The 57,671-nt window shown below is 45.3% G+C and carries 45 protein-coding genes (1 of these 45 running past the window's edge); 17 read left to right on the top strand and 28 right to left on the bottom strand.

What is annotated here, in order from left to right; translation table 11 throughout:
• The 4 genes from NG821_RS04870 to NG821_RS04855 all read right to left on the bottom strand — a co-directional run.
• Positions 1–599 carry the 5' portion of an MBL fold metallo-hydrolase gene (locus tag NG821_RS04870; RefSeq protein ID WP_252760537.1) on the bottom strand. The gene continues 238 nt to the left of window position 1, outside the view, so 599 of the gene's 837 nt are visible here — the first part of the coding sequence; its start codon is at positions 597–599; its stop codon lies beyond the left edge, outside the window.
• A 105-nt stretch (positions 600–704) separates the two neighbouring features.
• Complete coding sequence (locus tag NG821_RS04865) at positions 705–1,070, bottom strand: NifB/NifX family molybdenum-iron cluster-binding protein (protein WP_252760536.1); 366 nt, start codon at positions 1,068–1,070, stop codon at positions 705–707.
• Between the two features lie 6 nt (positions 1,071–1,076).
• Positions 1,077–1,391: a NifB/NifX family molybdenum-iron cluster-binding protein gene (locus NG821_RS04860; RefSeq protein WP_252760535.1), complete on the bottom strand. Its 315-nt coding sequence runs from the start codon at positions 1,389–1,391 to the stop codon at positions 1,077–1,079.
• Positions 1,369–1,902, bottom strand: a complete 534-nt coding sequence (locus NG821_RS04855) for a DUF134 domain-containing protein (RefSeq protein WP_252760534.1) — start codon at positions 1,900–1,902, stop codon at positions 1,369–1,371. Before NG821_RS04855 ends, NG821_RS04860 begins: the two co-directional genes overlap by 23 nt.
• A 304-nt stretch (positions 1,903–2,206) precedes the next feature.
• On the opposite strand from NG821_RS04855, the gene NG821_RS04850 reads away from it, so the two are divergent.
• Entirely contained in the window at positions 2,207–3,604 is a 1,398-nt protein-coding gene (locus NG821_RS04850) for a PBP1 and LysM peptidoglycan-binding domain-containing protein (RefSeq protein ID WP_252760533.1), read from the top strand.
• Positions 3,605–3,608: 4 nt separating this feature from the next.
• Positions 3,609–4,370, top strand: a complete 762-nt coding sequence (locus NG821_RS04845) for a porin family protein (RefSeq protein ID WP_252760532.1) — start codon at positions 3,609–3,611, stop codon at positions 4,368–4,370.
• A 138-nt stretch (positions 4,371–4,508) separates the two neighbouring features.
• On the opposite strand, the gene NG821_RS04840 is transcribed toward NG821_RS04845, so the two are convergent.
• The 5 genes from NG821_RS04840 to NG821_RS04820 all read right to left on the bottom strand — a co-directional run bounded on the left by NG821_RS04840 (position 4,509) and on the right by NG821_RS04820 (position 13,548).
• Positions 4,509–5,999, bottom strand: coding sequence for an alkaline phosphatase family protein (locus tag NG821_RS04840; protein WP_252760531.1), 1,491 nt, complete (start codon positions 5,997–5,999; stop codon positions 4,509–4,511).
• 220 nt (positions 6,000–6,219) lie between these two features.
• Complete coding sequence (locus NG821_RS04835) at positions 6,220–7,599, bottom strand: MFS transporter (protein WP_252760530.1); 1,380 nt, start codon at positions 7,597–7,599, stop codon at positions 6,220–6,222.
• A 120-nt stretch (positions 7,600–7,719) separates the two neighbouring features.
• Entirely contained in the window at positions 7,720–9,873 is a 2,154-nt protein-coding gene (locus NG821_RS04830; RefSeq protein ID WP_252760529.1) for a S9 family peptidase, read from the bottom strand.
• 61 nt (positions 9,874–9,934) lie between these two features.
• Positions 9,935–11,869: a membrane protein insertase YidC gene (gene yidC, locus NG821_RS04825; RefSeq protein WP_252760528.1), complete on the bottom strand. Its 1,935-nt coding sequence runs from the start codon at positions 11,867–11,869 to the stop codon at positions 9,935–9,937.
• A gap of 53 nt (positions 11,870–11,922) precedes the next feature.
• Positions 11,923–13,548, bottom strand: coding sequence for a CTP synthase (locus NG821_RS04820; RefSeq protein WP_252760527.1), 1,626 nt, complete (start codon positions 13,546–13,548; stop codon positions 11,923–11,925).
• A gap of 160 nt (positions 13,549–13,708) precedes the next feature.
• Between NG821_RS04820 and NG821_RS04815 the strand changes: the two genes are divergently transcribed.
• Complete coding sequence (locus tag NG821_RS04815) at positions 13,709–15,031, top strand: DUF3078 domain-containing protein (protein WP_252760526.1); 1,323 nt, start codon at positions 13,709–13,711, stop codon at positions 15,029–15,031.
• Between the two features lie 250 nt (positions 15,032–15,281).
• Here NG821_RS04815 and NG821_RS04810 read toward each other — a convergent pair whose 3' ends face one another.
• Together NG821_RS04810 and rlmD are read right to left on the bottom strand one after the other, a co-directional pair.
• Complete coding sequence (locus NG821_RS04810) at positions 15,282–16,430, bottom strand: porin (RefSeq protein WP_252760525.1); 1,149 nt, start codon at positions 16,428–16,430, stop codon at positions 15,282–15,284.
• 37 nt (positions 16,431–16,467) lie between these two features.
• A complete protein-coding gene (gene rlmD, locus NG821_RS04805; protein ID WP_252760524.1) occupies positions 16,468–17,934 on the bottom strand; it encodes a 23S rRNA (uracil(1939)-C(5))-methyltransferase RlmD in 1,467 nt (488 codons plus the stop codon).
• A gap of 280 nt (positions 17,935–18,214) precedes the next feature.
• Between rlmD and NG821_RS04800 the strand changes: the two genes are divergently transcribed.
• The 10 genes from NG821_RS04800 (at position 18,215) to NG821_RS04755 (ending at position 30,112) form a co-directional block, all read left to right on the top strand.
• Entirely contained in the window at positions 18,215–18,727 is a 513-nt protein-coding gene (locus tag NG821_RS04800) for a hypothetical protein (RefSeq protein WP_252760523.1), read from the top strand.
• A 100-nt stretch (positions 18,728–18,827) separates the two neighbouring features.
• A complete protein-coding gene (locus NG821_RS04795; RefSeq protein WP_252760522.1) occupies positions 18,828–19,451 on the top strand; it encodes a DUF3256 family protein in 624 nt (207 codons plus the stop codon).
• A 385-nt stretch (positions 19,452–19,836) separates the two neighbouring features.
• Positions 19,837–21,096 (top strand): MFS transporter, encoded by a 1,260-nt coding sequence (locus tag NG821_RS04790; RefSeq protein ID WP_252760521.1) that lies wholly within the window; start codon positions 19,837–19,839, stop codon positions 21,094–21,096.
• Complete coding sequence (locus NG821_RS04785) at positions 21,093–21,665, top strand: bifunctional nuclease domain-containing protein (RefSeq protein WP_252760520.1); 573 nt, start codon at positions 21,093–21,095, stop codon at positions 21,663–21,665. Before NG821_RS04790 ends, NG821_RS04785 begins: the two co-directional genes overlap by 4 nt.
• On the top strand, positions 21,662–22,393 hold the full coding sequence (locus NG821_RS04780; RefSeq protein ID WP_252760519.1) for a 16S rRNA (uracil(1498)-N(3))-methyltransferase: 732 nt from the start codon (positions 21,662–21,664) through the stop codon (positions 22,391–22,393). The genes NG821_RS04785 and NG821_RS04780 overlap by 4 nt, the downstream gene beginning before the upstream one ends.
• Positions 22,394–22,529: 136 nt before the next feature.
• Positions 22,530–23,867 (top strand): DUF4836 family protein, encoded by a 1,338-nt coding sequence (locus NG821_RS04775; protein WP_252760518.1) that lies wholly within the window; start codon positions 22,530–22,532, stop codon positions 23,865–23,867.
• Between the two features lie 52 nt (positions 23,868–23,919).
• Entirely contained in the window at positions 23,920–24,567 is a 648-nt protein-coding gene (locus NG821_RS04770) for an ATP-binding cassette domain-containing protein (RefSeq protein WP_252760517.1), read from the top strand.
• A gap of 24 nt (positions 24,568–24,591) precedes the next feature.
• On the top strand, positions 24,592–25,791 hold the full coding sequence (locus NG821_RS04765) for an ABC transporter permease (protein WP_252760516.1): 1,200 nt from the start codon (positions 24,592–24,594) through the stop codon (positions 25,789–25,791).
• Positions 25,792–26,455: 664 nt separating this feature from the next.
• Positions 26,456–29,668: a TonB-dependent receptor gene (locus NG821_RS04760; RefSeq protein WP_252760515.1), complete on the top strand. Its 3,213-nt coding sequence runs from the start codon at positions 26,456–26,458 to the stop codon at positions 29,666–29,668.
• A gap of 111 nt (positions 29,669–29,779) precedes the next feature.
• Positions 29,780–30,112 (top strand): cupin domain-containing protein, encoded by a 333-nt coding sequence (locus tag NG821_RS04755; RefSeq protein ID WP_252760514.1) that lies wholly within the window; start codon positions 29,780–29,782, stop codon positions 30,110–30,112.
• A 247-nt stretch (positions 30,113–30,359) separates the two neighbouring features.
• Here NG821_RS04755 and NG821_RS04750 read toward each other — a convergent pair whose 3' ends face one another.
• The 14 genes from NG821_RS04750 to NG821_RS04685 all read right to left on the bottom strand — a co-directional run bounded on the left by NG821_RS04750 (position 30,360) and on the right by NG821_RS04685 (position 47,515).
• A complete protein-coding gene (locus NG821_RS04750) occupies positions 30,360–32,177 on the bottom strand; it encodes an ATP-dependent DNA helicase (RefSeq protein ID WP_252760513.1) in 1,818 nt (605 codons plus the stop codon).
• A gap of 7 nt (positions 32,178–32,184) precedes the next feature.
• The gene (locus NG821_RS04745) at positions 32,185–34,701 is read right to left on the bottom strand and encodes a transglycosylase domain-containing protein (RefSeq protein ID WP_252760512.1); all 2,517 of its coding nucleotides are present in this window, start codon (positions 34,699–34,701) and stop codon (positions 32,185–32,187) included.
• Between the two features lie 52 nt (positions 34,702–34,753).
• A complete protein-coding gene (miaA, locus tag NG821_RS04740; protein ID WP_252760511.1) occupies positions 34,754–35,668 on the bottom strand; it encodes a tRNA (adenosine(37)-N6)-dimethylallyltransferase MiaA in 915 nt (304 codons plus the stop codon).
• Positions 35,669–35,866: 198 nt separating this feature from the next.
• Positions 35,867–36,640, bottom strand: a complete 774-nt coding sequence (lpxA, locus tag NG821_RS04735; RefSeq protein ID WP_252760548.1) for an acyl-ACP--UDP-N-acetylglucosamine O-acyltransferase — start codon at positions 36,638–36,640, stop codon at positions 35,867–35,869.
• 4 nt (positions 36,641–36,644) lie between these two features.
• The gene (locus NG821_RS04730; RefSeq protein WP_262921860.1) at positions 36,645–38,030 is read right to left on the bottom strand and encodes a bifunctional UDP-3-O-[3-hydroxymyristoyl] N-acetylglucosamine deacetylase/3-hydroxyacyl-ACP dehydratase; all 1,386 of its coding nucleotides are present in this window, start codon (positions 38,028–38,030) and stop codon (positions 36,645–36,647) included.
• 42 nt (positions 38,031–38,072) lie between these two features.
• Positions 38,073–39,125: a UDP-3-O-(3-hydroxymyristoyl)glucosamine N-acyltransferase gene (gene lpxD / locus NG821_RS04725; protein WP_252760510.1), complete on the bottom strand. Its 1,053-nt coding sequence runs from the start codon at positions 39,123–39,125 to the stop codon at positions 38,073–38,075.
• A 46-nt stretch (positions 39,126–39,171) separates the two neighbouring features.
• Positions 39,172–40,392 carry an HD domain-containing protein gene (locus NG821_RS04720; protein ID WP_252760509.1) on the bottom strand — a complete coding sequence of 407 codons (1,221 nt, stop codon included), beginning with the start codon at positions 40,390–40,392 and terminating at the stop codon, positions 39,172–39,174.
• A 71-nt stretch (positions 40,393–40,463) separates the two neighbouring features.
• Positions 40,464–41,291, bottom strand: a complete 828-nt coding sequence (gene pyrF / locus NG821_RS04715) for an orotidine-5'-phosphate decarboxylase (protein ID WP_252760508.1) — start codon at positions 41,289–41,291, stop codon at positions 40,464–40,466.
• A 24-nt stretch (positions 41,292–41,315) separates the two neighbouring features.
• A complete protein-coding gene (gene prfA / locus NG821_RS04710) occupies positions 41,316–42,428 on the bottom strand; it encodes a peptide chain release factor 1 (RefSeq protein ID WP_252760507.1) in 1,113 nt (370 codons plus the stop codon).
• Positions 42,429–42,498: 70 nt separating this feature from the next.
• The gene (locus tag NG821_RS04705; RefSeq protein ID WP_252760506.1) at positions 42,499–43,662 is read right to left on the bottom strand and encodes an AIR synthase-related protein; all 1,164 of its coding nucleotides are present in this window, start codon (positions 43,660–43,662) and stop codon (positions 42,499–42,501) included.
• A gap of 204 nt (positions 43,663–43,866) precedes the next feature.
• Complete coding sequence (locus NG821_RS04700) at positions 43,867–44,628, bottom strand: shikimate dehydrogenase family protein (protein ID WP_252760505.1); 762 nt, start codon at positions 44,626–44,628, stop codon at positions 43,867–43,869.
• 46 nt (positions 44,629–44,674) lie between these two features.
• Positions 44,675–45,409, bottom strand: a complete 735-nt coding sequence (ubiE, locus tag NG821_RS04695; RefSeq protein ID WP_252760504.1) for a bifunctional demethylmenaquinone methyltransferase/2-methoxy-6-polyprenyl-1,4-benzoquinol methylase UbiE — start codon at positions 45,407–45,409, stop codon at positions 44,675–44,677.
• A 60-nt stretch (positions 45,410–45,469) separates the two neighbouring features.
• A complete protein-coding gene (locus NG821_RS04690; protein WP_252760503.1) occupies positions 45,470–46,420 on the bottom strand; it encodes a phosphoribosylaminoimidazolesuccinocarboxamide synthase in 951 nt (316 codons plus the stop codon).
• Between the two features lie 81 nt (positions 46,421–46,501).
• A complete protein-coding gene (locus NG821_RS04685) occupies positions 46,502–47,515 on the bottom strand; it encodes a PhoH family protein (protein WP_252760502.1) in 1,014 nt (337 codons plus the stop codon).
• A 161-nt stretch (positions 47,516–47,676) separates the two neighbouring features.
• Here NG821_RS04685 and NG821_RS04680 point away from each other — a divergent pair, with 161 nt between their 5' ends.
• Positions 47,677–48,450, top strand: a complete 774-nt coding sequence (locus NG821_RS04680) for a DUF5715 family protein (RefSeq protein ID WP_394802059.1) — start codon at positions 47,677–47,679, stop codon at positions 48,448–48,450.
• A gap of 265 nt (positions 48,451–48,715) precedes the next feature.
• Here NG821_RS04680 and glyA read toward each other — a convergent pair whose 3' ends face one another.
• The 3 genes from glyA to pyrB all read right to left on the bottom strand — a co-directional run bounded on the left by glyA (position 48,716) and on the right by pyrB (position 51,556).
• A complete protein-coding gene (glyA, locus tag NG821_RS04675; RefSeq protein ID WP_252760500.1) occupies positions 48,716–49,996 on the bottom strand; it encodes a serine hydroxymethyltransferase in 1,281 nt (426 codons plus the stop codon).
• Positions 49,997–50,119: 123 nt separating this feature from the next.
• Entirely contained in the window at positions 50,120–50,575 is a 456-nt protein-coding gene (pyrI, locus tag NG821_RS04670) for an aspartate carbamoyltransferase regulatory subunit (protein ID WP_252760499.1), read from the bottom strand.
• Positions 50,576–50,599: 24 nt separating this feature from the next.
• Positions 50,600–51,556, bottom strand: coding sequence for an aspartate carbamoyltransferase (pyrB, locus tag NG821_RS04665; RefSeq protein WP_252760498.1), 957 nt, complete (start codon positions 51,554–51,556; stop codon positions 50,600–50,602).
• A 469-nt stretch (positions 51,557–52,025) separates the two neighbouring features.
• On the opposite strand from pyrB, the gene NG821_RS04660 reads away from it, so the two are divergent.
• The 3 genes from NG821_RS04660 to NG821_RS04650 all read left to right on the top strand — a co-directional run bounded on the left by NG821_RS04660 (position 52,026) and on the right by NG821_RS04650 (position 56,171).
• The gene (locus NG821_RS04660) at positions 52,026–54,338 is read left to right on the top strand and encodes a transglycosylase domain-containing protein (RefSeq protein ID WP_252760497.1); all 2,313 of its coding nucleotides are present in this window, start codon (positions 52,026–52,028) and stop codon (positions 54,336–54,338) included.
• A gap of 13 nt (positions 54,339–54,351) precedes the next feature.
• Positions 54,352–55,179 carry a TPM domain-containing protein gene (locus NG821_RS04655; RefSeq protein ID WP_252760496.1) on the top strand — a complete coding sequence of 276 codons (828 nt, stop codon included), beginning with the start codon at positions 54,352–54,354 and terminating at the stop codon, positions 55,177–55,179.
• 407 nt (positions 55,180–55,586) lie between these two features.
• Positions 55,587–56,171: a LemA family protein gene (locus NG821_RS04650; RefSeq protein WP_252760495.1), complete on the top strand. Its 585-nt coding sequence runs from the start codon at positions 55,587–55,589 to the stop codon at positions 56,169–56,171.
• The last annotated feature ends 1,500 nt before the right edge of the window (positions 56,172–57,671 follow it).

The following is a 57,671-nucleotide window of genomic DNA, read 5'->3' as shown; positions in this document are numbered from 1 at the left end:
CATGACTGGATGATGTTCAGTATTCCTCCGTGTGAACAAGAAGATACAATAGTCAGTGCACCGTCTTTCTCAATAGCCAGGGCGATTTCATCGTCTGCCAGATAAGGACCTTCTCCAGTCCCCTTGTCTACAGACAGAAATCGGTTACCTTTAGGAACCGGATGGACTTTCTGCTTTGTGAATACGAGTTTGATATGATCATTGAGACGATAGTCATCATGAATGAAATGAAAGCGAGACAGATATGTGTTTATTGTACCTTGAGGAGGACTCAGGTTTACAATAGTCGGATGCCGATGGGAAAAATATTGGTATTTGATAATCTTTTCAGATGCAATAACAGATGCTTTCCTGTTCTGTGACAGGAAAATAGGTAATCCACCAGTGTGGTCGGCATGGCCGTGTGACAGGATGAGGGTATCAATGTCTTTTACCTGAAGACCAAGCAAGCGGGCATTGTGAGCCCACAGGTCGGATGCCCCCGTATCCAGCAGGTATCTGGCTGACTTGTCTTCAATATAGATTGACAGACCATGTTCTGAAGACATCCCTGGAACCGTGTCTGACAGGTGGTTGTCCACCAGAATCGTTATTTTCATTGATAAAAAGGAATAGATGGAAAAGAGAAGTGCCTCGTCATTATAGATGGCGAACTATAAAGGCGGAAGGCACTTCCTTACTGTTAAACTCACTTGACTATTCGGTCATTTATTCTCTTCATGGTTTCTTGAGTGATGGTTGCAACTGTTGACACCGCTTTTCAGTGTTCCCTGAATGTAGTCTTGTGCCAGGTCTGCTGCTGTTTTTACCGGTACTCCCGTATAGAGTTGTATGCCGTTTTGACGGAACAGGTCCTGTGCCTTTTCGCCCATTCCGCCGGCGATGACACATTGGACACCTAAACTCTTCATCCATTTGGGATACAGTCCGGGTTGATGTTCCGGAGGAGTAATTTCCTGCTCTTCTTTGATTTTGTTATTATCAATTACAGCTACGTAAAATTTCTCACAGTGTCCGAAATGGGCACAGAGCTTACCTTTTTCTACAGGTATAGCAATCTTTTTTTCCATATTGTTTTAATGATGAAGTAAGTGAATGATTTCTTTTAAAGTATATTTCTCTTGAGGGATGATCAACTGTATGGAGGCGTCAGAGGCAAGGGCCTTAAGTTTAAGACCGAAGTTGCCGGATATGATTTTCTCGACGTTCTGATTTTGCAATAGTTTGAATGCTGCAGGCCCGGCACCTTCCGCCAGTGATCCGGCAGTGTTTCTGATGAAGGTCACAGACTGGTCCGTACTGTCGTAGAGGGCAAAGAATCGGCACCTTCCAAAACGGGAGTCCACCTCACTTGAGAGGGTGTTGTCTTTACTGCATATTGCAATCTTCATATCTGCGTTTTCCTTTCCTGCCTGTTCTTCCCGGGCATCTTGACTTTTTCCGATTACTTCCGCAACAAACTTGCAGAGGGGCCTGCAAGTTGTCTGTATGTGGATCTTCCGGAGTCTCTTCAATGTTCTTGCTCCCACACAGAGGGCACATCGTGTCTCCTTCCTGCTGTTTCGTGAAAGAACAATGGCAGTGATTGCATCTCATCCATTCGTGATTGATCTCTATTTTTCCTCCTTCTATGATCAACTGATGCCCCTCTACGATAGCTGTCGCCACTTTATTCCGCGCTGACATGCATATCCGTGTCAGCGTAGGCCTCGACACTCCCATCAGTCTTGCTGCTTCACACTGGTTGTACCTGCCATAGTCACAAAGTCGGAGGGCCTCATATTCCTCGAAGAGAAGGAATATGGCATCAGATCTCTTGACGGGACCGGCCATTCCGTATGGCTTGAGTCCGGAGATGATGGGCTTATCTGCTATTTTTCTTATTGTCTTGGGTCTTGGCATAAGGATATTCTTTTCAATTCTTTTGCAAATATAATGAACAAATGTTCATAAAGAATGCGATTTGATCTTTTTTAATATGATTTAACGAGACCGTTGGCGTTGAAGGAAAAGAGGGGGGCCGAGGGCTTGTGAAAAGGTTCCGTGCTTTCCGGAGGCGGAGTGAATGGTCTTTGAGTGACGGATGGCCATGGGTAGGAGGGAAGGAAAAAGGCAATAATTTATAAAAAGGAAAAAAGATAGGATGTAATGTCATGGGATGAATGTTTTTTTGTATTTTTGCAGATGTGTAAAAACATTAGGTTTTATGAAATATCTATTGAGAAAACTTTTTATGTTTGTTGCTCTGTTCGCTTGTACATTTATGATGGCTCAAGGAACTCTGAACTGGCGCGATATTTATACCGTAAAGAAAAAAGATACTGTTTTCAGCATTGCAAAAAGATATGGGGTCACCCTGCCTGAATTGATGGATGCTAATCCGGAAATGAAATTGGAGGGGTATACGCTGAAAAAGGGAGATACAATATTCATTCCTTATCATAAGGATTCTTCGACAACTGAAAAGAATGTGAATCAGGGTGGAACTACCCAGGCTACTGTACCTCAAACCACTCAAAGGGCGGTGGCATCCAATGTCCGGCAAAGCAATGCCATACGTATAGGTGTCATGTTGCCGCTCCATAATAATGACGGTGACGGTAAGCGGATGGTCGAATACTATAGAGGCGTACTGATGGCTGTCGACCAATTGAAACAGAATGGCGTCTCTGTCGATGTCCATGCTTGGAACGTACCTGTCAATGCGGATATCCACCAGACTCTTCTGAGCGAGGGTGCCAATCAGTGTAATTTGATTTTCGGACCTTTGTATTCCAATCAGGTCGCACCTCTTGCTGCTTTCTGCAAGACTTACGGTATTAAACTTGTCATTCCCTTCTCGATTTCCGGAAATGAAGTGGCTTCTAATCCGCAGATCTATCAGGTCTACCAGTCGCCGACGATCTTGAACGAGAAGACGGTCAAGGCTTTCTTAAGCCGCTTTCCCAATGCACACCCTATTTTCATAGATTGTAAGGATGCCTCGTCTGACAAGGGGGCTTTCACTCTGAAATTGAGGGCGGAATTGGATGCGAAACATGTTAAGTACGGACTGACCAGTTTGGTGACACCTCTGGAAGATTTCGTGAAGTCCTTTGACCGAACAAGGCAGAATGTGGTGATACTGAATTCCAGTCGTTCTCCCCAATTGAATGAGGCTGTAGAGAAAATGGATGCGATGGTTGCAAAATACCCTGGATTCGGAATATCCCTTTTCGGATATACAGAATGGCTGATGTACCTGCCTTATGATCTGGATAAGTTTTACCGGTATGATACTTATATTCCGACCACCTTTTATTATAATGCATCCAGCGCCAAGACTATTCAGTTGGAGAAGACTTACAAGAGTTGGTTTGGCACAGGGATGATGCCTTCCGGACTGCCACGTTTTGGAATTACGGGTTATGATCAGGCCTTATTCTTCCTGCAGGGGTATCACCAGTACGGCAAGAATTTCAATGGCGTTTCCGGTCAAAGCAGTTATCAACCTGTACAAACTCCCCTTCGCTTTGAGAAAGTGAATAATGGCGGATACCAGAATGACAGTTTTCAGTTGATCCACTATTTGTATAACAAGACGATCGAATCCATAGCTTATTAAAAGTATGAAAATAAAACTCCTTCTCACCGGTCTCCTCTGCACTTGTTGCGTGGCAGCAAGCGCTCAGATAGGTGAGCATAGAAATGATTTTAGCGTAGGATTTAACGGTGGTTACGTCTTGAGCAGTATTGGCTTTGACCCAAGCGTCTCCCAAAACAAGCATGGTGGCATTACAGGTGGACTTTCAGTCAGGTATACTTGTGAAAAATATTTCAATACGATTTGTTCCATCTATGCAGAACTCAATTATGCATCTCTTGGCTGGAAAGAGAATATCGTCGATTTGAATGATGCTGCCGTCATAGACCCTGTGACGAAAAAGAAACAGGAATACAGTAGGACAATCAACTATATCCAAATTCCACTTTTGGCACATTTAGCATGGGGCAAAGAGGGGCATGGCATGCAGTTCTTTGCCAATGCAGGCCCTCAAGTGGGGTGGTATACCAGTGAGTCGACCAAGAGTAACTTCAATGTCAATGATGAGATTGACCGCATAAAGAACGGTAAGTCGGAGCGTTCTAACACGATTTGGGCACAGGATACAATGTCCGTTGAGAATAAGTTGGATTATGGTATTGTGGCAGGAATAGGCGTAGAGTATACCGTTCCTCATGCAGGTCATTTTCTTTTGGAGGCCCGATATTACTATGGATTGGGTAATATCTATGGTGACTCAAAACGAGACTATTTCGGGAAAAGTAATTATAGCAATATTGTCATCAAGTTGTCTTGGTTGTTTGACATTACCCATACCAAGAAATGAGTGTCTCCGTAATCTGCCTTTGATGATCTAAAGGGAGATTGGATGCACTGTCAGTATTGCAGTTGATGACAATAGAAAAGCCCTGCCTTAATACACTTTTGTATAAAGGCAGGGCTCTTTTATTAAGTTGTCCGTTGCTTATTCTTTCTGATTGACGATGGTCGTAATGGCTTTTCCCATACAGGAATTGGGCATTTGGACGTGTAGCATTGCACAGATGGTCGGTGCGATATCGGTCATGCTGACAGGTTCTACAGTTTCTCCATGTTGGATATGCCAGCCCATGAAAATCAAAGGAATGTGTGCATCGTAAGGATTCCACTCTCCATGAGAAGTTCCCTTATATTTGATGGACGGTTTGTCTACCCCGAAGTATCCTGCTCGAGGAATGACAGTAATCTCTCCACTGCGTTGACGGTTATAACCGTTGATGAGACGCTGCTTGAGAATTTCAGGAAGGGTGCTTTCTGCAGCATGTTCATTGTCGACGGCATAGATGAACATCGGGTCTTTCTCAAGGAATTTAACGGACTCATCAATGACATCCTGTTTCTTTAAGCCGCGGGAAGCGATAAGAGAGTCGTTGAAGAAGAATTGATAATTGTCTTCCCACATCACCGGTGCAATACCGAATTTATCTTGCAGGTCTTTGTTGAGTGATTTTGTCGTTGCTTGATAATCCCAGCCACCCCCGGGGATATTGTGCTTGTTCATGAAATTGTAATTATGTACAGCCCCATGGTCTGCTGTAAGGAACAGCAGGTAATTACCCTTTCCGACAGTTTGATCCAGTGTGTTCAAAAATCCTGCCAGGTCTTTATCCAGTTCCATGTAGACTTCCTCGTTTTCTTTGCCGCGAGTACTGAATGCATGTCCGATAGCATCAGTAGATGAAACGCTCAATGTGAGCATATCAGTGATGTCACGCTGACCGAGTCGTTCATTCTTCAAAGCGGCTTCAGCTAGATCAAAACTGTAGTCCACTCCCAGTTTGGTCGTCGTCTTGATGTCAAAATTCTGGGCGGTGTGATGAGCCTTGTTGAAATCTGAGACCCAGGAAGGGAGTTGCTTCATATAATATGTACTGCTCACATAATGTCCTGATTTCTGATCCCACCAGTAAGCTGCGTCTGCGCTTTGCCCGGCAGGAAGGATTGCAGCCCTGTCTTTAAGTGCTATACCGATGACCTTTGATTTGAAATCATTGGATATCTTGAGTTCATCTCCTATAGTCGTACACCACATATTGCGTGGGGACATCTGACTGTCCCAGTCATTACTGTCCAATCCTTTGACCGTAGAGTCGGAGCAACAGTAAACCGATTTGTCATTGATTGCAAAGTAATTGCCTGCGATTCCTGATAGGGCAGGTGTAGTCCCGCTAAAGATAGCGGAATGGCCTACCGCCGTGACGCTGGGAATATAAGGGAGCATGGTGTTCTCACAACTATAACCCTCCTTGAGAAGTCTTTTCAGACCGTTTTCACCGAATTTGTCATAGTAATAATACAGATAATCCCAACGCATCTGGTCAATGACAATGCCGACAATGAGTTTGGGATGTTGCACTTGTGCAGAGGCGGTTAAGGCCACGATCAGGCACAATACCGAAAGGAATAATTTTTTCATAAATATAAATTGATATTTAATCTGAATTTATGGGAGCAAATTTACGAAAAATAAAATAGGAAATTCATCTTGGATTCAATTTTCTGTCTTTGTCAAGGAAACTTCATCCTTTTGAAATATTTGAAACTGCCAACAGGCTTTCTTTTTAAAATGAAAGTAGCGATAAAAAAAGAGGAAGCCTTGATTGAAAGCTTCCTCCATGAAATATATGAGAGAATTTCTATTTCTTGATATTAGCCTCTTCCAAACCGTAATGCTTCTTGCTATCCAGTATTCGGAGAATGACAGCAAGAGCGATGGAGATGATGCCGAAGCTGGCGAAGATCCACATCGTACTGGTGAAATTGACCTTTGTCCCAACAGTATTAGACTGCAGGACATTACCGATCAGCATCGGAACCAGTGTCAGTCCTATATTCTGAATATAGAAAGTGATGGCATAGGCAGACCCCAGTTGCTTCATCGGTATGATCTTCGGCATAGACGGCCACATAGCGCTAGGTACGAGAGCAAAGGCTATTCCTAATAAGACCATCAGGAAGATGGCAAATCCACCTGTATCCAGTATAGGTAGTGCAAAGCAGATGTGTACGGCTGTCAGGAGAACTGAACCGATGATCATCAGCGTTGCACCCTTTCCTACACGGTCATAGATAGAACCGAAGATCGGTGTCAAGAAGATCGTGCCGAAAGGCAGGATGGCGGGAATCATTCCTGCAAAGTCAGGATTGACATTGTATTTGGCAATCATCAGTTTTGTGGCAAATTTCAGGAATGGGAATACGGCACTGTAGAACAAGAGACAGAGAAGTGCGATCAACCAGAATCCGGGATTGGTCAAGATGGCTTTCAGATCACTGAACTTGAATCCTTCTTCATCTTTATAATCTTTGGACCTCAGGGCGGCAATGGACTTGTTCAGTTTCGTGTCCATGACGACATATACGAGGAATGCCAGTAGTCCTATGAACAGGAGGATAGCCCCGAAGAGGACAGGTGAAGCCACGTTGTTATAATGGTGGGCAATAATAGGACTGAGTCCCAAAGCACCTGCTGTACCCAGACGGGCCATGCCTACCTGGATTCCCATTGCTAAAGCCATGCTATAGCCACTGAACCATTTTGCAATGATCTTGGATACTGTGATTCCGCACATTTCACAACCTACTCCGAAGATGGCAAATCCCAGTGAGGCGATCCACACTTGGAGTTTATAATCGACTCCTAAGATGCTTAAGGTCTGTTCAGGTGAAATAAACTGCAAGGAATAGAATTTCAGGAATGCCCCGATAACCATCAGAGAACTTGCCAGTACGCCGGTGAAGCGGACTCCCAGTTTGTCCAGAATGATGCCGCTGAAGAAGAGCATGAGGAGGAAAACGTTGATTATTCCGTAAGAGCCGGCAAAAAAACCATATTCAGAACTGGACCAGCCCAGACCGAAACCTCCCTTTGCAATAGGTGTCTCCAGCATATCCTGAAGAGGTGACATCACATCTGTGAGGAAGTAACCCATCATCATGGTGAAGGACACGATAAGGACTGCTGCCCATCTAGCGCCGGCAGAGTCACTGAGTTTCTTTTGAATTTGTTCTACCATATTTTTCTTTCTTAGTTGTACATTTGTTGAGCTCTTGACAGATCTCAATTTTTAAAATTGATTATTTCTCTCGGTTATTTAAAATGATTATCCTTTAGTTAGCGAATTTATCTACAATCCTTATTTTTTCAACCAGCGATCGAGCCAGTTGAAGAAAGTCCTTTGCCAAAGGATTCCGTTTTGGGGTTTCAGAACCCAGTGGTTTTCGTCAGGGAAAATGAGGAGTTCTGCAGGTATCCCTCTCATCTTGGCAGCATTGAAAGCGCCCATGCCCTGAGTATAGGGGATGCGGTAGTCTTTTTCACTATGGATACACAATATCGGCGTATCCCAGTTGGCTACTGCAAGATGAGGACTGTTCTCATAGGTTTTCTTTGCATTGGCTGTCTTGTCCTTATTCCAGTAGGCATCATCGTATTCCCAGTTGGAGAACCAGTCTTCTTCCGTGTCGGTATACATGCTTTCCAAGTTGAAAGCGCCGTCATGAGCGATGAAGCATTTGAAACGTTTATTGTGGTGTCCTGCGAGGTAGTATACGGAGAATCCTCCGAAACTTGCTCCGACACATCCCAAGCGGTCTTTGTCGACATAAGGTAAGTTGGTGCTGGCATCGTCAATGGCAGAAAGGTAGTCATCCATGCATTGGCCTGTCCAGTCACCACTGACTTCTTCGTTCCAGGCCGATCCATATCCCGGGAGTCCTCGGCGGTTAGGCGCTACGATGACGTAGCCATGGGCTGCCATGATCTGGAGGTTCCAGCGATAACTCCAGAATTGGGAAACAGGGCTCTGGGGGCCTCCTTCACAATAGAGGAGGGTAGGGTATTTCTTGGCAGGGTCGAAATGAGGGGGCAGGACAATCCAAACTTGTTCCTCTTTCCCGTCAGTCGTCTTCACCCAGCGTTCCTGAACTTTCCCCATTGCCAGTTGAGCGAGGATAGCTTTGTTTTCATCGGTGATCTGTTCGACTTTTGATTTCTTGGCCTTTTGAGTTGGGGTGACGATATAGATATCATCAGGGTGAGAGAGACTGTGTCTTGTCGTCAGCAATTTTCCGGTATTTCCCAGCATCTGAACAGAGCCATAGTCATTCCAACCATCAGTGAGTTGTGTGACTTTTCCCTGCAAATTCGTCTGATAGAGGTTGACACAAGCGTGCCAGCATGCCATGAAGTATAAGTCCTTGGAGTTGTTGTCCCATGTAAATGCGTCTACATTCGTATCAAAGGATTCCGTGACGTATTTCTTCGATCCATTGGCAAGGTTATAGACGCAGAGTCGGTTGCGGTCACTTTCATAACCGTCTCTTTTCATACTCTGCCATGCCACATATTTGCCGTCAGGTGAGAACTGTGGGTTCTCGTCATAGCCGACGTTCATATCGCCTGATTGATGGTTGACCGGTTGGTCACGCATACTCTTAGTCGGATCAGAGGGCGGCTCTTTATAGTTTTCGGGTTTGCAGAGATTCTTGGTCTGTCTTGTTGCGACCTGATATAAGTAGATGTCGGCGTCAGTTGAGGTGGCATATTCCACTCCGGTCTTTTTCCTGCAAGTGTAGGCGATAGACTTGCTGTCAGGACTCCATGCGAGTTGTTCTATCCCTCCCCAGGGAGCCATTGGACATTCATACGGTTCGCCTTCCAGAATATCTGTCCCTTCGGTGATACTGTCAGCAGTGACATCAGCCACGAAAGGGTGTGCGATGGTTTCTACGTAATGGTCCCAATGCCGGTAGTTCAGGTCTGTGATGACTCTGCCGGAAGCCAGCGGCAGGTCAGAAGGATTTTTCTGGATACTACCGTGATAAGGGATGCTCTTGATCAGAATGACCTGTTTGCCGTCGGGAGAGAACCTGAAGCCTTCGATGTCGATTTTGGAGTGAGTCAGCTGTCTGCGGTTTTGCCCGTCAGCATTCATACACCAGAGTTGTCCGTCACGGAGGAACGCGATCTCCTCATCATTAAGCCATGCGGCATCAGATTCATTCGCCGCATCATGTGTCAATTGCGTTTTCTGTTTACCGTCGGCATTCATGACAAAGAGCATTTGGTGGCCCTTGTTTTCTTTTATACTATAGTAACCGACTTGGTAAACAATCTTTTTACCATTGGGAGATGCCTGAGTGGCGCCAATACGTCCCATCGCCCACAATGCCTCCGGAGTCATCAGATCACTGGAGAGTTGAATGTTGTTTTTCTCAATCATCGTCTGTGCGTTCAAACTACTGCATCCCATCAGAACGGCAGCAGTCAGTGCAATCGTTTTATTCATAGAATAGGTTTTTAAATCACAGACGGAGTGAAAGTCTATTCACTCCGTCTCGCTAAAGACTTTAAAGTTGTTTCTTCTTGCGTTCCAGATCGGCACGCTTCTTCTGCATCTCTTTCTGTTGTTGCATCTGCATCTGTTGCATAGCTTGCAGACGTGCAGCAAAACCGCCGGTGGATTTCTTGGGATTGGCGGCATTCTTGTTGTACCGCGCTTCAAGAATATGGAGCAGTTTTTCATCATTGGTCGTCTTTCTCAATGTGTACATGATGAGTGCACTGAAAGCCAAACTGATAAAGTAGTAGAAGTTCAATCCTGAAGAATAATCATTGAAGATGAAGAAGAAGAAAATCGGCATCAGATACATCATCCACTGCATCATCTTCATCTGGTCCGCCTGTTGTCCGACCATCTGATCCTTTTGGAGTTGCATGGTAAACCAACTATATACAATTTGTGCTACGCAGAACAAGATACAAGTCAGGGAAAGGTGATCTCCGATAAGCCACAGGTTCTTGTTCCATTCCAGGATAGGGTCATAAGTGCTCAAGTCGTGCATCCATAAGAAACTCTGTCCGCGCAACTGGATAGCATTCGGAACAAAGTTGAACATGGCGATCCAGATAGGTGCCTGTATGAGGACCGGCAAGCATCCCGACAATGGGCTGACTCCGTATTTCGCGTATTCAGACATCATCGCCTGTTGCTTCATCATCTGATCTTCCGGTTTGTTGTACTGTTTGGTCGCCTCATCCAACTTAGGCCTCAAGACTCGCATCTTGGCAGAACTCATATAACTCTTCTTGACCATCGGATAGGTGATGACCTTCAGCAATAAGGTGATGAGGATCAGGACGACGCCCATCGGGAATACTTTGCTCAGCCAATCAAAGACATAGATGGTGAACCAGCGGTTGATGATCCTGAACAGCGGCCATCCCAAATAGATCAGGCGTTGGAGTTGGAGTTTGTGTCCGAAACTGCTTTCTTTCTCGACATTTTGCAGAAGTCGGAAATCATTGGAACCGAAATAGAATTCGAATTCAGAAGGTTTCTTTCCGCTCGGATCAAAGAAAGTTTTCATCTTGGCACCGTACTGTTTCAAGTAACCGGATCCCTTCTCCATAGGAATACTGGTCATCAGTGAATTTTCCTTGAAATTGTTCTTGGAAATCATCACGGCGCTGAAGAACTGATCCTTGAAAGCCACCCAGTCGATAGGGTCCTTTACCGGTTCGTCGATCTTCTCTTTTCCTTGGTTGATATAGTCCGTTCCTCCGTCTACATTGTGATAGGTCAGACTGGAATATCGGTTTTCGAAAGTGAAACCTCTTTCCTGCTGCCGGCAGTGTTCAGACCAGACGACATCCATCAGGTCAGCGTCAGGTGAGAAGAGACCGGACATACCAGTGGCACGCAGTTGCATGTGAAGCAGATAATCTTTGCCGAGGCGGTATGCCAAGGTGATGTATTTTCCCGTTGCAGCCTTTGCTGTCATGACGACAGTAGAGTCGGTGATATGGGAAGGTGTAAAATAGAGGTCGCTGGTAACAATATTGATATCCTTTCCGGCCAGCATGAATTTCAGGCTTTGATCCTTTGTATCGAAAAGAGTAACGTCCTTGGAATCTTTAGAACCATCTTTTACCTTTAAGTTGTGCCCGATGTATCCCTTAATAACGGCTTTCTCCACAACTCCCCCCTTAGTGTTAAAGGTGAGAGCGACTTTCTTGTTCTGCAACGTAATCTGCTGGGCTTTTCCATTCAAAGCAGAGTAGAAGAGAGCGGTCGTATCGCCTTCTATCTTCTTCCTGATTGCTGCCTGCTTTTTCGCAGCAGCAAATTGGGCTGTCTTTTCAGCTTTTGCTTGTTGGACATTGGCGATTGAATCTTTTACGAAAGCGGCGCGTTGCTCTTTATCCGAAGGTTTTGCCCACCAGCTAAAACCGATCAGAATTACGGCTATTAGGACAAAGCCGATAATGCTGTTTTTATCCATTTATTGTTCAATATTGAAAAGAGGTGTAAACTTGTCCACCTCTTTGTTTGCTACTATTTATGATTTGCTTTTGTTTCTTTGCGATAAGCAATGGCATGCTTGACGAAATCTAAAAATAAAGGATGGGGCTTGAGGACTGTAGACTGGTATTCAGGATGAAACTGTGTACCTATATACCACCTTAATTTCGGCATTTCAATGATCTCCACCAAATTGCTTTCAGGGTTTCTGCCGACACACATCATCCCGTTTTTCTCGAATTCAGCCTCATAGTCATTATTGAATTCATAGCGGTGTCTGTGGCGTTCGCTGATATGCTCTTGTCCGTAGATGTCGTAAGTACGGGAACCTTTCTTCAGGTCACATTCGTAAGCTCCAAGTCTCATGGTTCCGCCCATGTTCGTGATATTCTTCTGCTCTTCCATGATGTCTATGACATTATGGGGGGTCTTTTCATCCAACTCCCTGCTGTTGGCATCCGTATATCCGAGTACGTCTCTGGCAAATTCGATGACCATCATCTGCATGCCGTAGCAAATGCCGAACGTCGGAAGATCGTGGGTGCGGGCATATTCTGCTGCAACGATCTTTCCGTCTGTGCCCCTTTGCCCGAATCCCGGACAGATGACCACGCCGTCCTGACCGACAAGTTTTTCAGCGATGTTTGCTTTGGTGATGAATTGGGAATTGACAAAAGTGATGACCACTTTATAGTCATTGTATGTGCCGGCGATATAGAGACTCTCCCGGATACTCTTGTAAGCGTCCTGAAGGTCATATTTTCCGACCAAAGCGATGTTGACAACATCTTTGGCGTTCTTCATGCGCTGCAGGAATCCCTTCCACGGTTTCATCTCAGGCGTAGGACCGACCTCGATGCCCATCTTCTTGAGGATGGCAGCATCTAGACCTTGGTTCTGCATGTTCACGGGGACTTCGTAGATACTGGGAAGATCCTCGCTCTGAATGACGCAGTCCAGGTCGACATTACAGAAATCAGATACTTTCTTTCTGATGGAATCGTTGAGGTGCTTCTCGGTACGAAGGACCAGAATATCGGGTTGAATGCCTACGCTCTGCAATTCCTTGACAGAATTTTGAGTAGGCTTTGTCTTGAGTTCATGGGCAGCTTTAAGATAGGGGACATAGGTCAGATGGATATTGACAGCGTTCTTGCCCAGTTCCCGTTTCAGTTGCCGGATAGCCTCCATATAGGGAGCGCTCTCGATATCTCCTATGGTACCGCCGATTTCTGTTATGACGAAATCGTAATGGTATTTCTGCCCAAGCAATTTGATATTACGCTTGATCTCGTTCGTAATATGCGGGACCACTTGAATCGTCTTTCCCAAATAGTCACCTCGGCGCTCCTTGTCAATCACTGACTTATAGATACGGCCGGTCGTCATGGAGTTTGACTTCGTCGTATGAATACTTGTGAAGCGTTCATAGTGTCCGAGGTCGAGATCTGTTTCCATACCGTCAACAGTTACATAACATTCTCCATGTTCGTAAGGATTCAGTGTCCCGGGGTCAATGTTGATGTAAGGATCAAACTTTTGAATGGTGATATCATAGCCCCTTGCCTGAAGGAGCTTACCTATTGAAGCAGAGATGATTCCTTTTCCAATAGAAGAAACTACTCCACCTGTGACGAATATATACCTTGTTTCAGCCACGATAAATAAAAATTTAAATTAGCTTAGTTATAACTAAGTTGCAAAGGTAGCACAAAATAATGAAAGTGCCAACCGTTTTGGTTGATTTCATGTGACATATCTTTCGTTTTTTCATTTTTATTTTTTACCTTTGCCGTCAATAGACTGACAAAGAGATAAAATGAAATATCGGTTTTTGATCATCCTGCTTTTGGTGTTAGCCCAAGGGGTAAATGCCCAAAAGACGTGGAATGGTTTTGGAAATAAGCATAGAGGCGAACCTGAATTGGTTCGCAATTATATGGACTCTTTGAGGTCATATAAAAATTGGCTGGATACGACTTCAATAGAGGGCGTCCTGGCTAAAGACACTCTGGCTGCCCGGAATCATCTGTTGGTCCAAAACCGGAGCTATTGTCTGTTCACACCGCTCACCTTTTATTATTTCCCGGCTGTCCATTCCCTGGAATTGTCCCCTGCGGCTGATTCCGGTCAGGTCGTGGACCGTTTCCTGGACAAGACCCTGATGAACGTGTATCTGAATCATCCCCAATTTGTCAGGCAGAGTGAAAAAGTACTGATTGCCAATTCTGACAATCTCGACCGCTTGGAACCTTCTGCCCAGCAGATCCATCCAGACCTTGTGGATATCGTGTCGCCGAAAGCGAAGGAACCGGATGAGGTCCCTATGAATCTTCTCGTCAGGAAACCTAATTTCTGGACTTTCCAAGGGGACTATTATCTGCAGTTCATGCAGAATTTCGTATCCAGCAACTGGTATAAAGGTGGTGAGAGCAATTATTCCATGTTGGGAAGCATCGTCTTTCAGGCAAATTATGACAATCATCGAAGATTTGTGTGGAATCACAAACTGGAAATGAAGTTAGGTTTCCAGAATTCCCGTGCTGATAGTATCCACAGTATGTCTGCAACGGAAAATATGATCCGGTATACTGATAAACTCGGATTGCAGGCTACAAAAAAATGGTATTATACTTTCCAGACGATAGCCACTACGCAGTTTACTCGTACCTATAAGACCAATGACCCCACTATCTATGCGGGTTTCTTGTCTCCTTTTGACGTTAACTTCTCTATTGGTATGGATTATAACGTCAGTTGGCTGAAGAAAAAACTGACGGGAACGGTGCATTTGGCTCCTATCGCCTTGGATTGGACTTACGTAAAACTCAAAGATTTGGCTACCCGCTATGGTGTAGACGAGGGAAAGCATTCGCTGGTCGACTATGGTTCTGAGTTTACTGTGGACCTGAATTGGGTCGTGTCGAACCTGATCAAGTGGACGACCCGGCTTTACGGGTATACCTCATATAAGAAGACAGAGTTGGAGTGGGAAAATACTTTTGTTTTCCAACTGAGCAAGTTGATTTCCTGCAATCTCTTTGTATTCCCTCGCTTTGACGATGGTGTCAGTCGTGATCTCCATCATGGCTATTGGCAGTTTAAGGAATATATGAGCGTCGGATTCTCTTATAGCCTTTAGAAGGAGTCGTTACCGGAAGCTTTTCCCATAGGTTTCTACTTTATCGAAATTTATTGCGTTCGGAAGGCGTTCATTCAAATCTATTGAATGACGCGTGCTGAGAGACATTTCTCTCACTTAAATTCTGATGATCTGAGGAGCTGGAACGAAAGCCCTGAATAGACAAGCCCCCTGAAAGTGAAAAAACTTTCAGGGGGCTTGTCCTATTATAGTCTGTTCTCAGGATTCCTTTTGAAGGAAGAGGATGTCCTTAGAACCGGAAGTCGACTTCGACATCGACGACAGAGTAATTTTCCTTTTGCAAACTCCTGTCATTGATAAGAGCATATTCGCCGTTAAGTTCGATGTTTTTGTTGAATTCATAGTCCAGTCCCACCTCATATTGAGTCCTCATCTTCGAGGTGTTTCCGGTAGGTTGATACATGTCGTATCTCGCTTTGGCATGGAAACGGTTCTTGATGATCGGGGCGATGACCAAGGCGTAGACACTCTGTGCTTCGTCCCCTTCATCAGAGAGGGAACAATCATCGGAAGTCTTGTCATTGGTGTTGCTCAGGGCCTTTGCGAAAGCAGCCCCTGTGGAGTGGACAAATTCTGAGCGTAGAGTCCAGTCGTTGATGAGATACTCTGCCGAGAACGCATACCGGCGCTGCTGAAGGCTCCTGATGCCATCGTGATCGACAGAAGTTCCTTGAGCATTGACAGTCTTCCAGGTTCCTTTGCGTGCATAACTGCCGGTCCAGCCGAATGCACCCAACCTCATGCCGGAAACAGGCATTGCCCAGATACCGCCGATAAGGTCTTTCTGTTGATCGACATCCTTGACATTGATCCCTTGACCATTGAATACACCCAACTGGTAATGCAGCAGATTCCTGCCACTGGCATTTTTCAGGAAGTCACCTTGAATCTGCAATCCGATATCGCGGCCATTAGAACTGTGTTCGCCTGCGCGGTCAGAAAAACCTGCCAGTTTGTCTACCGCCTGACTGTAACTCATGAAACCCTGGTCAATGGGGTTCATCGGGTTCTCAAAAGTGAAAGGTCTTTTGAACTGTCCGATCTTGACACGGAAGAAATCGTATTTCTGCCATTCCGTGTAGAGGTCAACCAATCTTGGAGAACTTCCCAAAGTGGAAGTATTTCCATTGAACTGGAATTGTACTCTCCATACAAAATCATTCAAGACTCGTCCGTCAAGCATGATCCTGCCCATCCGAAGGTTGAAAGAGTTGGCTTTCGCCCCTTCCTGTCCGCTGTACTGGTACTGGATCATACCATACCCGGACAATTTAATGCTGTTTACCCACTCCGGTAATTTGATTTGCGCACTGCCTGTCGTGCAGGAAAGTGCAGCAGCAATGATAAGGAATAACCCTTTCTTGAGATTTGTCATCATATAAAAGATTGTTTATAAGTTTTGGAAGTTGTTCTTCTTATTTCCTCTTCTGGAGCAGTACGACATTTTCCACGTGCGGCGTGTGGGGGAACATGTCAACAGGTTGGACCTGCATCACTTTGTAGGCGGTGTCAAGGACAGACAGATCGCGGGCTTGTGTGGCAGGGTTACAACTCACATAGACGATCCGTTCAGGTCCGGCCTTGAGAATGACTTGAATGACATCAGGGTGCATGCCGGCTCTCGGCGGGTCAGTGATGATGACGTCAGGGTGTCCGTTTTCCCTGATCAACTCATCCGTGAGGATGTCTTTCATGTCCCCTGCAAAAAAACGGGTATTGGAGATGCCGTTGAGGCGGCTGTTCTCTTTGGCGTCTTCAATGGCTTCGGGGACATATTCGATGCCAACGACCTTCCTGGCTTGACCGGCAACGAAATTGGCAATGGTGCCTGTGCCCGTATAGAGATCGTAGACGGTCTCTGTTCCGGTCAAACCAGCAAACTCCCGTGCAACACTGTAGAGTCGGAATGCCTGTTCTGTATTTGTCTGATAAAAACTCTTCGGTCCTACTTTGAACCGGAGTGCGCCCATTTCCTGTATGATGAAACCTTTGCCTTTGAACACCTGAATGTCCAGATCTCCTATGGTATCATTGCACTTCTGGTTGTTCACATAGAGTAGAGTGGAAATCTGGGGAAACTGGTCAGCGATGTGCTGCAGGAGAGCTTTTGCCCTAGTTTCATCGTCCGGTTCATCATAGTGGAACTGAATCAAGACCATCCACTCACCGGAGTTGGAATTTCTGAACATGATGTTCCTCAACAGACCGTGTTGGGCCCTGACATCGAAGAAAGTCATGCCGGTACGGAACGCAAAATCACGTATCTCATTGCGTATCCGGTTGTGCAGGTCGTCCATGAGCCAGCATTTCTCGATCGGATAGATCTTGTCGAAAGCACCTGTAATGTGGAAACCGATACAATTGTCCTGCCGATGGGGAGACTTTTGCCCAGTTGCGGAAAGGTCTTCCGCTGAGGAGTCCTTTGGGGGAAGTTGATCCAGTTCTTCTTTCGTGTACCAGCGTCTGTTGGCACACCCGAATTCGAGTTTGTTGCGGTATTCTTTCAGTTTTTCTGATCCGAGTATAGGTCTGAACTCAGGCAGTTCGATCTTGCCGATTTTCGTCAACTGATCCAGGACTTGCTGCTGTTTGGCTTTCAGTTGTTCAGCGTAGGGGAGGTTCTGCCATTTGCATCCGCCACAAATCCCGAAGTGGGTACAGAACGGTTTCTCACGCACCGCACTGTATTGCACGAACCGGATCACTCTGCCCTCACAAAAACTGTGTTTCTTTCTTGTGATCTGTATGTCTGCTATATCTCCGGGAACGCAAAAGGGAACGAAAACGACCTTTTCATTATAATGAAACAAACATTTTCCTTCAGCTGCTACTTTTTCAATGGTGACCCCCTCTAAGACAGGTAAGGTCTTTTTCTTTGTCATATCGCTGTAATTTTGGCACAAAGGTAAGAAATAAACTGCAAATGAGCAAGTTTCACTTCCGCTTACCGCCATGACATCCGGATATGGGGGATTGAGCCAGGCAATGTGTACCGTAATCCTCAGCTATCTGAAAGGGTTGGAAGACCTCAGTAGGGGAGAGATAGAGATGAATATGAAAGAGAATCAAATTTGAGTCCTACTTTTTTGGTTGCGTCCGTTTTATTTTTTACCTTTGCGCAACATGTATCAGAATTCTTTGAAACTCAGAAGTATGTTATCGATGCTTGCTTTTATTCTTTTCGGGATAAGCATGCATGCGCAGGAAAAAGGTATAGTGATTCGGAATGACTCAGGTGTGGAAAATCATATTATATTCGGGTCTTCTTTCATTGACGCACTCCATGACTTCCAACAGTTATGGGGGCCTCCGGAATCCCGGGATTCAGTTTCTGTCCTCTATGTCAACAAGACTTTCCAGGGTATAAAATTCGACAAAATAGAATTGGGCTTTCAAAGGGTCGATTCCTTGGGGCTTTTCAATCAAGCCCGCTTTTATAGGACCTGTCCCAATAAAATTCAGGCTATCCGCCAGATGAAAACCCTTGCAGACCGATTAGGGGAAATCTATCCCGTGAGCTATGATGAGGAAGAGGATGGTACACCGTTCTATAAAGGTGGTTGTGCCCCTACAGGGATGGATGATCTTTTCACGATATTCGTGGCACCTTGTAAGGGGAAGTGGACGTGCCAACTCCGATACGGTGCTTTCCGATATGTACATGTTCCGGTATAGAAGAACGGCATTCCGCGAAGATGGCTCTACAGATCTGTTTCTATCCGGTCTATAAATGATAATTTTGAAAATATTAGATCCAACAAGAGAGGTGGTGAATATGAAGAAAACTTTTTTGATTTTGCTTACAGTACTGATCTCATTCAATGTGTCTGCTCAGTCTATCAAGAAGATGTGGCTGGCAATGCCGGACTCCGTCATACCTTATCTGAATGCAAATCTGCGTCAGGAATTTCTCGATTTTGCCGACATGAAAGTAAAGGCAAGCGTAAAGAATCTCCTGACCGGAAACAGCAGGATGGATACGTTGACGAATGACTATCTCCATGTGATTCTAAATCCGTCTACAACACTGGAAATGAAAATGCTCCCGCGACAGAATGGCGACAGTGTCCTCTGTTTCGTGAAGACCCTTTCTGCACCTTCTAAAGAAAGTGAGATATTGTTTTATGACCGCTCATGGCATCGTCTCTCTTCCAAAGACCTGATGCCTGCGGTAAAACCGGAAGATTTCATCGTTCGCCCCGATACTATGCCGGTAGATCGGTTCCAATTTCTTGAGGCGATGATAGAACCCTATCTGGTGTCCGGAAAACTATCTCCGAATGACCGTACAATGGTCCTAAGTTTGGCTGTTCCTCTTGTCGGATCTATGGATGAAAAGGCCGTAAACACTATACTTGTGCAAAAGAAACTTAATTGGGAGAATGAAAGGTTTAAGTAATATTAAAGTCCAATATTTCTCCCTGCAAATCTCTTGCAGATATCGAAATTAGTTGTACTTTTGCACTGTGTTTTTCATGGTATTAGATTATTAAGGTTAATAAAAGATTGGTTGTCGTGAGACAATCAATTTTTTTTGCCCGATACCCAACTTTTGAGACTGTTGCATCCTCGAAGTGGATGCAAGATATTCTAGAAAGTCGTTCCAATCATAAACTTTTTGCAAGAGGTAGGACAAGCGTTTCTTTTCAGGTCTATCCGGTGTTTCTGTAGAAATCAGATGCAAGGATAAAGGATTAGCCTTCCGAAGGAAAAATCTTTTATGATTTATGTTTGTTCTCAATAAAAGTCTTTATCTTTGCAGGTGTTATCAATTCTATGTTGAAATGAATTTAAAAATACGGCTAGCCGCGATGAATTTCCTTGAATTTGCTGCCTGGGGAGCTTATCTGACTTCGATGGGCACCTATTTGGTAAATATAGGATTAGGTTCAGAAATCGGGTGGTTTTATGCAGTTCAAGGTATTGTTTCCATTTTTATGCCGGCTTTGGTGGGAATCATTGCCGATCGCAGGATTCAGGCACAGCGGCTGTTAGGTCTCTGTCACCTTTTGGCAGGACTGTTCATGTTTGCAGCAACTTATTACGCTCTAGTACACCGTTCTCAGGTGCAGTTCGGTTGCCTCTTTACCCTCTATACGTTCAGCGTTGCTTTTTACATGCCGACCCTTGCCCTGAGCAATTCGGTGGCCTATAATGCACTGACGAAGGCGGGGATGGATACGGTCAAGGACTTTCCACCTATCCGTGTTTTCGGAACGATTGGATTTATCTGCATGATGTGGGTCGTAGATATCATGGGCTTCCAATCCACTCAGAACCAGTTTCTGGTCTCCGGAATTTGCAGTATCATCTTGTTCCTCTATACTTTCACTCTGCCCAAATGCGATATCCATAACGATGGCGAAAAGACGACATTGGTAGATGCCTTGGGGCTCCGTGCGTTTACCTTGTTCAAGCAGAAGAAGATGGCAATATTCTTTGTCTTCTCCATGTTGCTCGGGGTAAGCCTGCAGATCACGAATGGCTTTGCCAATCCCTTCATCACCAGTTTTAAAGATATACCGGAATATGTCAATACTTTTGGGGTGAATCATGCGAACATTTTGATCTCACTCTCTCAGATCAGTGAGACCTGTTGCATCCTTCTCATTCCTTTTTTCATGAAGCGCTACGGAATCAAAAACGTCATGCTGATCGCTATGTTCGCTTGGGTATTCCGTTTCGGGTTGTTTGGATTGGGGAATCCGGGGACAGGAGTCTGGATGTTCATACTCTCCATGATTGTGTATGGCGTCGCCTTTGATTTCTTCAATATCTCCGGGTCTTTGTTTGTCGATCAGGCTACCGATCCCAAACTCCGTTCCAGTGCACAGGGTTTGTTTATGTTGATGACCAATGGCATAGGGGCTACAGTAGGCACCTTATCAGCTCAGGCAGTTGTCAATGCCCATACAGTGATGAGGGCAGGAACAGAGATGACCGACTGGCGGCCATGCTGGTTCATTTTTGCCCTCTACGCATTGGTCGTGGCGGTATCGTTTGCTTTGATGTTTCGCCCAAAGAAGGAGAAAAAGGTTATATGAATAAAGTTCGTGTTCATTTTGGTGGAGTTTCGGAAATCGTCGGCTCCAGCGATATCGGTCTGTTGACATTGCTGGATGAAGACGAGACACGGGAACTGGTCATCACCTGCGATAAGCAAATGATGTATCAGTTTGCCATACGCACCCAACCTGTAGCGGGTGTGGACAGATTGCTTCCGGAGGTCCTCTATAAAGTTATACATGATCAAGCCGATATCCATTGTGAAATAGATATCATAGGTATCGTTGACGGGGAGTATACTGCGATGCTGATGAATCAGGATACACTTGAGCAACTTCCCCTGCGTGCAAGCGATGCCGTATTGTTTTCCGTCATCGCCAAAATACCAATTTACGCAGACTCGGAATTGATGAGACGCCAAGGCGTGCCTTATCATCCCCAGTCATCGGGAATGTCTTTACCAGTCAATATTATCAGTGACCAGATGTTGGAGAGCGCTTTGGACAATGCCGTGAAGGATGAAAACTATGAGTTGGCGTCCTTATTGAGGGATGAGATGAAGCGGCGTAAAAACAGACAACATCCTATGAAAGAACAGAAGTCATGAAAGAAGACCATTTTTTTTATGTTCCGGACGCCGGTTCCCTGACAGAATTGCCTTTTGAGGAAGCCATGCATGCCATGAGGGTATTGCGCCTGAAAAGCGGGGATGAAATTTTTTTGATGGATGGTGTCGGGAATTTTTACCGGGCGGAGATTACGTTGACGGCGACCCGACGATGCCTTTACAAAATTCAGGAACCCTTGCCGCAGGAACAGGCATGGAAAGGGCATATCCATCTTGCGATTGCACCTACCAAAGTGATGGATCGCATAGAATGGATGGCTGAAAAATCGACGGAGATTGGCTTTGACGAACTCTCTTTCCTGAATTGCAAGTTTTCTGAACGTAAGGTGATGCGGACAGTACGTTTGGAGAAGATCATCATTTCTGCCATGAAGCAGAGCCGCAAACCTTGGAAACCAACCTTAAATCAGATCGTCCGCTTTTCAGACTTTATTTCCACTCCCAGGACAGGACAGAAGTTTATCTGCCATTGTTATCAGGAGATTCCCCGTAAAGATTTCTATACTGAACTCCAGCATTGTGAGCCGGAGGATGATGAGGATATTACAGTCCTGATAGGACCTGAAGGGGATTTCTCCATCGATGAGGTGAAGATGGCTATAAAGAATGGGTATCAATCCGTTTCATTGGGTTCCAGCCGCCTGAGGACAGAGACAGCCGGACTGTACGCTGTCATGTTGTCCAATTTGGTGAACAGGTGTCAGTGAATAAAAGTTGGTTGTGTTGTCCCGTAATTCTCATTTCTTCGCTTGAGGGAGAAAGGCAATGAAAATGACTTTAATAGAATATCTAAGTTTGGGAAAAATGCATACATTTAAATTTTCAGCATTATATTTTTGCTTTTTGTTTTCGGTTGTTGCCCTGTTGGCTTCCTGTTCCGGTAACAGTTATCTGAATGCAATCCCCGGTGAGAGCACTGCTCTGATCTCCATGGATGTCCAGAAGTTGACGGAACGTTCTCATCAGAACAATACGGTCTTGGAATCCATTCTTCATGTGAAGGATATTTCGGATTGCGGTATTGACGTCGGCCATAAGATGTACTTCTTCGAGTCACAGACAGGAGACCTCGGACTCTGTGCCAAAGTTTCAGACCATGATGATCTGGAGAAATGGCTTCAGCAGTTGTCTCAGAAGGGCATCTGCCAAAGTCTCAGTGAGCACAGAGGCATGCAGTTTACGGTCCTGAAGGGCGTATGGGTATTAGGTTTTTCGGACCATGCCATGTTAGTGATGGGACCGGTGACGGTGAGCGCCCAGGCCGAGATGATGCAGCAGATGGCCACCTATCTCAAAGAGGATGAGGATGACGGCATCAAGAGCAGTCCGCTTTACGATGCTTTGGATTCCATTGACTCTCCGATGGCCATGGTTGCACAGGTTCAGGCTCTGCCTGAAAAACTGATTGCGCCGTTTACGATAGGTGCTCCTCGTGGGACAGACCCCACCCAGGTTCTGATCTCCGCGCATATTGAGAAGAAGGGGAGCGTGCTGCTCTTCCATGGGCAGACCTTCTCACTCAACCATACGATAGATGCCGCATTGAAAAAGGCGGTAAAGGTGTACAGGCCGATCACGGCCCGGTATGCCGCAGTGATGCCCTCTGACGCAATGGTCGGGATGTTCATGAATGTTGACGGCAAGCAATTCCTGCCTTTGATGCAGACCAATCGCGGTCTGACGGCTTTGCTGGCAGGTATCAATGAAGCGATCGATGTCAACAGCATCATGAAGAGTGTCAACGGTGATATGACGATCCTCCTGCCCTCAATGAGTGATAACGGATTGCAACTCATGTGGGGCGCCAAACTCGCCAACAGTGAGTGGTTGGGCGATGTAGACTATTGGAAACAGAGTGTGCCTCAAGGGGGAAAGATTCTGGACTGGGGCAAGAATGCCTACTATTATACGGATAAGAAAACCGCCTTTTATTTCGGCGCGTCAGATGACCTGCAGTTTTATAGTGGCAGCAGTGCAGACCTCGCCAGGAATTCCATCAAGAAAAGTCGGAAACCGATTCCTACTACTCTGCAGAAATTCATCGTTGGCGGGAAGATGGTGATGGTCATCAATCTGGCAAATACCCAGAAGGGCAAAAAGCAAAATGCTCTTTCTCTGTTTACCGGTTTTCTGCGCCCGATGTTCGGACAAGTCAATACGATAGTATACACATTAAAGTAAGAAGCATTTTAAATCTTTATCGAAGATAGGTTAGTGTTTATAGATTAAAGCAATGAACAAAATTCAATTAAGTTCAGTCATTCCTCACGTTTTTTCAGCCCAGGTAGACCAGTTGCATTCAGGCATCTGGAATGCTGAGGTCACGTTCGAAAAGGGCCACCTTTATCTTGTGGAAGCTGATAGCGGTAAAGGCAAGAGCACATTTTGCAGTTATATTATTGGTTATCGTCATGATTATGAGGGGAAAGTCACGTTTGACGGTTCAGATACCCTTTCCTACAAGGTTCGGGACTGGGTGGATATACGGACTTCCCATATAGCTTATCTTTTTCAGGAACTTCGCCTTTTTCCGGAACTGACGGCGATGGAGAATGTGATGATAAAAAACAGTCTCACGGGTTTTAAGTCTCGGAAAGAGATCGTCGAGTGGTTTGAAAAATTGGGTATTGGTGACAAACTCGATGCCAAGATTGGGCTGATGTCTTTCGGACAGCAGCAGCGGGTGGCAATGATCCGTGCCTTGGTGCAGCCGTTTGATTTTATCTTGGCAGATGAACCGATCTCTCACTTGGATGACCGTAATTCGGACATTATGGGAGAGATTATGATGACAGAGGCAAAAAAGCAAGGCGCAGGGGTTATCGTGACGAGCATCGGCAAGCACATGGACCTGCCCTATGAAAAGAAATTCAGCCTTTAATTCGATCCTTAAAATTGTTGAACAATGAATTTAGTTTGGACATTACTTAAACAGCATATCAGCGTACCTCAGTTTGTGGGTTTCTTCTTTGCCAATTTATTCGGAATGCTTATTGTATTGCTGGGTTTCCAGTTTTACCATGATGTCATCCCTGTCTTCACATCGCAAGACAGTTTTCTGAGTGCTGATTTCATGATCGTCAATAAGAAGATCAGTACGGCAAACACGATAAACGGGAGTTCCAATACCTTCAGTCAAAGTGATATAGATGAACTCTCCAACCAGAGTTTCGTGAGGAAAGTCGGTAAGTTTACACCGACTGAATATAAGGTGAACGCTTGTATGGGGGTCAACGGCACTAACGTCTTGAACTCCGAGATACCTATCGAATCTGTCACTGATGGTTTTGTGGACATACCAATGAAAGACTGGCAATACCAACCCGGCTCACATGTCGTGCCTGTCATCATTCCCCGTGCCTATATCACCATGTACAATTTCGGCTTTGCCCAGAGTCACTCCCTGCCTAAAATCAGTGACGGGCTTGTCGGCATGATTGATTTCAAGATGTTCATTCAAGGCAATGGGCACAATGACCAGTTCCAGGGAAAGGTCATCGGCTTTTCGAGCCGTCTGAACACGATCTTGGTTCCACAATCTTTTATGGACTGGAGTAATCCCCGATATGCGCCTTATAATCACAGTGATCCGACCCGACTGATCATGAAGGTGAAGAATCCGGCTGATGAGACGATAGGGAAGTATCTTGACCATAAAGGTTATGAGATCGAGGATGACAAACTCAATGAGGAGAAGACAACTTATTTCCTGAGAATGATTGTCACGATGGTCATGATTGTCGGACTGGTCATCTCTATCCTGAGTTTCTATATCCTGATGCTGAGCATCTACCTTTTGGTCCAGAAGAACTCGTCAAAACTGGAGAATCTGCTTTTGATCGGGTACAGTCCGAATCGAGTCGCGCATCCTTATCAGATCTTGACGCTTAGTTTAAACGTGGGTGTACTGCTGATTGCGTGGATCGCCATATTCTTTATCCGCAGTTATTATATGAATATTCTGGAAACCTTGTTCCCTGAGATGAATGACGGCAGTATGCTGCCTGCAATTATAGTCGGTCTGTGTCTGTGCGCCTTGGTTTCCCTCCTCAATCTGATCGCCATTCGGAGGAAGATCATGAGGATCTGGGAACGTAAGGATTAGGTAGATTATCTTAAGGGAATTAATAAGTTCTACACCTTTTATTATATTGTATCAGGAAAGTCTCACAAATACATCATTTGTGAGACTTTTCTTTTTTCTGGATGTACGGTGTATTTCCTCACTTCCGATGGATTTGTGTGGCTGATGTCGCCAGACTTTCTTAGGGATGGATGGGGGTCATGGCCTTGCTGAGGAAAAGATATGGAAGGAGCGTACATGGATATGTATTCGTATACGTTTGCATCTTTATGCGTTTATTGAGAAATAAACGTGAAAAAACTATTGCATTTTAGTTTCGCTCGAACGAAAAACAGTATTCTGAGGGTGGAAAAAGAAGCTGAGAGAAACGCAAAATCAAAGTGTCGTTTTTAGGATAATAATATGTATAAATTTTAGAAAAATATCACTTTTTGCCTGGGAAAGAGTTGATTTGTCTACAACTTGTTATTATTATTCTAGCGAGGGTGTATCCTCTCCGCTAGGAGCTTTATACACGAACTTTTCCGAGGTTTTGATACATCTCTATTTATAAATTTTTTTAGTGTCATTTTCCTACTTTTTCATCATTTTGTAACAAAGTTGTGATTTATTTTACTTAATTTTGCAACCGTACTTGAAAGAAGGGGAAATTCCCTAAATATTATTAATCATTTTAGTTAAAGTTATGCAAAAAAGATTGCATTTTCTCGTGGCTTTACTGTTACTTTTCAGTGCAACAGTAATGGCCCAAGTTACAACTTCAAGTTTAAACGGTAAAGTTGTTGCAAATGGTGAAAATGTCGTCGGTGCCGTCGTGACTGCAATCCACGAACCTTCTGGTACGCGTTATACAGCCACTACTAATGCCGATGGCCGGTACACTATTCAGGGTATGCGTGTGGGCGGTCCCTACACGGTAACGATTGACTACATCGGTTACAAAAAGGAGACCAGGAAGAATATTAATCTGGCTTTGGGTGACCCTTCCGTCCTCAATGTGGATCTGAAGGAAGATGCTCAGACGATCGGTGAGGTCACAGTCACCGGACAGATGGGCAAAGGCGGTTATGGCGCTTCTTCTAATTTCTCTCAACGGCAGATCGAGAATGCACCGACGATAGACCGTAACATCTATGATGTTGCCAAACTATCACCGTTGGTTAACTCCAACAAGTTCGGTGGTATATCAATTGCCGGAACCAATAACCGTTACAACTCTTTCCAGATTGACGGTATGGTTGCCAATGACGTATTTGGCTTGTCTTCTACAGGTACTAACGGAGGTCAGACAAGTGCTAACCCGATTTCAATGGATGCCATTGAACAGATCCAGGTTGTAGCTGCTCCTTTTGACATTCGTCAGAGCGGTTTCACCGGTGGTGCCATCAATGCCATTACAAAGTCGGGTACCAATAAACTCACGGGAACGGCTTTCGGATACTATACAGATGAAAATATGTATAGTCGCTGGAGTCAGTATTATGACAAAAAACAGAAATTGACAGACGAGACGACTCAGACTTACGGATTTACTTTGGGTGGTCCGATCATTAAGGATAAGTTGTTCTTCTTTACTTCTTTGGAATATAAGAAACACTCTTATCCGGCTTCTTTCTATGCCGGTGCAGACGGTTATTTCATGACAACTGCAACGGCTGAGGCTATGGCAAAGCGCTATTATGATGTTACTGGCATTCAGGAATCCTATGCGCCTCGTGACATCAACCGTGAAGGCACTTCCGTACTCGGTCGACTCGACTGGAATATCAATGACGCCAATCATTTTTCTTTCCGTTATCAGGGGAATTTCTCCTATGACGATAACTTCGCAATCGGTGCCAAGACCTTCTATTTCAATGGCTCTGGCTATCGGATGAAAGACAAGACTCATTCTTTCGTAGGTGAGTTGACTTCTCACATCAATGATAAGTTGTACAACGAACTGCGTGCCGGTGTCACCTTTGTCCGCGACAACCGCAGCACAGCCGATTCCGGTCCTACAATTTATATCAATTCTTCACCGTCAGTCAATTTGGGTACAGAATATTCTTCAGGTGTCAATTCCCTGAATCAGGACATCTGGACGTTGGAGGATAACCTCTCCATCTATGCCGGTAACCATACCTTTACACTGGGTACTCACAACGAGTATTACAATATGAAGAACGGTTTCATCCAGGCTGCCAATGGTGAGTACGTTTACTCTTCAGTAGACGCTTTCCTGAATGACGAGAATCCAAGCAGTTTTGTCTATAAGTATTCTGATCCTGACATTACCGGGACGAGAGAGTGGCAAGCTCCATTCAAGGCTGGTCTTTTCGGTATCTATGCTCAGGACAAATGGGATATGAATACACGGTTCCAACTCACCTACGGTTTGCGCGTAGATGCACCGTTCTATTTCAACCATCCTTCATGGAATACAACTTTCAACAAGACTGTTGATTGGGCACAAGCTTATAATGTCAGCGTAGGCCGTCGCCCTGCCACCATGCTGATGGCTTCACCTCGTGCCGGTTTCCGCTGGTACCTCGATGACAGTCATTCAAGTTTGATTCGTGGTGGTGCAGGTATCTTCAATGGCCGTGCTCCTTTCGTATGGATTGAGAATGCTTGGGCAAACACCGGTATCGAGATGAAGGGTGGTACCCTTTATACAAATGCCAGCAGTGGAACGTTGGCTCCTAAATTCGGCCAGTATGGCAATGGCGATCCGATGGATGCCTTGAATTCCGACAAGGCCAATGCTGCTACACCTGATATCGTGACAGTGGACCATAAGTTCCGCTTCCCGCAGGCGTTCAGAACAGATTTGGCTTGGGAACAGAAACTTCCTTTCGGTATCAAGATGACCCTCGAAGCTTTGTATTCCCGTTCTTTGAATGCAGTATGGTTTGAGAACCTTGCCCTTCAGCCTAATGGAACGGTCTATGCTATCCCGGGTGTGAAGAACTCTGCTACGACTTATTACAACAGCAACCGTTCGAGCCAACTCTCTGACGGCAGTGGCGCTTACAGTGTCAACTCAGTCATCAACCTCAAGAACACCAATAAGGGTCACAGTTATAGTTTCAGCGCACAACTGGAGAAGAGCTTTGACTTCGGACTTGACTTGTTGGCAAGTTATACTTATGGCCACTCCTATTCTGTGAACGACGGAACTTCTTCTGTAGCCAGTTCTAACTGGGGCTACTACTACAATGTAGATCCTAATCAGAAGACTGTCGGCTACTCCATGTTCGATATGCCTCATAAGGTAATGGTTCAGGCATCATACAACACTCGCCGTTACGGTGCAGGCCGCTGGCAGACTCACGTTTCCCTGGTTTACAATGGATTCAGTGGTCAGCGTTACAGTTTGACAATGGGTGACAATACCAGTGCTTCTTTCAACGGTGACTATCGTACAGGCAACTCTCTGCTTTACATCCCTACAAAGGATGAATTGGCAAAGATGAATTTCGTGGATATCACGGATAAGACCGGCAAGGTCACAACCTCTGCTGATGATGCCCGGAGTGCATTCGAGTCTTGGATCGAGAATGACAAGTACGCCAAGGATCACCGTGGACAGTACGCTAGACGTAACTCCAATATGGCTCCTTGGGAAAATCACTTTGATTTCCATCTGTCTCAGGACTTCTTCTATTTGAAGGACCGTGGCAGCAAGGTATCCCTTGTCTTCGATATCCTGAATGTCGGCAACTTGATCAACAAGCATTGGGGTGAGTTCTATTCCAGCGCTTACAATGAGAACATCCTGCAGGTACAGAGCGTTTCCTTTGACAAGACCACTAAGGTTGCAACACCTTCCTATACATTCCTCGGCTATACACCTACTTTGAGTGATTACTCTAGCCGTTGGCACATGCAGGTCGGACTTCGTGTAACCTTCTAAAAATTCCTGCATCTTCCGAGATGCAGCGTTCTATAAAAAATGGAATATCCCGTGTGGGTATTCCATTTTTTTTGTTAACTTTGTCCTTGTTAAGAATTAATACAAGACGTTATGATTATAGATTTTGACAAGATTAAGGAAGCTCATATCCAGGGCTTCAAGGGAGGAAAAGGAGAACTTGACACCCGTAATTACGTGGATGACAAAGTGAAGATCATGTATTCCACACTTCGACCCGGTGCGACGACAGGCCTTCATACCCATCAAGGAAACTGTGAGATCGTCTATGTCATCAGTGGTGTTGCCACTTTTCACTATGACGGGAAAGTGGAGACTGCACGTGAAGGTCAGGTGCATTACTGCCCGATGGGACATTCTCATTATATGGAGAACCTGACAGACCATGATTTGGTGTATTACGCCATTGTTCCTGAACATCACTAGACCTTTTCTGACGGCAGATCGATCAGATTCGCTTAATGTTTTTGCCTATCGAAATAGGAACCGATCATTATGGTGCATAATGGTCCACCAAAATGGTGGATAATGGTATACCATTATGCTGCATATTGCTGCCTGTCTCAGGTGATACAGAAACAGCCTTTACAATCGATGTCGTAAAGGCTGATATGTTTTAAAGTGAGGTCTCTAAAGTCGGTTAGAGGTAAATCTTCTTTCGACGATCAAGTGTCTACTCGGCATACCTGTTGGTGATATGTCCGGTCTTCAGGAGACCTTTTATTTTCTTGATGGCAATCGGATTGTCCGGATAGAGCGTAATCGCCTTCTGGTAGTTTTTGGCAGCGGCTTCGAACATTCTTTCGGCCTCACATTCTTTTCCGAGAAGAACGTATTCCGTAGACAGTTGTTTCAAATAGATCTCTTTCTTTTTCCATTCATCTTTCAACTGTTTGTTCTCTTTCTTGAGGTCATTGATGACATTCAGTTGACGCCGGATGAAGCGCTTTGCCACCGGTTGCTCGATATCATAGCGGCTGTGTATGGCGACGAAAAAATGGTCGATGGCGGATTGCATGTCTCCCGATTGGAAAGCCTGCATGGCCAACGCATATTCTTTATCAGCTTTCGTTTGTTCCAAAGCAGTATGAATCATATTTTTATTGTTGTAGTTTCTGGCGAACTGCCGGACCTCATTGTGGACGAATATGTCGTTCCTCTGAATGGGCATCTTCAAACTGATGCCATTCAGGGAAGTGCATCGTGACAGGGCGACATAGGTCTGTCCGCAGGCGAAGACTCCGCCGGTGAAGTCTAATTTGACTTGGCTGAAGGTCAATCCCTGACTCTTGTGTATCGTGATAGCCCAGGCAAGTCGGATGGGGTACTGGATGTACCGACCTATTTCTTCTTCTTCGATTTTCTTTTCCGTCTCATTGAAGTGGTAACGGATATTGCTCCAAGATGCCTGTTCCACGGTGACCTCTTCACCGTCTTCTGTCGTAATGTAGATCAGGGCATCCTGGCGGTCTTTTTCTTCATTGTCAAACCCCGTGACCGTCCCCAGCGTGCCGTTCACCCACTGGTGATCCATGTCATTCTTGATGAACATCACCTGAGCACCGGGTTTCAGACGGAGTTCCAAAGGTGTCGGGAGACTGCTCTCCGGAAATTCGCCTTCAATGGTTCCTTTGAATAGGACTGGTTCATCGGGCAATTCCTCAAGGCGTTTCTGATTGATCTGGTCGACCGTATCTCTGCGGGTGGACAAGGTAATGGACAACTGGCTGTTGGTTTCGTGCAAGTTTGCGCCGACACGTTGATTGAGAGCCTGCAAGTCCTCATTGTTGACTTGAGATGTGCGGATATGGTCGAGGATACTGATGAACGCCGGATCCTTCTGACGGTAGACTTTCTTCAGTTCGATACTGACCAGTTGAAACTGTTGGAATATCTTTGCATTGAAGAAATAACTCGACGAATAGAAAGGCGCCAGCAATTTCCGGTCATCTTCCTTTACCACAGGTTCCAGTTGGTAGACATCCCCGACGAGTAGGAGTTGCTTTCCTCCAAAAGGTTCCCGCATCTTGTGGCAGTAGACCCGCAGGATCTTGTCGATGAAATCAATGATGTCAGCTCTGACCATACTGATCTCATCAATGATGATCAGTTCGAGGCTTTTGATGAGTTTGATTTTATCGGAGTTGTATTTCAACGTCTCTCTCAGGTTCCTTACCGAATACCGGCTGTCATTAGGGAGAAGGGGATAGAAGGGGAGTTTGAAGAAACTGTGGAGGGTAGAGCCCCCTGCATTGATGGCGGCTATTCCGGTAGGCGCCAAGATCACATGTTTCTTTTTCGTGACCGTTGCAATATAGCGCAGAAACGTCGATTTACCCGTCCCCGCTTTTCCTGTAAGGAAGAGCGAATGATGGGTAAAACGGATAATCTGGAGCGCTTCCTGCAACTCCGGATTATCGAGGTCTATGTTTTCTTCTGCAGGTTTTTCGCCTTGGCAGACAGGATCTCTGTCTCTTTTCTTATCTGTCATGCAGAACTTAGAGGTTATTCAAATTGACCGGTTCCTCACCTTGACGATGTCTGTTCTTGCCGTTATTGTCAGTAGAATTATTTGAACCGTTTTGTCCTGACGCATTTTCATTGTTCGGCGTGCTTATCGGGTTGCCGTTTTCGTCAAGTTGGATTTCTTCATCTGTTGCAGGGTTCAGACTGTCAGCCTTCGCAGCTGCCGGTTTTACCGGTTGCGGTCTACGATAGCTGGCGCAGGTATACATGCTCCTGGCGATGTCTTCATCCTGGCATTTCGGGAACTTCGCTCGGTATTTCTTGAAATGCGGGTCACTGAGCATCGCTTTCAGGAACGTCCCGCATATCGGAAGTGCCGTTCGTGATCCTTGACCTAGAAGTCCTGTCCTGAAATGGATGCATCGGTATTCGCCACCGACCCATGTGCCCACGACAAGATTGGGAGTGACTGCCTCGAACCATGCGTCAGAGTGATTGTTGGATGTTCCGGTCTTGCCGCCGAAGTCCGTATCCTTGAATTTGTCGATATATGCCCATAGTCTGGAGGATGTTCCACCTGGCTCTGTGAGTCCGCCCTGGAGCATTTGCTGCATCAGATAGGAACTCTTGTAAGGGATGACCTGATCTTCACCCGTCGGTCCCGCATACACTTCTTTGCCGTTGTGGTCAAGGATCTTGACGACGAGGACAGGGTCATGATGCTTGCCTTGGTTCGGGATGACACAATAGGCATTGGTCAGTTCGAGCAGATTGACATCACTGGAGCCTAGGGCTAGTGAAGGTTCATCGTCCAGAGGACTCTTGATACCCATCGCCTGTGCGGTGGCGATGATTCGCTTGATGCCCATCTCCTGGCCTATTCTGACCGCAACGGAGTTGACACTTTGCGCGAAGGCACTCTTCAGGGGCATGGAATCACCGGTGAAGACACCGTTGGAGTTCGTAGGCTGCCAGGTGACCTCCATGTGCTTTTTCTTGTCATAAACCTGCATGGAGATAAACTCATCCCGACGCTTGTCACAAGGGGTGAGCCCTTGGTTCATCGCCTCAGTGTACACGAACAACTTGAAGGTGGAGCCGGGTTGACGCTCTGCCGTCACCTTGTCATATTTCCATTGATTGAAATCGATGTCGCCGACCCAGGCTTTCACATAGCCGGTCTGCGGTTCCATTGCGACCATTGCGCAGTGCATGAAATGGACCATGTACCGGATAGAGTCCATCGTGGAGAGGTCCTTTACGATAGAGCCTTTACCATAGTCAAAGAGTTTGACCGGATGGGGCTTATTCAGATAGTAAGTGACCGAATCCAGATTATTGTGGTATTTCTGACAGAGGTATTTATAGATCGGTTGCTTTTCCGCAATGCCTTCTATAAATCCCGGTATGACTTGTCCGTTCTCATCCCTCCAGGGATCACTGTCTCCCCATTGGTTCTTAAAACTCTGTTGAATCGTCCGCATCTGTTTGACAGCAGCCTCTTCGGCATATTTCTGCATACGGGTATCAATGGTCGTATAGATCTTCAGACCGCTCGTATACAGGTCATACCCGTTGTCATCGCACCAACTCTTCAGATACTGGGCGACGGCTTCACGGAAGTATTTAGCCTGACCGTCATAATTCTCCTCAACCTTATAGTTCAGTTTGATAGGAATCTTGGAGATGGAGTCGAAAGCAGTCTTGCTCAGATCGCCGTATTCCACCATGTTGGAAAGGACGGTATTACGTCTGTCGATACTGTTTTTGGGGTTGGTCCGGGGATTGTAATAGGAAGTTGCTTTCAGCATTCCTACAAGCAGGGCAGCCTGCTCTGTCGTCAAGTCTCCCGGGGTAGTATTGAAATAGGTTTTCGCAGCTGTCTTGATGCCGTAGGCATTAGAACCGAAGTCTACGGTATTGGCATACATGGTCAGGATTTCCTTCTTGCTGTAAACCGTCTCAAGTTTTGTGGCAATGATCCACTCTTTGCTCTTGACCACAAGGATCCGCAATCCTGGAATCAGACCTACCAGTCCTGTGGAATACTGAGACCTGACACGGAACATATTCTTGGCCAACTGCTGAGTGATGGTTGAAGCACCGCGGCCGTCGTGATGAAAGAGCGCATCTTTCATGGCTGAGAAGATGCCGATAGGGTCGATTCCAAAATGATGATAGAACCGGACGTCTTCAGTATCTATCAGACCTCTGAAGAATGCCGGATTGATTTCGTTGTATTTGACAGGTGTACGGTTTTCATTGAAGTATTTTCCAATGAGGACGCCGTCTGCGCTGTATATCTCGGACGCCTCATTGACAGGAGGGTTCAGAATACCGGTCAGATAACCCGGTGATTTCCCGAAAAGCCAAAGAAAGTTGATATCTACAGCTCCCAGATAGAGGAAGAAAGCGGTGATACAAGACACGATGATGATACAAACTCTCGTATACCATCTTTTTCCTCGGTAGAGTCCTTTGTACCATGGCCAGAAGGCACGCAACTTCTGCCATGCCCAACTTATCAATTTTCCTATTCCTTTTATCATTTTTATTGTCTGTTTTACTTCGCTTTTGAGTACTTTATGGTTGCAAATGTACCTATTTATTTGCTAAGGCAATGCGCCCGTCTATATAATTTATGATTTCTTTAATGTTATCAGGATTCATCCAGTGGATATCCTGATCCCGTTTGAACCATGTGAGTTGTTTCCTCATGTAGCGGCGGGTATTCGACTGTATTCTGCGGACTGCTTCTGCCTTGTCGGTCACACCTTCAAAGTAATCAAAGAGTTCTTTATAGCCGACGGTGTTCAAGGCATTGAGCCCCTTCTTGGGATAGACGACTCTGGCTTCTTCCTCTAGTCCCTCAGCCATCATGTTTTCAACTCTTACGTTGATGCGTTCATAGAGGTCCTCCCGGTCTCTGTTGAGCCCTATCTTGAGGATATTGAAGGGTCTTTTCTTTATCGTATGGTGGCGGAAAGAGGTATAGGTCTGACCTGTCATCCGGCAGATCTCCACGGCATGGATCACGCGTCGCGGATTTCTCTTGTCTACGACAGCCCAATGTTCAGGATCAAGGCGGTGCAGTTCTTCTACAAGTGCAGGCAGTCCTTTCTGTCTGTAATCGGCCATGATCGTGGCGCGTGTCGTCTCATCTACTGTGGGGATATCGTCTATTCCTTTGCATACTGCATCGATATAGAGCATGGAGCCGCCTGTGAGGAGGGCGGTATCACTTTTCGAGAAAAGGTGATCCAACAGTGCCAGAACATCCTGTTCATACATGGAAGCGGAATAATAATCTTCTATGTGGTGGTTGCCCACAAAATAGTGTGGAACTCGTTCCTGCTGCGCTTTCGTGGGTGCTGCGGTGCCTATAGGGAGCTCAGAAAAGATCTGCCTGCTGTCGGCATTGATGATCGGAATGTGTAAATGGGTGGCTATATCTAAACATAATGCTGTCTTTCCGACTCCAGTGGGACCTAAGACTACGATTAAAGATTTTGCCATAGATGAATAATGGTTTCAGAGTACTTGTACGGAGGGTTTATATTGCGGATATTGAAGTCGTTTCCTGTTCCATTCAAGTTTGGGATAAATTTATTAGGTTCAAAATGATAGAACGCTGATTATAAAAAATGAGAATGACTTCCAGAGCATTAGCAGATCCGGATCCCATTCTCATCTCTTCATAAGTATCAGAGTTTTCTATTTGATGATCCCACGTTGGGAACTCTCAACGAAATCAATGATATATTGTATTTCCGGTGTGATCTGGAGATTCTCCTTGATCTTCTGGATGCCCTCTTTGCGGGTAGGACTCAGGTAGATATAGCGGTAAGCATCATGGATCAATTCGATGAGCTCGTTGCTGAACCCATGCCGTCTCAGTCCGACCAAATTGATGCCTGCATATCTGATGGGCTCTTTGCCTGCGATGATATACGGGGGAATGTCCTGAGAAAAGCGGCTTCCGCCCTGAATCATCACATAAGAGCCGATATGGCAGAACTGATGGCACAGGACCTCAGCGCTGATGATTGCGTTGTCATCACAGTGGACTTCCCCGCCAAACTTGGTGGAATTTCCGATGATCAGATGGTCACCGAAAAAGCAGTCGTGCGCAATGTGCATGTTCTCCATCAGTAAGTTGTGACTGCCTACTTTCGTCATGCCCTTTGAGGCTGTCCCTCTAGATATGGTTACATTCTCTCTCACACTGTTGCCGTCACCGACATAGCACAAGGTCGACTCCCCTTTGAACTTTAAGTCCTGGGGTTTAGTGGAGATACTTGCGCCCGGAAAAAACTCATTACCATTGCCGATACGTGCACCATAGTTGATGGTGACACTGTTCTGTAAGATGTTTCCGTCGCCGATAACCGTGTTTTTGTCGATATAGCAGAAAGGACCGATAACATTGTCTTTCCCTATTTTTGCGTTTGGATCAATGTAAGCTAGTGGACTGATTTTATTAGACATCATTTTATTTGTTCTTTACAATTTGTGCAGTGAAAGTTGCCTCAGAGACAACTCTGTCACCGACAAACATGTAGCCTTTCATGGAACTGATACCATGACGGACAGGATAAAGAAGCTCTACTCTAAAGAGAAGTGTATCTCCCGGTACTACTTTTTGACGGAACTTCACATCGTCAATTTTTACGAAATAGGTAGACCAGCGTTCCGGATCTTCCAATTGATTCAGAACGAGCAGACCACCACATTGGGCCATCGCTTCTATCTGTAGGACGCCCGGCATCACGGGTTCATTGGGAAAATGACCTTGAAAGAAAGGTTCATTTGCCGTCACGTTCTTGATGCCGACGATACTCGTAGGTCCCATGTCTATAATCTTGTCTACCAGTTGCATGGGATAGCGGTGGGGAAGCAGTTGACGGATGCGGACATTGTCCATCACCGGAGCTTCATTGGGATTGTAGATAGGTGCCTGAATCTCATGCTTGTGTATTTCCTTGCGCATGAGGCGGGCAAACTTATTGTTGGGAGTATGTCCGGGACGGGTAGCGATGATCCGCCCTTTGATCGGTTTCCCGATCAATGCCATATCTCCGATGATATCCAGTAATTTGTGCCGTGTGCACTCATTTTCCCATTGCAGTGGCTTGTGTTGGATATAGCCTATTTTGGAAGCGTCTATATGCGGTACTTTCAGGATATCTGCCAATTTGTCGAGCCGTTCCTGAGATTCCTTTTTCTCATAGATGACAATGGCATTGTCCAGGTCACCCCCCTTGATCAAGTTGGCCTCGATCAAAGGCACGATATCGCGGACAAAGACAAAGGTCCTTGCCGGTGCGATCTCTGTAGGGAAATCTTCCACATTGTCTAACGTTGCAAACTGACTATTGATGAATTTGCTCTGAAAGGAGCACATCGCAGTGATGCTGAACTGGTCATCAGGGAGAATGGTGATCACCGAGCCTCTTGACTCGTCTTTCACTTCAATCTTCTTGCGTATAATATAGAAATCCTTTTCAGCATTCTGTTCCAAGACACCCACTTCCTTGATCTTTTCTACGAACATGGCCGCAGAACCGTCGAGGATTGGAAATTCCGGTCCGTTGACCTGAATCAGGCAATTGTCGATGCCCAGAGCATATAATGCTGCCATCCCGTGCTCTACAGTACCAACACGTACATCGCCCCTGCCCAGAACTGTTCCTCTCTGTGTCTCCACTACATTGTCAGCAATAGCGTCAATGACCGGATGATTCTCCAAGTCAATACGCTGTATCTTATACCCGCTGTTCTCAGGAGCCGGATTAAAAGTAATGGTGAGATTTAATCCCGTGTGCAGGCCTTTTCCAAAAAGGGAGAAACTTCCTTTTAGTGTTTTTTGTTTGGACATGCTAATTCTATTTACTTCTGGCTTAGTCAATGAAGAAAGACCTCAGTCTTTGGTCTTTGACTTCAGCGCATCCACTTCTTTCTGAAGTTCGTTAATCTGCTTATACAAGTCAGGTAATTTTTTGAAAATCGCCTGGGCCTTGAAGTATGCAAAGGGTTCTATAGGGAATGTCCCGATGAGTGCCTGGTTGCTTGCCAGGTTGCCGAGGACACCACTCTTGCCACCCAATTTGACATTGTCTCCTATCGTGATATGCCCGGAAATGCCGACCTGGCCTCCGAACATGCACCATTTTCCTACCTTTACAGAACCTGCTATTCCTACCTGTGCGGACATCACCGTATTTTCTCCGATGTCATCATTATGGGCGATCTGGATCAGATTGTCCAGTTTGACACCTTTGCGAATATAGGTACTGCCCATAGTCGACCGGTCAACACACGTATTGGCACCGATCTCTACATTGTCTTCTATCGTTACGATACCGATCTGAGGGATCTTGTCATAACTGTTATTTTGGGGATTAGGGGCAAAACCGAAACCGTCAGCCCCAATGACGCATCCTGCATGGAGGGTCACTTGGTTGCCAAGTTTGCAGTCGTGATAGATGGTGACCTGAGGATATATCTTGCAGTTCTTGCCCAGTTGTACGTGGTCTCCGATATAGGCATTAGGATAAATTCTGCAGCCGTCACTGACAACAGCCCCTTCTCCTATGAATGCGAAAGCTCCGATATAGACGTCTTTCCCTATTTTTGCAGTAGGGGAAATATAAGCCAATGAATCTATGCCGGTTTTCTCTGGTATCGAGTTCTGATAGAGTTGGAGCAACTTTGCTATACAGTCTCTCACATTTTTCACCCAGATGAGGGTGACGGTCTTAGGTGTGGGTTTGCTTAATTGGATCTGATCGTCCACAAGCACAATGGTAGACTTGGTATGGTATATGTAGCTAATATATTTTGGATTAGCCAGAAAAGAAATGGCTTTTGGAACTCCCTCTTCGATTTTGGCGAAGGTGTTGATGGTGGCATTTTCGTCACCTTCTACACGGCCTTGAATAAAAGCGGCAATTTGTTTTGCAGTAAATTCCATTTTGGCAATGAGATTGATTTATTGTTGCAAAGGTAGGAAATTTTATTCATAATCGTTGATAACATAAGTAATATTTGCGAATTTTTTTGGAAAGTAAAGCTATGTTCAACAAATCGGACGCTTCTGCAATGTCCTTACAATTCCCATCTTTGTAGAGAATTGTAATCTTGTCATCGTTGACATCATACATGTCCTTTTGAATCGTGTTGATGCTGATCAGGTATCCTGCTTCTTCGACGCTGACCTGCTTCTTCTGGGCCAGTTTTTCCTGAATTCCGTACATCTCTTCTGGGGTGATAGGCTCTTCCCTGACTTCCACCTTGAAGGGGATGCGGTTGATGAGGTCTGTGGCAAGCATGGACAGGATCTTGTCTTCGTTTCCCATCCAAACTTTCACACTGCTCCATATGTCACTGTCATCCAACAGTTCATACATCTTCAGGGCTTCGGGATCTGTGAGAAATTTAGCCTTGTCGATGTGCTGGCAGAGGAAATATTTCAACTGGGGTGGGGCGAAGAGGTCACAGCCTTTACCGGTCAGGTATTTTGCTCGTTTAAGTAAATTGACGAGGACTTTCTCACAGGCGACGGCTGTCTTGTGAAGATAGACCTGCCAGTACATCAGTCGTCTGGAGGTCAGAAAATTTTCTATGGAATAGATGCCTTTGGATTCAACGACGAGGTGGTCGTCCACGACATCAAGCATTTTGATGATCCTGGCTGAATCGATGCTCCCCTCTGTGACTCCGGTGAAAAAACTGTCTCGCCGGAGGTAGTCGAGACGATCCATATCCAGTTGGCTACTGATGAGTTGATGCAGGAAATGCTTGGGATACTGGTCTTTGAAAATCTTCAAAGCCAGGTTCAATGCACCGTTCATTTCACCGTTGATCTGTTCCATCATCATCAGGGAGATTTCCTCGTGGGTGATCCCATGGATGAGCGTTCCCTCGAGAACATGCGAGAACGGACCATGCCCGATATCGTGCATGAGGATGGCGGCCTCGACCGCCTCAGCTTCACTGTCGAAAATGAAAATGCCTTTCTGCTGTAGGGAGAGAATGGCTTCGCTCATCAGATGAAAGGCACCTATGGAATGTTGGAAACGGGTATGCTGGGCACCGGGATAGACCTCACAAGCCAATCCCAATTGCTTGATCCGAGTCAGGCGTTGGATCAAAGGATTCTCTACGATGTCGAGTAATACGCCCTTGGGGATCTTTATAAATCCGAAAACCGGATCGTTGATGATTTTACTATCGTTCAATAGATGACTGATTTTCCAATGAAAATACCGGTTGCGGTAACCGGATGATTTCTAGATTAGGACAGATCGGTTCAGAAACCGATCTGCTTGAGTTCTTCTGCCATTTGCTCTTGCAGGGACTGGGCCTGACGGGCAGCTGCCGCATCAAAATCCTTGTCATGACCGGCGTAGATGATGCCTCTGGAGGAATTGACGATCAGACCGCAGCCCGGCGTGAGGGCATAGCGACAGACCTCTTGCAGACTGCCCCCCTGGGCTCCGACACCCGGTACGAGCAGAAAACTCTTCGGTGCGCATCTGCGGACGGCTGTGAACAGTTCTCCACGTGTGGCGCCGACAACGTACATCATGTTGTCCGGATTGCCCCATTCCAAACTTCTTCTGATCACCTTTTCGAAAAGTCTTTCTCCGTATTCATCCTTGACCAACTGGAAATCAAGACTGCCGGGATTACTTGTCAGTGCCAGGAGAATGACCCATTTGTCGGGATAATTGAGAAAAGGTTTGACGCTGTCCTCACCCATATATGGCGCAACTGTCAAGGCGTCTACTTGGTATTCTTCGAAAAAAGTCCGTGCATACATGGCAGAGGAGTTGCCGATGTCCCCTCGTTTAGCATCAGCAATGATAAGATGCTGTGGGTAGGTTTCCTTGAGGTAGGTGATGGTCTCCTGAAACGCCTTCATGCCAGTCAGACCTGCACTTTCGTAAAAGGCGAGGTTAGGTTTATAAGCGATGCAATAGGGTGCGGTGGCATCAATGATCGACTTGTTGAATTTGAAGACCGGGTCTTCCTCCTTTTTGAGAAAGTCTGGTATCTTCCTGATGTCAGTATCCAATCCCACACAGAGAAAACTCTTTTTCTTCCGGATCTGTTCTACGAGTTGTTGCCTGTCCATATACTTGATTGCCTTATGATGAAATTATAATTCGCTTTCCTTTAATTTTTCTGCATTCTCTGCTACCGTCAGGTGATCGATCATATCCTGAATATTCCCGTTCATGAATCCTTGCAGGTCATGGGTGGTGTAACCGATACGGTGATCAGTCACACGACCTTGGGGAAAATTGTAAGTTCTGATCTTTGCGCTCCGGTCTCCTGTCGAGACCAGGGACTTGCGCCGGCTCGCTATGTCATTGACATATTTGGAGTGCTCTTTGTCATAGATGAAAGTCCGCAGTCTCGCCAAGGCCCTTTCCTTGTTTTTAGGTTGGTCGCGGGTCTCCGTACTCTCGATCAGGATCTCTTCCACTTCTCCGGTATTAGGATTCTTCCAAGGATAGCGGAGGCGCACGCCGGACTCGACCTTGTTGACATTCTGTCCTCCTGCGCCACTGGAACGGAAGGTATCCCATTTGATGTCACCTTCATTGATGTGCACCTCAAATTTGTCGGCTTCTGGCAATACGGCTACTGTAGCTGCTGAGGTATGCATGCGCCCCTGGGTTTCCGTAGCGGGTACGCGTTGTACGCGATGTACGCCACTTTCGTATTTCAGTGTCCCGTAGACCTGATCGCCGCTCACAGCGAAGACGATTTCCTTATAGCCACCGACCGTACCGGGTGAAAAACTCATAATGCTGACTTTCCATCCTTTCTTGTCGCAGAATTTTTTGTACATATTGAAAAGGTCTCCTGCAAAGAGGGCTGCCTCATCCCCACCTGTCCCAGCACGGATTTCCATTTGTACATTCTTACCGTCTTCTGGATCCTTAGGAATCAGATCCAGTTTGATCTCTTCTTCTATTTTCGGCTGGAGTTCTTCATTTGCCTGCAATTCTGCTCTCGCCATCTCCTTCATCTCCGGATCGTCTTCTTGGGCGAGGATATCCTTAGACTCTTTGATGGCATCGAGACAGGCCATATATCTTTTACGGGCCTGCATGATTTCTTCCAGTTCTTTGTACTCCTTGGAAAGTTTCACATAACGGGCTTGGTCTGCGATGACGGAAGGGTCTGTGATGAGGGTGCTGATTTCTTTGAACCGGTTTCCCAATCCTTCGAGTTTCTCCAGTATACTATTCTTTTCAGGCATTCTGCTTTAGTGTCTTTTTAGATGTGATTGATCGACCGGTTTCCTTTTCGGATACCGGTCTGTGTAATAATTAATAGGTGAATTTTCCGAATTCTGACAGGATGGTCAGACTGCGTGGTCCTTTTTCTATATGTCCGATAACCTGTGCATCGATATTGTAGGACTTGCTGACAGCGATGACTTTTTCTGCCACTTCAGGACGTGTATAGATCTCCATACGATGTCCCATATTGAATACTTGGTACATCTCTTTCCAATCTGTTCCACTACATTCCTGTATGATCTTGAACAATGGCGGAACAGGGAAAAGGTGGTCTTTGATGACTTTGCAGTCTTCTCCTACGAAATTGAGGACTTTCGTCTGGGCTCCTCCGGTACAGTGGACCATGCCATGGATCTCGGGTCTGAGTTTTGTCAGTAGCGTCTTAATGACCGGCGCATAGGTCCGGGTAGGAGACAGAACCAGTTGACCGGCATCGACGGGTACTCCGTCTACGGCATCCGTCAATTTGTACTTTCCACTGTATACGAGTTCCGGTGGGACGGCATGGTCATAACTTTCAGGATATTTCTCAGCCAGATATTTGGCGAAGACATCGTGTCTCGCGCTAGTCAGGCCATTGCTGCCCATTCCGCCGTTATAGGTCTTTTCATAGGTGGCTTTTCCTGTAGAACTTAATCCGATGATCACGTCTCCCGGGCAGATATTGGAATTGTCGATGACATCCTTGCGTTTCATCCGGCAGGTGACGGTAGAGTCGACGATGATCGTGCGTACCAGATCTCCGACGTCAGCAGTCTCTCCACCGGTAGGCCAGATGCCGATACCCATCTTCCGCATATCAGAGAGTATTTCGTCAGTGGAGTTGATGAGGGTAGATATCACCTTTCCCGGGATGAGCATCTTGTTCCTTCCGATGGTACTGGACACCAGAATGTTGTCTACTGCTCCCACGCAAAGCAGATCATCCGTATTCATGACAATGGCATCCTGTGCAATACCTCTCCATACGCTCAGATCACCCGTTTCTTTCCAATACAGGTAAGCTAAAGATGATTTTGTGCCTGCGCCGTCAGCGTGCATGATGTTGCAGTAGTCGGGGTCTCCTCCGAGTATGTCGGGCATGATTTTACAGAAAGCGTGTGGGAAAATACCTTTATCCAGGTTTTTGATGGCGTTGTGCACATCCTCCTTTGCTGCGGAAACTCCGCGCATCATATAACGGTTTTTCATTGTCTTGAATGCTTCTTTTATTTAATGGTCTGCGAACTTTTATTGATGATATATTGTTTGCCTCAGATGAGGTGAAGTTTTCTGTGGGATTGAGATTGATGTTTCGTCTTTCGTCCTCATTGTCCCTGAATGTCTTTGTCTGACCGTTATTTGATCTTAAGAGAAGGACAGTCTTTTGGCACTTTGATGGAGGTGAGAAACGGGTCAGCCGTTGTCGGCATCATTTTTACTCGTCCAGAACTTCCAACTGGCGAAGGCTTGGAGGAGGAGCATTTCCAATCCGTTCTTGACATTAGCACCTCGTTCTTTGCCTTTCTTCATAAATAGGGTAGTATCCGGATTATAGATGAGGTCATACAACAGATTGTGCGTGTCCAAAGCTTCATAGGGAATCTGAGGGCAGGCATCTACATGAGGGTACATTCCGACAGGGGTACAGTTGACGATCACATTGTATTCGTGTATGATATCAGGGGTAAGTTGGTCATATTGGATGGTGCCTGGCCTTTGGTAGCGGGAGACGAAAATGTTCTCCAGTCCCAGTGACTTCAGTCCATAGTTGATGGCCTTGGAAGCACCGCCGGTACCAAGTATGAGCGCTTTCTTATGGAATGTTTCAAGTAGCGGTTCGATGCTTTTGGTAAAGCCGATGACATCACTGTTGAATCCTTTCAAGATGACGTCACTGCCTTTATGCTCTACCTTTACGACGTTGATGGCACCGATAGAACGTGCTTCCGGACTGATGTAATCCAAATAACTGATGACCTGTTCCTTATAAGGAATAGTCACGTTGAAACCTTTCAACTCCGGATTGGAATCAATGATCTCGGGGAGGTCTTCAATGTTTGGAATTTCAAAATTGATGTATCTCGCATCAATGTGTTCGTTGTGAAATTTCTCATTGAAATAGTCCTTTGAAAAAGAATGTCCCAAAGGATATCCGATTAGTCCGTATTTGTCCATAATCCTGTCTTTTTTATTAATGTCTGGAATGAGAGTTCGTCCCGTATTATTTCGTCGCAAAATAGAGGGTGCAGATTCCGAAGGAAAGCCGCCTGAATCTGGTTTCTGAAAATCCTGCTTTCTTGAAGATGCTCATCATGGTCTCTCCCTGTGGGAAGGCTTCTATGGTTTTGGTCAGATAGTGGTAGGCACCGGAATCCTTGGAAACCAGTTTTCCGTAAACGGGCAGGAAGGTATGGGAATATATTCTGAAGAACTGGCGGATGGGGAACATTACAGGTTCTGTGAGTTCGACAATGCTCAGATGTCCTCCCTTTTTGAGTACTCTGTACATTTCTTTCAATCCTTGGTCCAAGTTCTGGAAATTGCGGATTCCGAAAGCGGCTGTGACCGCATCAAAAGTGTCGTCCTCGAACGAGAGATGCATGCAATCCTCTCTTTTAAAGAGGATGATGTCTTCCAGATGCGCTTTGGAAATTTTCTCTTTTCCTATTTCCATCATACCTTCGGAAATATCCGTTCCGATCAGGTGACGAGGGCGTAGCATCTGAGCTGCGAGGATGGCAAAATCGCCTGTTCCTGTAGCGACATCCAATATTTCCCGGGGGTGATAAGGTATCAGTTCTTTAATGGCTTTCTTTCTCCAACCTTTATCTATGTCCCAGGACAGTCTATGATTCAGTGTATCATAAGTAGGAGCGATGTGATCAAACATATCTTTGACAAGTTGTCCTTTATCTCCATCTTCTCCATAGGGTTTGATCTTTTCCTGCTGATACATATTTATATTCAAGATTATACTCCCCCGGGATACTGACAATGGGCATCCCGGGGGGATTATTTATTTACGAGAAGCCAGATAGGACTTAACGTTTTTCTCAATTCGTGTTGCAATATCACCCTCTTCGGTAGCTTTATCGAATTTCTCTCCGGTAATGTGCTCATAGAGTTCGATATATCTTTCACTGACCTTCTCAGCAAATTCGTCGGTCAATTCCGGCATCTTCTGACCAGGTTCGTTCATGAAATTCTGTTCGATCAACCACTGGCGTACAAACTCCTTGGACAGTTGTTTCTGCGGTTCGCCTTTCTCGAATTTCTCCTCATAGCCTTCCGTATAGAAATAGCGGCTGGAATCAGGAGTGTGGATTTCATCAATCAGGTAGCACTGACCATCGCGCTTGCCAAACTCATATTTGGTGTCCACGAGGATCAAGCCACGCTTGGCTGCGATTTCCTGACCACGCTTGAAGAGTTTTTGGGTCCAGTCTTCAATGATGGCATAGTCATCTGCAGGAATAAGTCCCTGTTTGATGATCTCTTCCTTGGAGATATTCAGGTCATGCCCTGTTGCAGCCTTTGTTGTCGGGGTGACGATCGGCTCTGGGAAGCGTTGGTTCTCCCTCATTCCATCAGGGAGTTTGACGCCGCAGAGGTCACGACATCCGTCTTTGTAGGCTCTCCATGCACTTCCGGTAAGGATGCTGCGGATAATCATCTCTACTGGGAAGCCTTTACAGTTGAGGCCTACGGTTACCATTGGATCAGGTGTGGCAAGTTTCCAGTTCGGGCAGATGTCTTTCGTGAGGTCCAGGAAACGTGCAGCAATTTGATTGAGTACTTGTCCTTTGAAAGGGATGCCTTTAGGCAGGACGATGTCAAAAGCCGAGATTCTGTCAGTAGCGACCATTACGATCAAATCGTCGTTGATGTTGTACACGTCACGTACTTTTCCGTGATAAACACTTTTCTGTCCATCGAAATGGAAATCAGTTCTGGTTAAAGCTTTCATTATATTTGAGTTTAAACTAACAACCGCAAGAATTTTCTCTGTTGATTTGTCAGGACCCGAATCACCGAAGGCTTCGCCTTTTCAGTTCTTGGTCTTGATATCTGAATCGAAATAAGGGATCCTGCATTCCCTCCTTTGGGCTTCTTTCCTTTCTTGGATCTCCCGGTCATAAGAGGCGTAGGCATTCACGATCCTGGTCACAAGTTTGTGTCGTACGATATCTTCTTGTCCCAGACTGACGATGGAAATCCCTTCAATTCCGTTTAATATCTTCAAGGCTTCTTTCAGACCGCTCTTCTGTTCTCTCGGAAGGTCGATCTGAGTCAGATCGCCGGTAATAATCATTTTGGTGTCCCAGCCCATTCGGGTAAGAAACATGCGTATCTGTTGTGATGTGGTATTCTGGGCTTCGTCCAGAATGACGACTGCGTCGCTGAGGGTTCTCCCCCTCATAAAAGCTAAAGGTGCTATCTGGATGGTATGCTTGTCCAGCATGTCCTGCAGTTTCGCAGCGGGAATCATATCTTCCAGAGCATCGTAAAGGGGTTGGAGATAAGGATCGATCTTGTCTTTCATATCTCCGGGAAGAAATCCCAGTTTCTCTCCGGCTTCAACAGCCGGACGGCTGAGGATAATGCGCTTGGCCGCCTTCTCTTTCAGCGCCTTGACGGCAAGTGCGACACTCAGGTAGGTCTTGCCTGTACCGGCAGGGCCGACAGCGAAGATCATATCATCTTTCTCAAAGGAGTCTATCAGTTTCTGTTGATTGGCACTTTTGCTCTTGATGGGCTTGCCTGAGATGTTATAGATAAGGACTCCTTTGGCATTTTCATCTTGGGGCTTATGGCCTTTGACAATATTCAGGATGTCGCCATCCTGGATCGTGTTGTATTTCAGGACATGCTTGCGCATGGCTTCTATGTTCTGCTCAGCCCTTGCCATATCCTCTTCGTCCCCGAGCAGGCGGATGACGTTGTCTCTGGCCACAATATGTAATTTGGGGAAGAGTGACTTGAACATCTGGAGATGACAATTATTGATGCCGTAGAAAATAACCGGATCAATATCCTCTAAAATGATATGCTTCTCTATCAATGTAATTATTTAACTGTTTTTATCTTATAAAACGATACAGTGCAAAGTTACAAAAAAATAGTGAAACGACTCTTCAATCTCTTATCTTTTTTGTACTTTTGTGTCAAAATAGTTGAGAGATTTATATGATGATTTCAAAAAGGAAATATACCAGAATTTTCATGTCCGTGGTATTGGTTTTGTTCTTGGTAAAAGTGCTGTTTATAGGTGGTGCAAATTCTAAACCGAACAAGAGGGATTTAAAGAAATCTGCACGACATGAGGATGTTCCTTTGGCCCTTTCTGAAAATCCGAAAGGGGGAGATGCTGTTACGCCTGCTGATTCGGCTGCCCTCACTGTGTTTTTCAATACGGACGGCTCTTTGGCGAAGCATCGGATTATCAGTGTGCCGGATTTCCAAAAGACTTTTTCGGATGCGAATGATGTACAACTTATCGCTGCCGGAAAATGGGGTGTGAAACCTGTTGATGACCGGAAAAAGGCAATGGATGAAAAGAGTAAACTCGTATATATTGGTTGTAATCCTTATTTCTATGTGGAGCCTCTTCATTCGAGTATCCCTTATCTTGTTCCCCGTGCTGCGATCCTCTTGCAGGATATAGGCAGAAGTTATTACGACAGTTTGCAACTGAAGGGTATTCCCTTGCACCAGATCATTATCACGAGTGTGATGAGAAGCAAGGCGGATGTGATTAACCTGCGAAGTCATAACGGGAATGCCACCCAACATTCCTGCCACATGTATGGAACAACATTCGATGTCAGTTATAACCGGTACCGCACCGTTGAGGCTCCGGGCGAAAATCGCCGTAAGGTAAGAAATGATACTTTGAAATGGGTGCTTAGTGAAGTGCTCAATGATATGCATAAACACAACCGTTGTTTTATCAAATATGAGATCAACCAGGGCTGTTTCCATATTACGGTAAGATAACTTGAAAATATATTCTTCACGGATTCATGTGATCATCATCTATCTTTTCCTTGTAGGCAACAGGCCGTTGAGAAAAGAATAGTTTTAGGGAACACATCGTGAGAGTTCAGTTGCTTTACTTTCTTTGGTCATGTCTTTTATCAGGAATGCAGGTACTTATCCTTGTTCAGGTATAAAAAATGAGGTCCGGGATTCATTGAATCCCGGACCTTCAGATTTATTTAGGAGATTTTGAAGGGTGATGACCTTCTCGATAGTTTTTTAATCAATAAGCAAACAGTGGGTATTTCTTCATTGTCGCATTGACTTTTTCCCGAACACTTGAGATGACCTGATCATTCTCTGGGTCTTTCAAGACTTCATCAATGAGGTCTGCTATCAGGTGCATCATGTCTTCTTTTGCACCACGGGTCGTCATTGCAGCTGTACCTATGCGGATACCTGATGTCTGGAAAGGACTTCTTGTATCAAAAGGTACCATATTCTTATTGACGGTAATGTCTGCGGCTACAAGTGCGTTTTCTGCCAGTTTTCCTGTAAGCTCAGGATACTTGGAGCGGAAATCGATCAGCATCGAGTGGTTGTCTGTTCCTCCACTCACAATATCGAAACCATGTTGCATCAAGGCATCAGCTAATACCGAAGCATTTTTCTTGACTTGTGTGGCATATTCTTTCCAGGAAGGTTTGAGATTTTCATAGAATCCTACGGCTTTTGCTGCAATGACGTGCTCCAAAGGACCGCCTTGCTCGCCTGGGAATACAGCCGAATTGAGTAGTGAGGACATCTTCCGGACAACTCCCTTTTTCGTAGTCTTGCCCCAGGGATTGTCGAAATCCTTGCCCATCAGAATGACACCTCCACGCGGACCGCGAAGTGTCTTGTGGGTGGTTGTCGTGACAATATCAGCATATTTCACGGGATTCTCCAAAAGGCCGGCAGCAATAAGACCTGCAGGATGGGCCATATCTACCACGAAAATGGCACCGACCTCGTCACAGATCTTGCGCATGCGGGCATAGTCCCATTCACGGCTGTAGGCAGATCCTCCTCCGATAATCAGTTTGGGCTGGTATTTCTGTGCCAGTTTTTCCATCTCATCATAGTCTACTCTTCCTGTTTCGCGGTTCAGATTGTAACCGATATGATGGTAGAGCATACCTGAAGTGTTGACTTCACTTCCGTGAGACAAGTGGCCGCCTTGTGCAAGATTAAGTCCCATAAAGGTATCACCGGGTTTCAGGCATGCCAGCAGTACTGCCGCATTGGCTTGAGAACCGGAATGGGGTTGGACATTCGCATATTCCGCATCGAAGACTTTCTTGACGCGTTCACGTGCCAAGTCCTCAACCTGGTCTACCACCTGACACCCTCCATAGTAGCGGTGGCCGGGCAGACCTTCAGCATACTTGTTGGTCAGATAGGAGCCCATGGCATTCATGACCTCGTCACTTACAAAGTTTTCTGAGGCAATCAGTTCCATCCCTTTGAGTTGGCGCTGGTGCTCTTTTTCAATCAGGTCGAAAATCTCTTGATCCCTTTCCATTATGTACAGTGTTTTTAAATTAAACTTGCCTATAAGTTCTTTGCAAATTTAGGCATTCCTTATTACTTATCCAAACTTTAAAGTGAATTTTTGTGGCATTCTGCAATTAAAAACAGATTGTGATTAAAGAAATTGCACTTTATCGATATCTTGCTCCTTGTCACAATAATGGCATTTGACCACTCCCTTACTCTTGTCGACGACATTGAAGACGGTCTCCATCGGTTCATTGTTGGTGACGCATTTCGGATTGTTGCATTTGATGATCCCGCGAAGGGTATCAGGCAGTTCGACTGTCCTTTTCTCTACGACCTCGTAATCTTTGATCGTGTTGACGACAGCATTTGGTGTCAATACGGCTAGACGGTTGATCTCGTCGTCTGAGAGGAATTTTCCCGAGACTTTCACGATGCCTTTCTTCCCCAGTTTTTTGGAGGGGAGGTTGTATCCGATCGTAACAGGGGACTTGAACTCTTGGAGCTTGAGCAGATTGACAACTTGAAATGTCTTATCTGCTGGTATATGATCGATTACAGTACCGTTCTCAATAGCGGCTACCAACATTTCTTTCTTTGCCATGATCTTTGAATTTAGCATTGAATTTTAATATTTGCTTTCTATGATGGTTGTATCGTTCTTGACGTCTTCGAGAGAGATTCCCAGACAATAGCAGAAGATAACCTCTCTGGCATAAAGTCCGTTCTTGGCTTGTTGTATGTAATAGGCATGGGGGTTGGCATCCACTTCATAGGCGATTTCATTGATACGGGGCAGGGGATGCATCACTTTCATGTTGGGTTTGACATTTTTGAGCATGTCGTTGGTCAAACGATAGACGTTCTTGACCTTTTCATATTCCATCAGGTCACTGAAACGCTCTTTCTGAACACGGGTCATATAGAGAATGTCCGCGTCTGCTATAACTTTCTCGTTGAAAGCCGTGTGCTCTTGGAACTGGATATTGTGGTCTTTGCAGTACAGTTTGTACTCATTCGGCATTGCCAGTTCTTTGGGGGCAATGAAATGGAAGGTGGGATTGAAATGACGCATTGCCGTAATCAGGGAATGTACGGTGCGGCCATATCTCAAGTCGCCTACGAGATAGATATTCAGGTTATCCAATGTGCCTTGTGTCTTGTAGATGGAATAGAGATCGAGAAGGCATTGTGAAGGGTGCATGTGTGCACCGTCGCCTGCATTGATGATAGGTACGGGGGAGACCTCACTGGCATATTGTGCCGCACCTTCAATGTAATGTCTCATCGCAATGGCATCCGCGTAATTGCTTACCATCAGAATCGTGTCTTTCAGGGTCTCGCCCTTTGTCGTGCTCGAGGTCTTGGCATCAGAGAACCCGATGACGCGAGCGCCGAGACGATTGGCTGCCGTCTGAAAACTGAGTTGTGTTCGCGTAGATGGCTCGAAGAACAAGGTCGCGATGACTTTACCTTTGAGAATTTCCCTGTTGGGGTGCTTCTCGAACTCATGCGCCATTTGGAGAAGATACATGATCTTCTCTTTAGAAAGGTCGGCAATTGTTACAAAATTATGTTTTTCCATTCTATCAAAAACTTTTGATATACATATGTTTCCAACTTATATGTGCCCCTTTGAAACAGAAATGTCTGACTAGAGGAAAAAATGTGTTTGAAAAGGGAAAATTCATTATATCTCTTGTCTGTCAAATCATTTTTGAGATGAATCTTGGACAAGCTTGTCAATCTTCTTTCTATATGTTGGTTCTGGATCACCACTTCAGATTGCTTTTGGCATGTTGCCTGATATAATGAGTAAGAAAATAGCATGAATTCGACTTCCGACGGATTCATTTCTTTTCTGCAAAGATAGGAAATCTTTTTCGGAAAACAGAAGTATTTGCTGAAATATATGAGAAAAATAGAGATTCATTTAAGATTTAAATGGTAGAATTCAATTCATTGGTTTACAAACTAATATTTTATGCCCTTTATTGATTATTCGGAAAATAGTTGTATTTTTGCACGGTAAACATCAACAGAGAATCATTATAATGAGAAAGAAATTCATTCATATTCTTTGGGCGATACTGGTGATCGTAGTCGGTTTTTCAGCTTTCGCTTTTACAGCTATTTGGTTTGGTTGGATCGGATATATGCCGGATCTGGAAGATCTGCAGAACCCGATCAACCGTTATGCTACACAGGTGTATTCTGCTGATGGAAAAGTGATGGGAACATGGAATCTGAACAAGGAGAACAGGATCGTTATTCCTTATTCCAAGATGTCCATTCATCTGGTGCATGCATTGGTCGCTACTGAGGATATCCGCTTCTACCAACATTCCGGAATCGACTTCAAGGCTCTGGGAAGGGCTGTGATCAAAAGGGGATTGCTCGGCGAACAGAATGCAGGTGGCGGGTCGACGATCACTCAGCAACTCGCCAAACAGTTGTATTCTCAGACGGCTCAAAGTACAATGCAGAGACTGTTCCAAAAACCTATCGAATGGGTGATTGCCATCAAACTCGAACGTTACTATACCAAGGATGAGATCGTCGCTCTGTATTTGAACTATTTCGATTTCCTGCATAATGCGGTGGGCATCAAGTCTGCTGCTAACGTGTATTTCAATAAGGAACCGAAAAATCTGACACTGGATGAATCAGCGACCTTGATCGGTCTATGCAAGAATCCGTCCTATTTCAATCCGGTGCGCTACCCTGATCGTTGCAGACAGAGACGGAATATCGTACTGCAGCAGATGGTCAAGGCGGGGTATCTGTCTGATGCGGATTACGAGGAGGAGAGTGCACGTCCTCTCGTCCTGAACTTCCACCGTATCGACCACAAGGATGGTACTGCTGTCTATTTGAGGGAATTCCTTCGTCAATATATGATGGCTAAACGGCCTCAGATAGATGATTATGCCGCTTGGGACCATAATCAATATGTGTTGGATTCCATCGCTTGGGCTACAGATCCGCTTTATGGCTGGTGCAACAAGAATTTCAAGAAAGACGGGACACCTTATAATGTCTATACTGACGGTTTGAAGGTGTATACTACGATTGACTCTCGTATGCAGAGGTATGCTGAAGAAGCTGTCTATGAGCATATCGCTAATTTCCTGCAGCCTGCCTTTGATTCGGAGAATCAGCACAAACCGAGTGCGCCTTTCTCGGACAAACTTACCCGGGCTCAGATTATGGCGATCATGAACCGTTCGATCGTCCAGAGTGACAGGTATCGGGCTTTGAAAAAGGCGGGGGCTTCTCTTCAGGAAATCAGACGCTCATTCCATACGCCTACTGATATGACGGTATTCTCTTATCATGGTGATCTGGATACGACAATGACTCCTATTGACTCTATCAGGTATTATAAAATGTTCCTTCGCTCCGGGTTCATGAGCATGGATCCGAAGACGGGCGCTGTAAAGGCGTATGTCGGGGGAATTGACTATACTCATTTCATGTATGACATGGTGATGTCCGGCCGTCGGCAGGTAGGATCTACTATCAAACCGTTCCTGTATTCTCTGGCCATGCAAAATGGATTTTCTCCTTGTGACAAGGCGCCTAACCGGCAACAGTCTTACCGCGTTGCTGGGAGTTGGTGGACGCCTCGTAATGCCAGTCATGCACGCTATGGGCAAATGGTGACTCTGAAATGGGGACTGGCGCAATCGAACAACTGGATATCTGCTTATCTGATGAGTAAGTTGAATCCGCGTCAATTCGTATCCCTCTTGCATGATTTTGGTATCAATAATCCGGATATTTATCCTTCTATGGCGCTTTGTCTAGGTCCTTGCGAGGTTTCTGTGGCAGAGATGGTCAGCGCTTATTCTACTTTTGCCAATCATGGTATTCGCTGCGCGCCGATGTTCGTATCTCGGATCGAAGATAATGAAGGTAATGTAATCGCTCGTTTCCAGCCGCGTATGAATGAGGTGCTGAATGCGGATTGTGCCAATAAGATGTTGGTGCTCTTGCAGGGTGTTGTCGATGGCGGTACTGCAGGGAGATTGAGGTATAATTATCACTTTACTGGTCAGATAGGAGCCAAGACGGGTACGACGAACAATAATGCTGATGGCTGGTTCCTGGGATTTACGCCTCAGTTGGTCAGTGGCTGCTGGGTCGGCGGTGAAGATAGGGATATCCATTTTGATTCGATGCGAATGGGACAGGGGGCCACGATGGCTCTCCCGATTTGGGCTATATTTATGAAAAAAGTTTATGCTGATCCCACTTTGCCTTATAATCAGAAGGCGGTATTCGACCTTCCGGCCAAATATAATCCTTGTATGAGCGAGGATAGCCAGAATGACGGACTTGGAATCGACGAGGTTTACGAATAGAAAAAGCTAGTGTATGAACAATAGATTGTTCCGGTTGTCTTTGATTTTGTTTCTGGCGCTGACACCTTATTATATTTATGGTAAGGTTTGGTCGGCGGATCAGATTCCTATGGTGCATCTCCAGGATCGCACCAAGTATGTCTGTGACCCTGATGGGGTCTTGGATCCGGAGACAAAATCGGAGTCGGATAAATTACTCTATAATTTGCAGCATCAATGTGGTATCCAGACGGTGTTCATCATTGCCAACAGAATCAAGGATGGAGACGCTTTTCGAATGGCTCAGGATGTTGGAAATGCTAATGGGGTAGGAGACAAAAAAAATCGGAGGGGACTGGTCATTGTTGTGTCTGTCCAGGATCATCAGTATTTTATTGCTCCCGGAAAAGGTCTGGAGGCTGACTTGACAGATGTAGAATGTTATGATATCGGGCGGGCTTGTATCGTCAAGAATATGAAACAGGAGAGACCTGACTCCGCCGTACTTTCTACTTGTAAGGCAATCTATAGTAAGTTTAAAACGGGTAAGACTGGACTCGAAAATGTGGATGAGGGGGAAGTGAACTCCGGGGGAGATATTCTTGTGATGATTTTCCTGATCGTCCTTTTCTTCGGTTACCCTGGATTCCTGTTGATCATGTGGCTCTTGGCACAATTTGGGATCATCTCTCCTGATAACCGCTTTCTGCGACATCATAAAAATCATAACGACAGGCACGATGGTCCCCCGCCTTTCTTCTTTGGTGGAGGTGGAGGATTTTTTGATGGGGGTGACAGTCCTGGCGGTGGTAGCTTTGGAGGCGGCAGCTTTGGAGGTGGTGGCTCTGGTGGAAGTTGGTAAGTTGATGGTAACCTTCAAACTTTCGAAAACGGATGCCCGATCTTAGAATCAATTCTTTCAGAATGAATTCTGAAGTAACATGATAATCATGATGGTTATAGCCGGACATCAAAGGTCTATACCTTCAAATATGTTTACTGGACTTGTGGAATAAGAAACGAAAATATCTTCTATTAAGAAAGATAGGGCTTAAATCAATGGAATAGGGTTCAAGTCTTTTCTGATGAGAAGGGATAAAAAAGTTGTTAGTGGAAAAACAATATTATATTAGAGAAGAACTAAAAAAGTTGTCTTGGGATTCTTGGGCATGATATTAATCATCGGTTTACCAACATCAACTTGAATCTGATTTGAAATTTGTGAGATGTAATTACTCAATTAATTATTAATGAATAAAATATTACGCTATGAAAAAGAAGGGGCTTTGGATTATTGGAGCTATTGTGCTGATTATTATCTTTTGGGCTTTCGGTGCTTATAATGGGATGGTAAAAAAACAGGAAGCTGCTACGACGGCTTTGGCAGATGTCCAATCTACATATCAGAGGCGGGCTGATTTACTGCCTAATTTGACGAAGGTGGTCAAGGCTTATGCTAAACATGAGAATTCTACTTTCAAGGAAGTGGCTGAGGCGCGGTCAAAGGCTAGTCAGATCACATTGGATGCAGCTTCTTTAACACCAGAGAAATTAAAGCAGTTTGAAAATGCACAAGGTGAATTGAGCGCAGCTTTGGGTAAACTGATGATGATCAGTGAGCGTTATCCGGATTTGAAAGCCAGTGAGAACTTTAAGGATTTGCAAAAACAAGTGGAAGGTACGGAAAATCGGATTAATGAAGCTCGGCAGAAATATAATGAAGCTGTTCAAGATTATAATGTTTTTATCCGACGTATCCCGAATGTCCTGGTATCAGGATTCCTCGGTTTTCAGAAAATGACTAAGTTTGAAGCTGCTGCCGGTGCAGATAAGGCTCCTGTTTTGGATATCTGAAAATCTTAGGATAGTCTTTTCTGACCTCGGATTCGTTCTGATGAGTTTTTGATAGAGTGAATAAAAACTCTATCCGGCTTTTTAATAAAAGAGAGTGTTCAACTCTCTTTTATTTTTTAGTGATGGTCTTGGCCTTAAAGATCGCCCCTTATAAATCAATTCCTTTCTAAACTAAACAGATCTGTTCTTTCGTTTCATGAGATTTGTTCACCTGTTTCATGAGGTTCAGTACACCCGTTTTATGAGGTTCTGTTCGCGTACGTCTTGACATCGTCATGTCGTACGACCCTAATAACGTACGTCCTTACACCCCTGTCGATCCACGTCAATAGATTGCCTCAACTGGTCCTTGAGCTAATAACAGCAATAGGGAACGGAGTCAGAAGGAACTGAGGATAGAGGTGGATTGGTGGGGGAACGGATTTGTCTTCGACTTGTTCTTAATCTGTCTTTGCATCGGAACTATAGGGGGGCCGGCTGTGATTATCGTTTATTTTGTCGGCAAGTGGCAGTCTACTACAACTTTCAGCAGAATGTCTAATTTTTTATTCTTTACGGTTTATGGCAAAAGCATATAACATTATTGCCAAGAATTTGAATATAGTCTACCATACGTGTTGAACTCTACTCCGGTGTTTGAGCATTACGAGGTGACAACAGTTCATAACATGTTCAACTTTTCGAACGTAACGCTTTCTGCCATTTAATTCCGCCAACAGGGTCCTCTTCTTACATCTCATTTTTTTTCCAGACTAAACGGCTGTTGTCTTTATATTGGAAGCTTGTAGCGCTAGCCTGCATTTCTTCTTCTAAAGTGTTATTTCCTCTTTGCCGCCATAAAAGGAACTTCTAGAGTTTAAATCTCTGTTTATGTTGCTCCAAAAATTCATTGTTTCTTTTTCTTTCTTATAGAAAATCTTTATAAGCTTTTTCAAATTGTGGGTTAACGTCTCCTTTAAATCAGTCTTTCTTTATGAAATTCGGCATTACTGTGTTTTTTCAAATGAGAAAATACTCTGTTTTTATCGCAAAAATATGGGAAATGTTGGATTGGGGGCATAAATACTTGAATTATAACTGGTTGGCTTTTCTTAACAATGTGAACGAATATTATTTTTCCACTCTCCTTTGTCAATAAAGTCGAAATGTTTCAAAAATTGTTTGAATTTTCCACCCAAATATTTGGAGGTATGGGAAGAAATACATACCTTTGCAACCGCTTTCGGCAAAAAACCGTGAGCGAAAGAAAGAGTTCTTTGAAAAGATTCACATAAAACAGACAGGCAGTACAAGAATGGGACTTGCCCGTGTACTTTCGGGTACACGGGCAGATCCCGAGCGTAGAAGAAGAAAGAACCGTCCGTCCGCCGGGACGAAAGTCGCGGTCGGAACGGAAGGGTACCCTGAACAGAACAAAGGCGCCGCTTCCCCGTTTCCCTAACGGGAGACACGGGAAGCGGCGCAGGAAAGACAATTTACAATGGAGAGTTTGATCCTGGC

Source organism: Segatella cerevisiae, from assembly GCF_024054555.1.
GTDB classification, from domain to species: domain Bacteria; phylum Bacteroidota; class Bacteroidia; order Bacteroidales; family Bacteroidaceae; genus Prevotella; species Prevotella cerevisiae.
The sequence above is the reverse complement of the archived record's forward strand: the minus strand, read 5'-3'. Positions and strand labels throughout refer to the sequence as shown.

Bases quoted from the DNA above. Each gene is read 5' to 3' on its own strand.
- glyA (WP_252760500.1), bottom strand. From the start codon at position 49,996: ATGGAAAGGGATCAAGAGATTTTCGACCTGATTGAAAAAGAGCACCAG.
- NG821_RS04700 (WP_252760505.1), bottom strand. From the start codon at position 44,628: ATGGACAAATACGGACTAATCGGATATCCTTTGGGACATTCTTTTTCA.
- NG821_RS04750 (WP_252760513.1), bottom strand. From the start codon at position 32,177: ATGACAGATAAGAAAAGAGACAGAGATCCTGTCTGCCAAGGCGAAAAA.
- lpxA (WP_252760548.1), bottom strand. From the start codon at position 36,640: ATGTCTAATAAAATCAGTCCACTAGCTTACATTGATCCAAACGCAAAA.
- NG821_RS04770 (WP_252760517.1), top strand. From the start codon at position 23,920: ATGAACAAAATTCAATTAAGTTCAGTCATTCCTCACGTTTTTTCAGCC.
- NG821_RS04795 (WP_252760522.1), top strand. From the start codon at position 18,828: ATGAAGAAAACTTTTTTGATTTTGCTTACAGTACTGATCTCATTCAAT.
- NG821_RS04780 (WP_252760519.1), top strand. From the start codon at position 21,662: ATGAAAGAAGACCATTTTTTTTATGTTCCGGACGCCGGTTCCCTGACA.
- NG821_RS04860 (WP_252760535.1), bottom strand. From the start codon at position 1,391: ATGAAGATTGCAATATGCAGTAAAGACAACACCCTCTCAAGTGAGGTG.
- miaA (WP_252760511.1), bottom strand. From the start codon at position 35,668: ATGGCAAAATCTTTAATCGTAGTCTTAGGTCCCACTGGAGTCGGAAAG.
- NG821_RS04660 (WP_252760497.1), top strand. From the start codon at position 52,026: ATGAGAAAGAAATTCATTCATATTCTTTGGGCGATACTGGTGATCGTA.
- NG821_RS04655 (WP_252760496.1), top strand. From the start codon at position 54,352: ATGAACAATAGATTGTTCCGGTTGTCTTTGATTTTGTTTCTGGCGCTG.
- NG821_RS04800 (WP_252760523.1), top strand. From the start codon at position 18,215: ATGCTTGCTTTTATTCTTTTCGGGATAAGCATGCATGCGCAGGAAAAA.
- NG821_RS04690 (WP_252760503.1), bottom strand. From the start codon at position 46,420: ATGAAAGCTTTAACCAGAACTGATTTCCATTTCGATGGACAGAAAAGT.
- NG821_RS04705 (WP_252760506.1), bottom strand. From the start codon at position 43,662: ATGAAAAACCGTTATATGATGCGCGGAGTTTCCGCAGCAAAGGAGGAT.
- NG821_RS04835 (WP_252760530.1), bottom strand. From the start codon at position 7,599: ATGGTAGAACAAATTCAAAAGAAACTCAGTGACTCTGCCGGCGCTAGA.
- NG821_RS04810 (WP_252760525.1), bottom strand. From the start codon at position 16,430: ATGATGACAAATCTCAAGAAAGGGTTATTCCTTATCATTGCTGCTGCA.
- rlmD (WP_252760524.1), bottom strand. From the start codon at position 17,934: ATGACAAAGAAAAAGACCTTACCTGTCTTAGAGGGGGTCACCATTGAA.
- lpxD (WP_252760510.1), bottom strand. From the start codon at position 39,125: ATGGAATTTACTGCAAAACAAATTGCCGCTTTTATTCAAGGCCGTGTA.
- NG821_RS04785 (WP_252760520.1), top strand. From the start codon at position 21,093: ATGAATAAAGTTCGTGTTCATTTTGGTGGAGTTTCGGAAATCGTCGGC.
- NG821_RS04815 (WP_252760526.1), top strand. From the start codon at position 13,709: ATGAAATATCGGTTTTTGATCATCCTGCTTTTGGTGTTAGCCCAAGGG.
- NG821_RS04730 (WP_262921860.1), bottom strand. From the start codon at position 38,030: ATGTCCAAACAAAAAACACTAAAAGGAAGTTTCTCCCTTTTTGGAAAA.
- NG821_RS04845 (WP_252760532.1), top strand. From the start codon at position 3,609: ATGAAAATAAAACTCCTTCTCACCGGTCTCCTCTGCACTTGTTGCGTG.
- pyrF (WP_252760508.1), bottom strand. From the start codon at position 41,291: ATGGACAGGCAACAACTCGTAGAACAGATCCGGAAGAAAAAGAGTTTT.
- NG821_RS04755 (WP_252760514.1), top strand. From the start codon at position 29,780: ATGATTATAGATTTTGACAAGATTAAGGAAGCTCATATCCAGGGCTTC.
- pyrB (WP_252760498.1), bottom strand. From the start codon at position 51,556: ATGGAAAAACATAATTTTGTAACAATTGCCGACCTTTCTAAAGAGAAG.
- NG821_RS04850 (WP_252760533.1), top strand. From the start codon at position 2,207: ATGAAATATCTATTGAGAAAACTTTTTATGTTTGTTGCTCTGTTCGCT.
- NG821_RS04830 (WP_252760529.1), bottom strand. From the start codon at position 9,873: ATGAATAAAACGATTGCACTGACTGCTGCCGTTCTGATGGGATGCAGT.
- NG821_RS04855 (WP_252760534.1), bottom strand. From the start codon at position 1,902: ATGCCAAGACCCAAGACAATAAGAAAAATAGCAGATAAGCCCATCATC.
- NG821_RS04745 (WP_252760512.1), bottom strand. From the start codon at position 34,701: ATGATAAAAGGAATAGGAAAATTGATAAGTTGGGCATGGCAGAAGTTG.
- yidC (WP_252760528.1), bottom strand. From the start codon at position 11,869: ATGGATAAAAACAGCATTATCGGCTTTGTCCTAATAGCCGTAATTCTG.
- NG821_RS04765 (WP_252760516.1), top strand. From the start codon at position 24,592: ATGAATTTAGTTTGGACATTACTTAAACAGCATATCAGCGTACCTCAG.
- NG821_RS04865 (WP_252760536.1), bottom strand. From the start codon at position 1,070: ATGGAAAAAAAGATTGCTATACCTGTAGAAAAAGGTAAGCTCTGTGCC.
- prfA (WP_252760507.1), bottom strand. From the start codon at position 42,428: ATGCCTGAAAAGAATAGTATACTGGAGAAACTCGAAGGATTGGGAAAC.
- ubiE (WP_252760504.1), bottom strand. From the start codon at position 45,409: ATGTATCAGCAGGAAAAGATCAAACCCTATGGAGAAGATGGAGATAAA.
- NG821_RS04840 (WP_252760531.1), bottom strand. From the start codon at position 5,999: ATGAAAAAATTATTCCTTTCGGTATTGTGCCTGATCGTGGCCTTAACC.
- NG821_RS04790 (WP_252760521.1), top strand. From the start codon at position 19,837: ATGAATTTAAAAATACGGCTAGCCGCGATGAATTTCCTTGAATTTGCT.
- NG821_RS04760 (WP_252760515.1), top strand. From the start codon at position 26,456: ATGCAAAAAAGATTGCATTTTCTCGTGGCTTTACTGTTACTTTTCAGT.
- NG821_RS04650 (WP_252760495.1), top strand. From the start codon at position 55,587: ATGAAAAAGAAGGGGCTTTGGATTATTGGAGCTATTGTGCTGATTATT.
- NG821_RS04680 (WP_394802059.1), top strand. From the start codon at position 47,677: ATGTCCGTGGTATTGGTTTTGTTCTTGGTAAAAGTGCTGTTTATAGGT.
- pyrI (WP_252760499.1), bottom strand. From the start codon at position 50,575: ATGGCAAAGAAAGAAATGTTGGTAGCCGCTATTGAGAACGGTACTGTA.